Annotated in this window: 44 protein-coding genes, 1 other RNA gene and 1 pseudogene (1 of these 46 only partly in view); 24 read left to right on the top strand and 22 right to left on the bottom strand. The window is 42.1% G+C overall.

From position 1 onward, the window contains the following. On the bottom strand, positions 1 to 1,656 hold the start of the coding sequence (locus DSL64_RS14205) for a SusC/RagA family TonB-linked outer membrane protein (protein WP_115831573.1). The gene continues 1,671 nt to the left of window position 1, outside the view; 1,656 of the gene's 3,327 nt are visible here — the first part of the coding sequence; the start codon lies at positions 1,654 to 1,656; the stop codon falls past the left edge of the window. Between the two features lie 417 nt (positions 1,657 to 2,073). Here DSL64_RS14205 and DSL64_RS14200 point away from each other — a divergent pair, with 417 nt between their 5' ends. The 4 genes from DSL64_RS14200 to DSL64_RS14185 all read left to right on the top strand — a co-directional run bounded on the left by DSL64_RS14200 (position 2,074) and on the right by DSL64_RS14185 (position 10,497). After that, positions 2,074 to 3,156: a glycoside hydrolase family 76 protein gene (locus tag DSL64_RS14200; RefSeq protein ID WP_115831572.1), complete on the top strand. Its 1,083-nt coding sequence runs from the start codon at positions 2,074 to 2,076 to the stop codon at positions 3,154 to 3,156. A gap of 562 nt (positions 3,157 to 3,718) precedes the next feature. Then, positions 3,719 to 6,742 carry a SusC/RagA family TonB-linked outer membrane protein gene (locus DSL64_RS14195; protein ID WP_115831571.1) on the top strand — a complete coding sequence of 1,008 codons (3,024 nt, stop codon included), beginning with the start codon at positions 3,719 to 3,721 and terminating at the stop codon, positions 6,740 to 6,742. 46 nt (positions 6,743 to 6,788) lie between these two features. Continuing rightward, positions 6,789 to 8,471, top strand: a complete 1,683-nt coding sequence (locus tag DSL64_RS14190) for a RagB/SusD family nutrient uptake outer membrane protein (RefSeq protein ID WP_115831570.1) — start codon at positions 6,789 to 6,791, stop codon at positions 8,469 to 8,471. Between the two features lies 1 nt (position 8,472). Next, positions 8,473 to 10,497 (top strand): alpha/beta hydrolase family protein, encoded by a 2,025-nt coding sequence (locus DSL64_RS14185; protein WP_115831569.1) that lies wholly within the window; start codon positions 8,473 to 8,475, stop codon positions 10,495 to 10,497. A gap of 126 nt (positions 10,498 to 10,623) precedes the next feature. On the opposite strand, the gene DSL64_RS14180 is transcribed toward DSL64_RS14185, so the two are convergent. The 3 genes from DSL64_RS14180 to DSL64_RS14170 form a co-directional block, all read right to left on the bottom strand. Beyond that, on the bottom strand, positions 10,624 to 12,087 hold the full coding sequence (locus tag DSL64_RS14180) for an alpha-L-fucosidase (protein ID WP_115831568.1): 1,464 nt from the start codon (positions 12,085 to 12,087) through the stop codon (positions 10,624 to 10,626). 92 nt (positions 12,088 to 12,179) lie between these two features. After that, the gene (locus tag DSL64_RS14175) at positions 12,180 to 12,578 is read right to left on the bottom strand and encodes a DUF4345 domain-containing protein (RefSeq protein ID WP_115831567.1); all 399 of its coding nucleotides are present in this window, start codon (positions 12,576 to 12,578) and stop codon (positions 12,180 to 12,182) included. A 63-nt stretch (positions 12,579 to 12,641) separates the two neighbouring features. Continuing rightward, positions 12,642 to 13,211, bottom strand: a complete 570-nt coding sequence (locus tag DSL64_RS14170; protein WP_115831566.1) for a Crp/Fnr family transcriptional regulator — start codon at positions 13,209 to 13,211, stop codon at positions 12,642 to 12,644. Between the two features lie 260 nt (positions 13,212 to 13,471). Here DSL64_RS14170 and DSL64_RS14165 point away from each other — a divergent pair, with 260 nt between their 5' ends. Then, complete coding sequence (locus DSL64_RS14165; RefSeq protein ID WP_115831565.1) at positions 13,472 to 16,003, top strand: TonB-dependent receptor; 2,532 nt, start codon at positions 13,472 to 13,474, stop codon at positions 16,001 to 16,003. A 143-nt stretch (positions 16,004 to 16,146) separates the two neighbouring features. Here the strand turns inward: DSL64_RS14165 and DSL64_RS14160 are convergent, their stop codons facing one another. The 5 genes and pseudogenes from DSL64_RS14160 to DSL64_RS29645 all read right to left on the bottom strand — a co-directional run. Next, positions 16,147 to 16,764 carry a hypothetical protein gene (locus tag DSL64_RS14160; RefSeq protein WP_115831564.1) on the bottom strand — a complete coding sequence of 206 codons (618 nt, stop codon included), beginning with the start codon at positions 16,762 to 16,764 and terminating at the stop codon, positions 16,147 to 16,149. Positions 16,765 to 16,865: 101 nt separating this feature from the next. Next, positions 16,866 to 17,366: an SRPBCC family protein gene (locus tag DSL64_RS14155; RefSeq protein WP_115831563.1), complete on the bottom strand. Its 501-nt coding sequence runs from the start codon at positions 17,364 to 17,366 to the stop codon at positions 16,866 to 16,868. Positions 17,367 to 17,537: 171 nt separating this feature from the next. Next, positions 17,538 to 18,203 (bottom strand): hypothetical protein, encoded by a 666-nt coding sequence (locus tag DSL64_RS14150; RefSeq protein WP_115831562.1) that lies wholly within the window; start codon positions 18,201 to 18,203, stop codon positions 17,538 to 17,540. Beyond that, entirely contained in the window at positions 18,184 to 18,630 is a 447-nt protein-coding gene (locus DSL64_RS14145) for a nuclear transport factor 2 family protein (RefSeq protein WP_115831561.1), read from the bottom strand. Before DSL64_RS14145 ends, DSL64_RS14150 begins: the two co-directional genes overlap by 20 nt. Positions 18,631 to 18,970: 340 nt before the next feature. Further along, positions 18,971 to 19,129 (bottom strand): annotated as a pseudogene (locus tag DSL64_RS29645) (IS30 family transposase); the annotation flags it as partial. 137 nt (positions 19,130 to 19,266) lie between these two features. On the opposite strand from DSL64_RS29645, the gene DSL64_RS14140 reads away from it, so the two are divergent. Next, positions 19,267 to 19,899 (top strand): HAD family hydrolase, encoded by a 633-nt coding sequence (locus DSL64_RS14140; RefSeq protein WP_115831560.1) that lies wholly within the window; start codon positions 19,267 to 19,269, stop codon positions 19,897 to 19,899. A gap of 112 nt (positions 19,900 to 20,011) precedes the next feature. Here the strand turns inward: DSL64_RS14140 and DSL64_RS14135 are convergent, their stop codons facing one another. Continuing rightward, positions 20,012 to 20,368, bottom strand: a complete 357-nt coding sequence (locus DSL64_RS14135) for a glyoxalase superfamily protein (RefSeq protein WP_115831559.1) — start codon at positions 20,366 to 20,368, stop codon at positions 20,012 to 20,014. 389 nt (positions 20,369 to 20,757) lie between these two features. On the opposite strand from DSL64_RS14135, the gene DSL64_RS14130 reads away from it, so the two are divergent. Both DSL64_RS14130 and DSL64_RS14125 read left to right on the top strand, forming a co-directional pair. Then, the gene (locus DSL64_RS14130) at positions 20,758 to 21,354 is read left to right on the top strand and encodes a TlpA family protein disulfide reductase (protein ID WP_115831558.1); all 597 of its coding nucleotides are present in this window, start codon (positions 20,758 to 20,760) and stop codon (positions 21,352 to 21,354) included. 12 nt (positions 21,355 to 21,366) lie between these two features. After that, positions 21,367 to 23,628, top strand: coding sequence for a response regulator (locus DSL64_RS14125; RefSeq protein ID WP_115831557.1), 2,262 nt, complete (start codon positions 21,367 to 21,369; stop codon positions 23,626 to 23,628). 503 nt (positions 23,629 to 24,131) lie between these two features. Here the strand turns inward: DSL64_RS14125 and DSL64_RS14120 are convergent. The 4 genes from DSL64_RS14120 to DSL64_RS14105 all read right to left on the bottom strand — a co-directional run bounded on the left by DSL64_RS14120 (position 24,132) and on the right by DSL64_RS14105 (position 31,213). Continuing rightward, on the bottom strand, positions 24,132 to 27,194 hold the full coding sequence (locus DSL64_RS14120; protein ID WP_115831556.1) for an HD domain-containing protein: 3,063 nt from the start codon (positions 27,192 to 27,194) through the stop codon (positions 24,132 to 24,134). Positions 27,195 to 27,514: 320 nt separating this feature from the next. Next, positions 27,515 to 28,930: an alpha-L-fucosidase gene (locus DSL64_RS14115; RefSeq protein WP_115831555.1), complete on the bottom strand. Its 1,416-nt coding sequence runs from the start codon at positions 28,928 to 28,930 to the stop codon at positions 27,515 to 27,517. 264 nt (positions 28,931 to 29,194) lie between these two features. Beyond that, complete coding sequence (locus DSL64_RS14110) at positions 29,195 to 30,241, bottom strand: glycosylasparaginase (protein ID WP_115831554.1); 1,047 nt, start codon at positions 30,239 to 30,241, stop codon at positions 29,195 to 29,197. Between the two features lie 144 nt (positions 30,242 to 30,385). After that, positions 30,386 to 31,213, bottom strand: coding sequence for a sterol desaturase family protein (locus DSL64_RS14105; RefSeq protein ID WP_115831553.1), 828 nt, complete (start codon positions 31,211 to 31,213; stop codon positions 30,386 to 30,388). 295 nt (positions 31,214 to 31,508) lie between these two features. Here DSL64_RS14105 and DSL64_RS14100 point away from each other — a divergent pair, with 295 nt between their 5' ends. Genes DSL64_RS14100 through DSL64_RS14090 form a run of 3 tightly spaced genes read left to right on the top strand, consistent with a single transcriptional unit; the run spans position 31,509 to position 34,156 of the window. After that, positions 31,509 to 32,396: a hypothetical protein gene (locus tag DSL64_RS14100; RefSeq protein ID WP_115831552.1), complete on the top strand. Its 888-nt coding sequence runs from the start codon at positions 31,509 to 31,511 to the stop codon at positions 32,394 to 32,396. Between the two features lie 36 nt (positions 32,397 to 32,432). Beyond that, positions 32,433 to 33,071 (top strand): ABC transporter ATP-binding protein, encoded by a 639-nt coding sequence (locus DSL64_RS14095; protein ID WP_115831551.1) that lies wholly within the window; start codon positions 32,433 to 32,435, stop codon positions 33,069 to 33,071. After that, positions 33,068 to 34,156 carry a hypothetical protein gene (locus DSL64_RS14090; protein WP_115831550.1) on the top strand — a complete coding sequence of 363 codons (1,089 nt, stop codon included), beginning with the start codon at positions 33,068 to 33,070 and terminating at the stop codon, positions 34,154 to 34,156. The genes DSL64_RS14095 and DSL64_RS14090 overlap by 4 nt, the downstream gene beginning before the upstream one ends. Positions 34,157 to 34,165: 9 nt before the next feature. On the opposite strand, the gene DSL64_RS14085 is transcribed toward DSL64_RS14090, so the two are convergent. Beyond that, complete coding sequence (locus tag DSL64_RS14085) at positions 34,166 to 34,879, bottom strand: SDR family oxidoreductase (protein ID WP_115831549.1); 714 nt, start codon at positions 34,877 to 34,879, stop codon at positions 34,166 to 34,168. A 231-nt stretch (positions 34,880 to 35,110) separates the two neighbouring features. On the opposite strand from DSL64_RS14085, the gene fabG reads away from it, so the two are divergent. From fabG to trmD, 10 genes are all read left to right on the top strand, one after another. Then, positions 35,111 to 35,857 (top strand): 3-oxoacyl-[acyl-carrier-protein] reductase, encoded by a 747-nt coding sequence (gene fabG / locus DSL64_RS14080; RefSeq protein ID WP_115831548.1) that lies wholly within the window; start codon positions 35,111 to 35,113, stop codon positions 35,855 to 35,857. A gap of 113 nt (positions 35,858 to 35,970) precedes the next feature. Next, positions 35,971 to 38,040, top strand: a complete 2,070-nt coding sequence (locus DSL64_RS14075; RefSeq protein ID WP_115831547.1) for a VWA domain-containing protein — start codon at positions 35,971 to 35,973, stop codon at positions 38,038 to 38,040. Then, entirely contained in the window at positions 38,027 to 38,998 is a 972-nt protein-coding gene (locus tag DSL64_RS14070) for a DUF2279 domain-containing protein (protein WP_115831546.1), read from the top strand. The genes DSL64_RS14075 and DSL64_RS14070 overlap by 14 nt, the downstream gene beginning before the upstream one ends. A gap of 69 nt (positions 38,999 to 39,067) precedes the next feature. Further along, the gene (locus DSL64_RS14065) at positions 39,068 to 40,051 is read left to right on the top strand and encodes a Smr/MutS family protein (RefSeq protein ID WP_115831545.1); all 984 of its coding nucleotides are present in this window, start codon (positions 39,068 to 39,070) and stop codon (positions 40,049 to 40,051) included. A 97-nt stretch (positions 40,052 to 40,148) separates the two neighbouring features. After that, complete coding sequence (locus DSL64_RS14060) at positions 40,149 to 41,489, top strand: DUF4403 family protein (protein ID WP_115831628.1); 1,341 nt, start codon at positions 40,149 to 40,151, stop codon at positions 41,487 to 41,489. A gap of 107 nt (positions 41,490 to 41,596) precedes the next feature. After that, positions 41,597 to 42,007: RNase P RNA component class A (gene rnpB / locus DSL64_RS14055), an RNA gene on the top strand. Between the two features lie 53 nt (positions 42,008 to 42,060). Further along, the gene (locus DSL64_RS14050) at positions 42,061 to 43,581 is read left to right on the top strand and encodes an OmpA family protein (RefSeq protein ID WP_115831544.1); all 1,521 of its coding nucleotides are present in this window, start codon (positions 42,061 to 42,063) and stop codon (positions 43,579 to 43,581) included. A gap of 152 nt (positions 43,582 to 43,733) precedes the next feature. Next, on the top strand, positions 43,734 to 44,297 hold the full coding sequence (locus tag DSL64_RS14045; RefSeq protein WP_115831543.1) for a 30S ribosomal protein S16: 564 nt from the start codon (positions 43,734 to 43,736) through the stop codon (positions 44,295 to 44,297). A gap of 89 nt (positions 44,298 to 44,386) precedes the next feature. Next, positions 44,387 to 44,947, top strand: a complete 561-nt coding sequence (gene rimM / locus DSL64_RS14040; RefSeq protein WP_115831542.1) for a ribosome maturation factor RimM — start codon at positions 44,387 to 44,389, stop codon at positions 44,945 to 44,947. Continuing rightward, the gene (gene trmD / locus DSL64_RS14035; RefSeq protein WP_115831541.1) at positions 44,937 to 45,611 is read left to right on the top strand and encodes a tRNA (guanosine(37)-N1)-methyltransferase TrmD; all 675 of its coding nucleotides are present in this window, start codon (positions 44,937 to 44,939) and stop codon (positions 45,609 to 45,611) included. The genes rimM and trmD overlap by 11 nt, the downstream gene beginning before the upstream one ends. Positions 45,612 to 45,665: 54 nt before the next feature. Here the strand turns inward: trmD and DSL64_RS14030 are convergent, their stop codons facing one another. Further along, complete coding sequence (locus DSL64_RS14030) at positions 45,666 to 46,109, bottom strand: GNAT family N-acetyltransferase (RefSeq protein WP_115831540.1); 444 nt, start codon at positions 46,107 to 46,109, stop codon at positions 45,666 to 45,668. A gap of 45 nt (positions 46,110 to 46,154) precedes the next feature. Continuing rightward, complete coding sequence (locus DSL64_RS14025; protein WP_115831539.1) at positions 46,155 to 47,186, bottom strand: RluA family pseudouridine synthase; 1,032 nt, start codon at positions 47,184 to 47,186, stop codon at positions 46,155 to 46,157. A gap of 75 nt (positions 47,187 to 47,261) precedes the next feature. Here DSL64_RS14025 and DSL64_RS14020 point away from each other — a divergent pair, with 75 nt between their 5' ends. Further along, the gene (locus DSL64_RS14020; protein WP_115831538.1) at positions 47,262 to 48,170 is read left to right on the top strand and encodes a 1-aminocyclopropane-1-carboxylate deaminase/D-cysteine desulfhydrase; all 909 of its coding nucleotides are present in this window, start codon (positions 47,262 to 47,264) and stop codon (positions 48,168 to 48,170) included. A gap of 11 nt (positions 48,171 to 48,181) precedes the next feature. Here the strand turns inward: DSL64_RS14020 and DSL64_RS14015 are convergent, their stop codons facing one another. The 3 genes from DSL64_RS14015 to rfaD form a co-directional block, all read right to left on the bottom strand. Then, positions 48,182 to 50,452 carry a monovalent cation:proton antiporter family protein gene (locus DSL64_RS14015; RefSeq protein WP_115831537.1) on the bottom strand — a complete coding sequence of 757 codons (2,271 nt, stop codon included), beginning with the start codon at positions 50,450 to 50,452 and terminating at the stop codon, positions 48,182 to 48,184. A 237-nt stretch (positions 50,453 to 50,689) separates the two neighbouring features. Further along, positions 50,690 to 52,141, bottom strand: coding sequence for a Fe-S cluster assembly protein SufB (gene sufB / locus DSL64_RS14010; protein ID WP_115831536.1), 1,452 nt, complete (start codon positions 52,139 to 52,141; stop codon positions 50,690 to 50,692). A 147-nt stretch (positions 52,142 to 52,288) separates the two neighbouring features. Beyond that, positions 52,289 to 53,254 (bottom strand): ADP-glyceromanno-heptose 6-epimerase, encoded by a 966-nt coding sequence (gene rfaD / locus DSL64_RS14005; RefSeq protein WP_115831535.1) that lies wholly within the window; start codon positions 53,252 to 53,254, stop codon positions 52,289 to 52,291. Between the two features lie 177 nt (positions 53,255 to 53,431). On the opposite strand from rfaD, the gene DSL64_RS14000 reads away from it, so the two are divergent. Both DSL64_RS14000 and lpxB read left to right on the top strand, forming a co-directional pair. Next, complete coding sequence (locus tag DSL64_RS14000; protein ID WP_115831534.1) at positions 53,432 to 53,851, top strand: 6-pyruvoyl trahydropterin synthase family protein; 420 nt, start codon at positions 53,432 to 53,434, stop codon at positions 53,849 to 53,851. Positions 53,852 to 54,063: 212 nt separating this feature from the next. Continuing rightward, entirely contained in the window at positions 54,064 to 55,176 is a 1,113-nt protein-coding gene (lpxB, locus tag DSL64_RS13995; protein ID WP_115831533.1) for a lipid-A-disaccharide synthase, read from the top strand. A 57-nt stretch (positions 55,177 to 55,233) separates the two neighbouring features. On the opposite strand, the gene DSL64_RS13990 is transcribed toward lpxB, so the two are convergent. Further along, positions 55,234 to 56,298, bottom strand: a complete 1,065-nt coding sequence (locus DSL64_RS13990) for a response regulator (protein ID WP_115831532.1) — start codon at positions 56,296 to 56,298, stop codon at positions 55,234 to 55,236. Between the two features lie 48 nt (positions 56,299 to 56,346). Next, the gene (locus DSL64_RS13985) at positions 56,347 to 57,579 is read right to left on the bottom strand and encodes a PAS domain-containing sensor histidine kinase (protein ID WP_229217088.1); all 1,233 of its coding nucleotides are present in this window, start codon (positions 57,577 to 57,579) and stop codon (positions 56,347 to 56,349) included. Positions 57,580 to 57,671 lie beyond the last annotated feature (92 nt).

Here is a 57,671-nt window from a genome sequence, read left to right as displayed (position 1 = left end):
CATCAATGTGTAGCCGACTCTGTTGGCGTTGGTAAAGTCAATACCAATACTTGTTTTGGCTACCAGGTCTGTAAAGATGTCTGCTTCAGCGTATGCGTTACCAAAAGCCCTGAAATTGTTGGTCTGGTTGTTCCTGGTACGCAACAGCTGTGCAACCGGGTTTGTAGCCGGACCGAGCCCCGCTGCTCTTGTGGCAGCAAAGTTGCCCATGATGTCATAAACAGGAATAATGGACGGAATACGGTATCCATTCCCGATCGGGTTCCCGTCCTGGTTGTTGGAGGAACTTGCTGTACCGTTGTTGTTATAATAGCCTTTGTTTTCAGTGTAGCTCACTTCCAGATTTTCGCCGAAACGAACCTTCTTTTTGAAAGTAAATTCGGTGTTGGAGCGTAATGAGTACCTGTTAAAAGAGGTATGAATTAATACTCCGTCCTGCTTATAATAGTTAAGAGAAAGTGCATAACGGCCAGATTCAGAACCACCGGAAGCACCAATGTTATACTCCTGAATGGCTGCAGGGCGAAGGATTTCCTTATGCCAGTCGGTACCTTCTCTGTTGGCTTTTACGATCTGGTAAAAACCCGTTCTGTTATAGTTGTACAAAGACGGATTAGTTTGCGGAGCACCTTCAAAAAGGCCATAGCTTGATCCTGCCAGAATGTAGTCAGGTACAACAGCACTTGGACCATTGCCATACTGCTGATGAGAAGGATTGCCGTTGGTGAGTACACCTGCGTTCCTGCGTTGTGTCCAAAGGAGATCACCAAATTGCTGCGGATCCTTGATCAGCCCCAAATCTACCTGGCCGGTTTGTACACCAAAACGACTATTGAAGCTGAACTGCGGAGCACCTGCTTTTCCTTTTTTAGTAGTAATGATGATGACTCCGTTTGCTGCCCGGGAACCATAAATTGAAGCAGATGAAGCATCTTTCAATACCTGCATCGATTCAATATTATTGGGGTTGATACTGTTTAATCCCCCTTTGGTCGGAACGCCGTCTATGATATAGAGTGGATCATTGTTGTTGATCGTCCCGAATCCGCGTATACGGACTGTTGCTTCACCGCCGGGCGTACTGTTGGAGGTAACGGTTACACCTGCGACGCGCCCCTGCAGCTGTTGCGCAACGTTGGGCGCATTCACTTTCGTGAGTTCTTTGGCATCCACGGTGGATACAGCACCGGTAATGTCTCGCTTGGATTGAGATGAATATCCGGTTACAACCACTTCTGTCAGAGATTTTACGTCCGATTGTAATGTGATGTCAACCTGCGTTTTATTGGTGATATTGACCTCCTGTGTGAGGAACCCGATAGAAGAGATTACGAGCGTTGTGCTGCCATCGGGGAGAGAAAGCGTGAAAAGTCCGTCGATATCAGTGGTTGTTCCCACCGAGCTGCTCCCTTTGAGTACGACAGTTGCTCCCGGAATTGTTCCACCGGCCGCATCCAGGACTTTTCCTTTCAAAACAAAGTCCAGGGTCTCAGTTGAACTTCGGTGAGTTTGTGTTGGTAACGTACCCGACGCCCGGAATGCCTCGTCGCTATGCGCGAAGCCCTGGGCGGAAATTCCTGAAACAACGAGTGCCTGTATTACACCAGTCCTCATCGTCCTAAGGAGTTTATCCCCTCGGTAAAAGGTTTTTTTCATACTTTTGTTTGTTTTGTTGGTTTAGAAAAAATTGGCAAAATAATTCCCTTATCCCTTTTCAGGGATTTCTTAGCGGCAGCACAGAGAGGGGGATTTTTGATGAGGTGAATGATGTTGACGCATCGTTCACCTTTTTTGGTTTATCGGCAAATAGTGTGGGTTTGGGTTATAGAATCTTCACAGATGAGGTGATGTGAGTTTTTGTACAACAACCTCTATAACCAAATGTAAGTATTGTACTATTCTTTTGAAACAGTATTTTGTATTTTGTTGAAATAACAAAATTTTATTAAAATATTTTACAAAATAACAAGTCATTTTGTTCTGTATGGGGTCTTGAAAAACTTCACAGGGACAAGAGCAGGTGAGTAAACCAGGTAGTTTGGGTTCCTTTACTGTCTTATTTGACTCCATACAATGAAGACGATTCTCTTTCTTTTAAGCTGTATTCTGACGTTTGTGCTCGTACCCACCACGCAAGCACAAACCAATCGACCAGATTACAACAAGCGCATAACATTGCTTCAGGCAAATATCAATTCGGTGTTCTACAATAAGGAAGCGGACTTGTATCTGGAAACCAACGGCAAAAACGAGCGACCTTTTTCCTTCCTGTGGCCATTGTGCGCATTGATCCAGGCAGCGAATGAGGTGGAGTCGATTCAGCCCGGTCAGGATTTGATGAAACCTGTATTGCATACTATTGCTAAATACTATAATACGGATTCGCCGGCTCCCGGTTACCAGGCGTACCTGAGTAGTGCAGGCAAGGACTCGCGCTTTTATGACGATAACCAATGGATTGCCATCGCTTGCATTGACGCTTATAACAGGACGAAGGAAAAAATGTATCTGGACAAAGCAGAAGAGATATATACTTTTATGATGACGGGCTATGACGAGTTGGCCGGTGGAGGACTCTATTGGAAAGAGGACGAGAAGAATACAAAGAATACGTGTTCCAATGGTCCGGGGATTCTGATCGCGCTGCAGCTCTATAAAATCACTAAAAAGAAAGAATACCTTACTACAGGAATTAAGCTGTATGACTGGACGACAAAACATCTGCGGGCAGCCAACGGAATTTATTGGGATGCGATCAAAATTCCATCCATGAAGATCGATTCAGCACAATACACATACAATACCGGTACGATGCTGGAATCCAACGTATTATTATATGAAATTACCAAAGACAAAAAATACATTCAGGAAGCCCAAACAATAGCCAAAGCAGCGGAAAAGCGATTTTACAAAAACGGGAAGTTACCTGATCATTACTGGTTCAATGTGGTGTTGCTGAGAGGTTATGAGGCATTGTACAGAGTGGACAAAGACAAATCCAGATTCCACTTCATCGTTGAAGATTCTGAACGTATCTGGAAAGAGGAACGTGATGAAAATAATCTGCTTGGTGTAAAAAAAGACAAAGGACTTATTGACCAGGCAGCCATGATGGAAATGTACGCCCGGCTCGAACGCTTATCACAACTTCGCTGACCCATTTAAAGCTATTTCGGTTCCAGAGGCTTTTATAATTTAAATACTTTCAGGTTTAAACAGGCAGACTTATACAGGTCTGTCTGTTTTTTTGCGTGTCTTAAAAAAGAACAATTAATACGATGAAGGTTACAAATTGTACTCCTTCTAAGAATGAAGTGTTATGGTAAATATTACTTAAGTACAATTATTTCCAAGTGACCGAAAATGTATTTTTGGGTTCAAAAGGTTTATTTCTTCTAAATAATCCAATAAAAAAGCAGAACAGCACCATTTTGGCAACGTTCCCGATAACGATTGCATAAAAAAATATTGATATTTTTTTGACTTATTCCGAGTGCTCTGTCATCTTCCCTTTATCAATGAAAGATGACAAACGGTCTTCAAAATCCGGATTCTTGATTTGATCACATTTCATTCGCTTAAAACTCATTACCCAAATTTGCCTGCCTGATAATCAATGTTATTCCCTACCGGAAGGCTTGATGAACCTGAAAAAGCAGACTGTTTCGAATATGAATTAAGCATTAATAAATAGAATAAATTAAACTGTAATGACTGTATGTTAAGAACACTACAAAGTGCCTCAGCCCTCGGCTTCCTGATCCTAAGTGGCGTGCTGCTACTTAGCAGCCCACAGGTCTATGCGGGAGTCGAATTGAAAGTGACCCGTCACGTCAGTGATAAGAGTATCGCTGTATTTGAGGTGAGTGGAAAGGTAACCGGCGACAATGGTGAGGAGCTGCCGGGTGTGAGTGTGTTGCTGAAAGGAACTACCACCGGGGCAACGTCGGACGTGAACGGGGTTTTTAAACTGACCATTCCGTCTGGCAATGAAACGCTTGTGTTTTCTTACGTGGGTTATTTGTCTCAGGAAATACAGGTTGGTAACCGTTCTATTTTGGATGTGAAGCTATTGCCCGATACCAAGGCTTTGGAAGAAATCGTGGTGGTAGGTTACGGAACGATGAAAAAGAGTGACGTAACAGGTGCGATTACATCAGTGAAATCGAAAGATATTACAGCCATTCCTACTACCAATGCGCTACGCTCATTGCAGGGGAAAGTTTCCGGTATAGACATCACTCAGGCCAGCGGTCAGCCGGGGGCTAACATCAATATCGTATTGCGTGGTAACCGTTCCTTGAAAGCTGATAACGGGCCGCTTGTACTGGTAGACGGCATTCCTTATGGCTCTTTTGTAGATATCAACCCAACGGATATTGCGTCTGTAGAAGTACTGAAAGACGTAGCGTCCACTGCGATTTATGGTACACGTGGAGCGAATGGTGTTATTATCATTACAACAAAAAGAGGTGCGTCAGGAAAATCGAGTTTGTCTGTTAACTCTTTTGTTTCGGTAAATACGAAGGCACTGTATCCCCGCATGATGAACGGCGAGGAATATGCGCAGCAGAAACGCGAAGCATACAGAACTACCAACGGTAATGTATACAGAAAGGACGAAGATATTTTCCAGGTAACCGAGCTGGAATACCTGAGATCGGGGCAGTTTGAAGACTGGCAGAGCTATATCTTCCACACAGGACTAATGCAAAACTATGAAGTGAACCTGACCGGAGGTAATGAAAAAACGACATTTGCGACCTCTTTCGGTTTTCAAAAGGACAAGGGTCTGCTGAAAGACGATGTATACAGAAGATTGAATGGAAAACTAAGTGTTGACCATAAGTTCAACAACAGATTCCGTGTGGGGGTAAGTGCGATTTATTCTTTCAAAAACCAGGATAAAAGAGACAATCCTCTGAACATGGCGAATAAGATTCTTCCGATTGCGAAAGCCTTCAATGATGACGGTTCATTGATTCTTAACCCAGCACCGGGCTATAGTGCGCAGTTTACTCCGCTGGCAGATGAGCAGCCAGGTGTATTTGTGAATAACATCAGAGATAAACGCTTGTTCTCATCTGCTTATATTGATGTAAAAATTACGGACGATCTGATTGCGAAGTCAACAATTGGCTTGGACATAAGTGATTTTCGCAGAGGATACTTCAAAGACTATAATACAGTGGCTAATGCGGGCCGGAAATCTAACTCAGGTGTAGAACTAAATAATGTTCTCAACTACACCTGGGAAAATACCCTGAACTATAACAAAACTATAGGAATACACCAGATTCAGGGTTTATTAGGAACGAGTTCATTAGGTACTTCATTGGAAGAGTTCAATGCTTCGGGTGATAACCAGGGATCCAGGCTTACTTCCTTTTATGATCTGAACTCGAATACAATTTCCAAGATGATTGGAAGTCGTCTTCGTAAAACCCAGATTTCTTCGTTTTTCGGACGGGTAAACTATAAGCTGAATAACAAATATATATTTCAGGCGTCTCTTCGCGCTGATGGATCATCGGTCTTTTCCGAAGGCAATAAGTGGGGGTACTTTCCCTCTGTTTCGGGGGCATGGAGAATTATTGAAGAACCATTTTTACAAAATAGTAATGTAATCAATGATCTTAAGTTACGGGTAAGCTGGGGAAGATCAGGTAATGCCACGATTGATCCGTATATCACTATGGGAGGATTGGGTCTTTCCTCTTATGCTTTCGGTACCAGCTCAGCAGTTGGATACTACCCTAATGTACTGCCAAATCGAATTCTCACCTGGGAAACTACAGGAACATGGAACATTGGTTTGGACTTCGGACTTTTACGAAATCGTATTGCAGGTAACATCGAGCTTTATCAATCTAATACAAGAGATCTTTTATTGCCAAGTTTGCTTCCAACGCATACTGGCTACATCGACGTGTTAGAAAATGTTGGCCAAGTACAGAACAGAGGTATTGAGATTTCTTTGAACTCCCAGAATATCAACGCTAAATCATTTAATTGGTCGACAGACTATACTTTTACGCTGAACCGTGAGAAAATTGTAGCACTGAACAGTGGGGTGACCCGCAATGAAGCCAATCGCTGGTTTGTGGGAGAACCTACCAAAGTATTCTACGATTATAAGAAAATAGGCATCTGGCAGTTGGGTGAAGAAGAGGCTGCGAAGGCGTTTGGAAATAACAAGCCAGGTGATGTGAAGGTAGCAGACATGAACGGCAATGGAGTTGTAGATCCGGGCGACCGTACTACTTTCTCCCAGGTACCAAAGTTCTCAATTGGTGTTAATAACCATTTTGAGTACAAAGGATTCGACCTGAGCGTGTTTGTATTTGCCCGTGTGGGTCAGTTTATCAATTACGAATACAATGCAGGTTCTTACAAACCAAGTGCATTGGAAAACTCCTCTAATGTAGATTACTGGACTCCTGAGAATCCAACCAACTCACATCCAAGACCTAACAGCTCGTATTCTACAACCAACTACCTGTATCAGTCTACTTTGGGTTTTGTAGATGGCTCGTTCCTGAAAATACGTGATGTTTCTTTGGGGTATAATATTCCATCAGGATTGACTAAAAAACTGGGCGTTGGAAGGGTAAGAGTATACAGTACACTACAGAACTATTTCACTTTCAGTAAGATCAAAGATTACGATCCGGAGCGTGGTGGCGATTTGAGTTTCCCACTTGTGAAGCAGATGATTTTTGGTGTAAACATCGACCTTTAGTCTGGTAGTAGCTGAAAAGAAGTATAGTATTTAAAACGACATTCTAATGAAAACTAAAATAATAGCACTTTGCATGGCAGCATCACTTGTAGGTTTAACCTCTTGTGAAGATTACCTGAAGGAAACAAATAAAAGTGGTCTGACTGAAGAAACATTTTTTAAAACTGAACTGGGCATTACTGCATCTGTGAATGCTAGTTATTCTGCCACCAGGTTGTGGTATGGCAAAGAGTTTCCATCTGCTTTTGCCGAAACCGGAACAGATCTTTTCCTGAGAGGCGGCGATAATAAAGCAAACCAGATATCGGATTATACCGTCGACCTGAACGGTGCGCAAACTAATTTGAAAGACTACTGGGCACATTTGTATAAAGCGCTCAATATATGTAACACGACGTTGAAATTACTTCCGTCACCTGTTTTGAGTGAAGCACTTAATAAGCAATATGAAGGGGAAGTACGTTTTCTTCGTGCCCATTATCTATGGCTGATCACTGAAACTTGGGGTGATGTAGTACTTTCTACAGAACCTACAGTTGGTATCGTAAGGACAGCAAAACGTTCAAGTGTAGCTGATTTTTATAAGGTTATTTTTGATGATCTGAATATTGCCATTACGAATCTTGCCGCTCAGAAATCGACAACAGGTCGTATTACACAGGATGTGGCAAAGGCATTTAAAGCCCGTATGTGCCTGACTCGTGCAAGTTCTACCAATGATGCAGCATTATACGCTGAGGCTGCGAAATTGGCTAAGGAAGTGATTGGTACGAATCGTTACACGCTATTCAGTGATTTTAAATCATTGTGGGCAATGAACAATTCCGAAGGGGGAACCAACTCGGAGGTGATATATTATGTGAATTACACCAACGACGATACGATGAACGGCGATTTTGACCTTGCCGCTGGAAAAGGAAATAACAGCCACCTGCACTACATCATGGTATACGACAAACAACCCGGTATGGAGCGCTCAGTGGCTTATGGTCGTCCGTATCAGCGTTATGTGCCTACCTTGCACTTGTTGGATCTGTTCAATGAAAATGTGGATCAACGTTACCATGGTTCATTCCAAACAGTGTGGAAAGCCAATATGGCAAATCTGAAAGCAGGTACGGTAACGGGATATTCCAAAATGGCATTGGGAGATACTTCCATGTTGTTTTTGAAATCGGCTGCGACACCGGCACAAATCGCGAATGCTGCAGACAGATACAAAATTTATGACCGCAATACCATGTACAAGACTGATGGCACGCTCCAGACAAGATCACAGTTTATTCAGTTGAGTAAGTTTATGGATCCGACCCGTTTGACTGCGAACCAGGAGTGGAGTTCAAGAGATGGTTTTGTGATTCGTATCGCTGAAATGTACCTGATCGCTGCTGAGGCATTGATGACTACCAATCCAGCTGAAGCATTGAAGTATGTAAACGACCTTCGTAAAAAACGTGCGGTAGCAGGTAAAGAGGCAGACATGGAAATTGCTGCGAAAGATCTCAACATTGATTTCATTCTGGACGAGCGTGCACGGGAGTTTGCAGGTGAACTTTTCAGATGGTATGATCTGAAACGCACCAATAAGCTGATTAGCTATGTGCAGAAGTACAATAACGATGCGAAAGGTAATATCAAAGAACACCACATGTTACGTCCGATTCCACAGGTTCAGCTGGATGCTGTAAGCAACAAAGACGAGTTCAAACAAAACCCGGGTTACAACTAGGATGCTTTTTGAAAATATTCACAAATCCGGCAGGCTGCTGTCTGCCGGATTGATCCGGGGTGCGGTATGCATTCCGGTTTTTCTTTTTGGGATGACAGTTGCGACGGCGCAGGACAATGCGCTGGCGTGGAAGAACAATCTGGCGTATAATGCCTATCTGATGCGTGATGTTCATGCCCAGTATGTACATAGGAACGAGCAGTTTCAAAAGGCGCTTTCATCTGCAAAAAGTATGGAGGCATACAGAGAAAAGGTAAGGTCTTCCTATAAAAACATAGCGGGAAGTTTTCCTTCCAAATCCTCTTTGAATGCCAAGGTGATCGCCCGCAAACAATTTGAAGGTTATTCTGTTGAAAATATTGTGTTTGAAAGTAAACCGGGACGGTTGGTTGCAGCGAATCTATATCTGCCAGAGGCAACGGGTCCTGTTCCAGCGGTAATGCTGTTGGCCGGGCACGGCATGGCTGGCAAAGCCTCTGAGCAGCGGGCTGCTATCACGCTGGTACAAAATGGAATGGCTGTGCTGGCAGTGGATCCCATAGGACAGGGTGAAAGAGTACAGTTACTGGATGATGCGGGAAAGCCTGCTACCAGAGGTGCTACGACGGAACATACTTTGCTGAATGCAGGTGCGAATCTGACAGGAACAAGCGTAGCGGCAATGGAATATTGGGACAATCACCGTGCACTGGACTACCTCGAAACCAGAAAAGAGATTGATCCGACACGGCTGGGATGTATTGGCAGCTCGGGAGGAGGAACACAAACGACTTATATACTTGGACTGGACGACCGGATTAAAGTGGCAGTAGTATGCAGTTATGTGTCTAAGCGTGAGCGGGTATTGGAACTGAATGGTCCTTCAGATGGCTGTCAGCATATTCCTTACGAGGGAAGAGAGGGGCTTGAAATCGGAGACTTCCTGCTGATGTTCGCGCCGAAGCCATTACTGATTATGTCCGGATTGTATGACTTTGTTGATTACTGGGGGGCGCAGCAAACGTTCAGTGAGCTGAATGCCGCTTATGCTGTTTTAGGTCAAAAAGAAAAAGTAGGAATGTTCACTGCGGAAACGGGACATGGCATGCCCAGACCAAAAAGGGAAGCTGCCGCATCCTGGTTTCGCCAATGGTTTTTTCAGGATAAAAAATCTGTGCAGGAGATGGCAGCCAATACTGTTCCTGAGAAAGAATTGTGGACGGGTGCGACAGGTCAGTTGCTCAAAGACTTTCCTGAGAATGTATCCATTCCTGCTGAAAACAGTATAGAAAGTAAGTTGCTGGCTTCCCGGCGGGCAGCATTTTTGAAACAGAACGACAAAGTGATTCGAGAAAAGGTACAGGAATTACTCGGGCTTACAGAAAACAAAAATCCTGTTTCAGCAGAACCAACGGGAACTGTTGCTGCCAGAAATTATACACTGAATAAATACCAGTTGGTGAGCGCAGGAGAGATGCCGGTACCTGTTCTGGTTATTTATCCTGAACAAACATCAAAAAACGACAATGTTGTAATTCTTCTGAATGAAGATGGAAAGTCAGAGGTGATGAGAGACGAAAAGTCGCTGGAAGCTTTTGTAAACAGGGGAGATATAGTAGTATTGGCGGATTTAAGAGGAAAAGGTGAAACGACCGATCCGGCAGAACTGAATGATACAAAGTATTGGAACAAAGAATACAGAAACGCCATGATCAGTATGCACATTGGTAAACCCATTATGGGGCAGCGTGTGACGGATATTCACTCAGTCGTCGCTTTTGTTAAAAATGAATCCCGTATGAAGGGCCGAAATGTAGTGCTTAGGGCGAACGGCGTGTACGGGCCTGCCGCTGTACATGTTGCTTATCTCAATACGGATATTCACTCCGCCGAGATTTCGGGATCGATCAAATCCTTTGATGAGATTGTAAGCAATCCGTTGCAACGGGATGTGTATTCCAATGTGCTGTATGGCGTTTTGAAATACTACGATCTGAAAGATCTGGCAGAGAAAGCAGGTAAAGGAAGAGTAAGGTTTGTAGATTAGAGGGTTAACTAAAAATCGAAAGGCTTCCCACATAGGGAAAGCCTTTCGCTCTTATTGTATCAGAAGAAAATTGATTAAGTATTCATTCGTGTCCATCGGTGTAATCCGTGGCAAACATATCACATGTTATTCCGAATCCTTATACAAACCGAATTCGCTGATCGCCACACTCACAGGAGACTTCGTGATACGCAACCGAAATCTTTTGGCAGTAACCGGAATCTCCAGTTTCACCAGTCGTTTCGCTCCTACACTCGTGCCATGATGTACTTCTTTCCAGTCACTTCCTTCCCACACGTCCACGGCAAATCCTTCAATACGCTGACCCAGTTTGATAAACTCCTGCAAGCTGATAACATCAAAAGTAACAGCCTGTGGTAAGTCAAACACCACTTCCGGCGTTTTGAAATCATCATCTGTCGCCCAGTAGGTTTCATTTTTTCCATCCAGGATATTTTTGGCACTGTAAACGCTGTTATACCCTCTCACATTTACAGCTTTAGAACTTGCTTTGGCCAGCAGGTTCACAGCAAAAGTTTTACTGATATGGTCTCCGAAAGACTTCAGCGCAGCGACATCATCGTCATGCAATTGTCCTCTGGTATCCGGCGCAAGACCTAAATCCAAAGCCGCCCCACGACCCACACTTTTCAGGTACAGGTCGAAAAGTTTTTCCGGCGTTTTAGGTTTTTCATTCGGGTGGTAAAACCAACCTTTGCGTAGGGGAACGTCACATTCTGCCGGAATCCAGGCTTTCCCGTTACGTGTTCCGCCCGGGTTTTCATCCGCATTGGCCTGGCCAGGTACGGCCACATTTTGCCCCTTCGAAGGAACCGGTGTCAAGGTTGCCCATGAAGTTTCGTTTACAGACCCATCTTCATTTCCAGCCCAGCGCACATCCCAGCCAATATCACTGAAAATGCTTGCTCCCGGTTGCAATTTACGTGTCAGGTTTGTCCAGGTAGAATCCCACTGATAATAGGTAGTGTTATCAATGGAACGTTTTTCTCTCGCTCCTCCGTAGTAGCCGTCTCCGCCATTTGCACCATCGTGCCATGACATAAACAGGTCACCATAATTGGTATAAAGTTCTTTGAGCTGTTCACGGTAGATCTGCAGGTATTCAGCTGTTCCGTATTTGGCGTTGTTTCTGTCCCAGGGTGAGCAATATACCCCGAATTTCAAGCCATGTTTGCGCGCTGCATCAGCTACCTCTTTCACCAGATCCCCTTTTCCGTCACGGAAAGGACTTTTTGAGATGTTGTATTCAGTTGTTTTGGTAGGCCAAAGTGCGAATCCATCATGGTGTTTAGCTACTAAAACAATACCTCTCAGTCCGCCCGCTTTGGCAGCCAGTACGATTTGCTCTGCATTAAAATTGGAAGGATTGAACACTTTCGGATCAGCGTCACCGAATCCCCATTCTTTGTTTTCGAAAGTAGTTGGGGTGAAGTGCATGATTCCGTAAACCTCTGTTTCGTGCCATGCGATCTGGCGCGGAGCAGGTAATGCACCATAAGGTTTGGGAGGTTGTTGGGCAAAAGCATTTAGTCCGGTCAGCAGCAGCAGAGAAGCTAATGGTTTTATCATTTGAGTCTGGGTCAGGTCAGCTAAAATTTATCAGAAAGTAAATATCTGACAAATTTCGGAAGGTTCTGCGGTTCGGAGCGGAAATTGTCGGATTAGAAATGTGTTGCCTTTCTTCTTGATTGTAAAAGAAGAAGTGTTACCAAGGTAAGAACTGCTTCTATTGCCAGCCATGTCAACACAAAGGAGTTCGGTACCCCTTCTGTGATGATGCCATACAGGCGACCTGATACAAAACCGGCACCGTACAGGCCGGCAAGCATCAGGGCTTCCTTTTGCATCTTAAAAGCACCAAATATCAGAAAGAGCCCAAAGGTGAGATTCACGCCACCATAATAGGCTCTTGTTGAGCTTCTGGCACTGAGATTATCGAGATGAATACCAACAAAGTCCATCACGGTTTGTGGATTGGCAATCGCCTGCACAGCTACATTCAGGAAGGCTAATCCGACGATAACTAAAAATACTTTTGTGAAAATTTCAACTTTACGCATCAGGAAGTCTGTTAGAATTTTTGCAAAATTATCTTTCCTCCGAAGCGTGAATCTTGATTGATATCAAGACTTTTTCAGTCTGCTCAATGTCTCGGGAGTCATTCGTAAATAGGAAGCAATGTACTTATGCGGAATCTGTTGAAAAATCCCGGGATGCCGCCGCATCAGTCTTTCATAACGTGTTTGGGGAGAACTGGTTAGGATATCAATTTCTCTTTCCACCAGATCCAGCATAATCAGTTCTGTTCGGTGCCGCCAGTATTTCGCAAATGTCAGGTTGTTGTCCAGGAAACCATAAAAGCTTGTTTTTTCGATACCCCAGACTTTAGCTGACTTGATTGCCTGAATGTAGAATTCAGAAGGCCGGGAGGTATGAAATGACGGTAAATCCAGAATAAAAGTATTGGGATAACCAAAACCTACAATCATTTCCAGCTCGTCCACTTCATAGCAAATTCTGAAAGAGCCGCTTTCAATGAAGTAAATGTTTGTTTCTGCCTTACCTCTCGGATAAAGCAGGTCATTTCGGCTTATAGTTTTCTGAACTGTCCATAAAGCAGCAAAGTCATTCAATTCAATTGCATTCAGGTCCGGAATTTCATTTCTAAGTGCGGTTATCAGGCTGGACTCCATCGTAGTTGGTTACTCTGTTTTACAGTGTTAAAGTGTTTATAAATATCCGACAAATATTTGAAGCTCTTGCCGAAGTTTGAATCTCAACGTTTATACTTCCACCGGCTTTTCCGCGAACAAAACGGGCAGTTCGCCGACAAATACATCCAACTCGTCTATTAAAAAAATGAAATCCGATACAGTAATATTCCTTTGTATCGGGAATTGCACTTTTGAAGCAAACAAACATTTTGATACCCGACCGTAAAACTATCAGATCCATGAGAAAATCAATAAAAGCTTTGTTCAGTACTGCCGTTTTTGCAGGCCTGTTTTTATACCACACTCCTCAAACCTTTGCACAGGTGCCGGTTCAGGGGAGTGGAGCTAATGTACCTGCGACCGATGCTGCTGTCAAAGGAAACTCTAAAATAAGTGGGGTTGTAGCGGATTCAGTGGGTAATAAAGGAATTGAGTTTGCCAGTATTGCACTTTTCAGTGTAAGTGATAATAAGCCGGTGGATGGAACTACTGCAGATGAATCAGGGAAATTTTCAATGTCGAAAATTGCGCCGGGAAATTACAGACTGTTGATTTCATTTATCGGTTACAAGGACAAGGCAATTAACAATATCAAAGTGGAGAAAGGGAAGGATGTAGAGTTAGGTTCCATCACTTTGGCATCGAGTGTCCAGGATCTGGCTGAGGTGACGATCACCGGAGAGAAATCTATGATCGAAGAAAAGGTGGACAGGCTCGTATACAATGCTGAAAAAGACATTACTTCAAAAGGTGGAGACGCGGCTGATTTATTGCGTAAAGTACCTATGCTTTCGGTCGATCTGGATGGTAACGTGTCGCTGAGAGGAAGTTCTAATATCCGGGTTTTGGTGAATAACAAACCTTCTACCATCATTGCCAGCAATGTAGCCGACGCTTTGAAACAGATTCCCGCGGACATGATCAAATCCGTAGAGGTGATTACTTCTCCTTCTGCCAAATACGATGCGGAAGGTTCCGGAGGGATCATTAATATCATTACCAAGAAGAATAATTTGCAAGGGTTAACATTGAATATTGACTCGGGTGTAGGTAACCGCGGTACCAATCTGGGTTTAAATGGGAGCTATAGAAAAGGAAAAATGGGCTTCACATTGGGAGGTTTTGGTCGCGCATTCTATAACAAAGCAGAATCAACACTCAACCAGACTACGTTTTCGGGCGCTGATTCCTTCCTGACTAATCAGAGCTCAACTGCTAAAGACAGAGGTTTGTTCGGGCAATATTCGTTAGGTTGGGATTATGATTTGGGTAAAAATCAGGCTTTATCGGCAGGTGTGCGATATGGAACGCGGAATTTTATCCAGAAACAGGATCTGACAATCAATCAGTTTGAAAATGATGTTCTGAATTCGAGCTCCCTACGGAAGGTAGATCGTAAAGATCTTTCCGGTACAGTGGATGTCAATGTGGATTATATCAAAACGTACAAACCAGGGAAGGAGTGGAGTATTTCGACACTATATAGCAGAACCGGGCTTACCAATAATTTTGATACGGATTATATCGGCGAGTCGGGTAGCGTAACGGGGGGACTGAAAAATGAGAATAAGAACTTCAACTCAGAATTCACACTTCAGACGGATTATACAACACCGATCAACAAAAATCAGTCACTTGAATTCGGTGCAAAAGGAATTTTCAGAACGGTGAATAGTGACTATAAATATCTGGTAGCAGGAGCATCAGGCAGTTACCTTTTGGATCCGACCAATCCTGCAGGGTCTTTAAAATACAACCAGAATGTAGGTGCAGGATATGTTTCCTATACGTTGTCAACAGCGAAAAAATATACATTCAAAATTGGTACCCGTTACGAGTTCACAGGAATTACGGCTGATTTGGGTGAAAAAGGAGAAGTATCGATACCCAATTACGGTAATCTGGTTCCAAGCATCAACGTGTCGAAGGCATTGTCAGGAAGTACTACTTTGAAGGCGGCTTACAACAGAAGGATACAACGTCCCGGAATTCAGCAGTTGAATCCGAACGTTAACCTGGCTAATCCGCAAAGTATCAGCACTGGTAATCCGGCACTTAGCCCTGAACTGACTGATAATTTTGAACTGGGACTGAGCACCAATATCAAAAAGACTTATCTGAACGTTTCAGCTTTTGCGCGCCAGACCAACAATTCTATTACACAGGTCCGGACCGCAGTAGATACATTGCAAGGTGCTGTCGTAACAACTTTCGAAAATATAGGAAAACAACGGGCATACGGGATGAACGTTTTCGCAAACGTATATCTTACTCCGAAATGGACCTTAAACGGAAGCCTGGATCTGTTGCATTCTTATATGGAAGGACAAACTACCAATGCAGAGGGACTTTCTGAGGCGGTCAATAATTCAGGATTTAACTACGGCGGACGTCTGATGTCACAAATTCAGCTGAGACAGGGTTGGGGATTGCAGGCATTCGGTTTTTACCGTGGGAAAGAAGTACAATTACAGGGAACACGTACAGGATTTTATATGTACTCTCTGGGCTTCAAGAAGGATTTTGCCAACAAAAAGGGAAGTATCGGATTTGCAGCAGAGAACTTCATGACCAAAGGTGTGCGTTTTACGTCCGATCTTAGCTCGGCTCAGTTTAATCAGACAAGTGCTACCCAGCTGTATAACAGGAACTTTAAGATTACTTTCAACTACTCTATTGGTAAAATGAGTTTTGATGCACCGAAGAAGAAAACCAAATCTGTTAATAACACCGACGTAATGGGTGGTGGGGAAAACAACGGCTCAAAATAGCATAACGTAAAAAATTGAAGCTTTGGCCGCTATGTAGGCTATACGTAGATTTATTCCCGGTTATTCATCAATAATCGTATCGGCGGTTTGCAACTTCAGAACTGAAGAGGTAAAGCGCCGAAATCTTTATACAAACAGAATAATCACTTACTGTTATTCACCTTGTGATTGTTGATCAGTTCGACACTTTTAATACTTCCAACCGGCGCTATTTTAATGTTTTTACTTCCCTTGGACAGATAAAAATAATAAGAGCTGTTGTTGTCGAACAAATGAACTTCTTCGGATTTGTCAGAGTCAAAACTAATTCTGTGGTCATAAGTCAGTTCGTTATTCTGAATCTTCTTAACCAGATCCATTCCGTCGCTAATTCCCTGACTGAAAAAAAATGAAGAAAGTCCGGCGATGAAGAAGCCGAAAAATGTCTGTGAAATAAGGTTTTTGATTTCTTCTTTTGTCAGAGCCTGGTCAGAGGGCTTCTGTCCGACAAGCTTTTGTACCCACTTGCTGTGACTATTTTTGCTGAGTAAAAATTGAAAAAGCAGGGAGAGCGCAACAAGAATGAGTACAGCCACAAGAATAACAGGTCGGGAAGTCAAATCAGCAATCGGGCTGATCAGTACATCCATGAGTGACGAATACTTAAGAATATTAATATCCAGTTGATAGTAATGAAGACTTTCCTTGATAATTCCCAGGATGATGAGATACAGATAGCCGAGGGGTAGTAAACTCTGAAGTTTGTCTAAAGATTTTGTCAAGGTATGTGCATTAAGCTGTGACGGATCGTTTCAGGTAAAATTACATAAGTTTATCAAAAGTCTGTTTTGAAGAGCAGATGTTATTCATTTCAATAAGACTTTTAATGTACCTCGTGCTGCTTCGGCCACGGTAGCCCGTAGCCCGTTTCACATAGCAGCTTCAAACTTCGCATAAATCGTCCCCACGTATAACTACACTCAGCAAACATCGGAGTGTATTCCTGCCAGTTGTCGTGCGCAAAAGAGAGTAGCGTCAGGTTTTCGCCATTTCCTTGTTGCTGTATTTGTCCACTGATTTCAGGATGTAATTGAAGGAAAGCTTGTCTGTCTCCATGTTCGAGCCTAAATGTAATGCTGGTATCGATCCATTCTGTGGCTCCTTTTGTGCAGCGCCAGGCAACCCATTCTAAGGGAATCAGCTCGGTAATCAGCATCTCCTTATAGTATTCAGTACCAAAGTGAAATCTGGCATGACTCCCAACCTGAGGCAGCGCGTCCGTATCCGGCGTCCACCACCGCGAAAGACCTTCGCTTGTAGTGATGGCCTCATATACTTTTTCTATGGGCGCGCTGATGATCAGGGAATGACGAATATGTGGCATAGGCTGGTTTTTCTTGAGAATGAAAGAATAGGATTAATTCTGATTTTATAAGATGTTGTCGATGAATCTATTTCCACCTGGACAAAAAAGGACATGGGTTCATAACTTCAGTCTTGAAAAAATAATCCGTCTCCATTCTCTTACCTGAGATGCGGTAAGTAGCTATCTCTGTCACGCTGTCCATGTATTTTCCACCTTAGTCACAATCCATTTTTTATTCACTTTTTCTAGATAAGCAAAATAGCCTAGCCCGCACTTGGACCCGCAACTGTATTCGATTGTCATGATTGCTTTTTGCTTTTTCTCGTCAAAATAGATCTTGGAAAATGATAGCTCACCGATGAATTTTGGATACCTGGCTTCCCAATTACGGTATTCATCATTAGGCTTTAATTCAGAAAGGTATTTGAAATCGAATTTTTCATATTGATGTTTGCTAAGGTCAATTTTAAATTTTTCTGAACTTGATGGCTTAAAGTTTTTAGGAATAAATTGGATATCATCCTTGTAAATCATATGAACAGAGTCGGCGATGGCCAGAACCATGTGGAGTGTATCTTTTTGTAAAGCTTCAAATTTCTCTTTACACTCCGGATCATCATACACGATTATGGGTCCTTTTTCTGTAATTATTTCACTGGTTCTACAGTGAGATGTATATGTCTTATCCTTGTAGGATGCATTTACGATTTCATAAAAGATTTGATTAAACAGGGTCTGTTCAAATTCTAATGTAGATTCACTGGGTGTACATCCCTGTAAAAGCAAACCTGTTACAAACAGGCTGCACCATTTTATGAAGTGATTCCGTTTTACTTTAATGCTGTTGCGTGTCATTGTATTGCCAGAGTACGTTAATGATCTTCCAGGAGCCGTTCAGTTTCGTAAGATGCATGTAATCAATCCATTCGTCAGCAATTAGTTTTACAGAGGCGGTTCGTTCGGAAACATCCAGCAGCTTCACTTCTTTACGGGATTTGGACGGGAACTTGTCACCGTTTTTATTATAACTTTCAGCCAGTAGCACCATAGATTCGGTGGTAGTTTCGCGCACGTAATCTTTCCATGTGGCTTTGTCTTTCCAGAAAGTCCGTTTGACCATGCGTGGATGTAAGGCACGTTCCATTTGCGCAGGATTCGGTATATGTTGCGATTCAATGTAATCCAGCGCGGCTTGTTTTATGGCTAGCGAATCCTGTTTGGTTTGAGCGAATAACTGTCCGGTCAGAAACAAGAAGAGTAGTGTACAGAAAATAGGTTTCATCAGGAAAAGTAAATGTTAGATTTGGGTTTTCTTCAATATGTAATAAATGACGTTCGGTGATTGCAATTATTGTTTTGTATAGAACTGAAAAGTAATTTATTATCACTTTGTAATCAGGAATAGCAAAGGGAATAGGGTTGGTGCAATTTAAAAAATACAACATGCTTGAAAAATAAGTAGAGTAGGCCTATCTATGGTCTCAGTTCCAAAAATCACGTAGTGATGTAATTTTGGTAGAAAAATAAAACCATTGTTATGTCTGAATCCCGTTGGGGATGTAATCACAAGTTATTTATTGCATATAGATATGACAGGTCTTGCGGCATTTCAATACGCAGATTCAAATTGGAAGTGCAATTTTGTATTTTAAAGCGAACTGAATTGGAGATAAATAACCTAATGTCTTACGTGGTCGGCTATCGAGTTGATTTTCGATCCAATCTACATCAGATTTTTTTACAATCCTAATCGTGCAGGACTTTGGGATATACCGTTTTATCTGGTTTTTAATAGACAGGTTCTGAGTACTGAAATAACTGTCACAGGAGTTACACAATCTTCTTCTCACAAACCAGATCATTGCACTTTTTAAATAATCCTTCTATATTTCGAAAGAACAAACTGAACATTTTGATTATGCAGATAAGCGATCTGAAAATACTATTTTTTGATATTGGAGGGGTGTTGTTAACCAACGGCTGGGGGCATGAATCCCGATTACAGGCAGCAGAAAAATTTGGACTGAACTATAAAGAGATGGATCAGCTTCACAACTTCATTTTCAATGTATATGAAATCGGAAGTATCACGCTCGACCAGTATCTGGATACTGTTATATTCAATCATCCGAGAGATTTTGTCAGAGAGGACTTCAAGGAGTTTATGTATGCTCAATCCGTAGAATTGCCAGATATGCTGGCCTGGTTGAAGGAATGGAAAAAAAACTGTGGTTTTCGCATTATTTCTATCAACAACGAAGGGAAAGAATTGAATGACTACCGGGTTCAGAAGTTTAAGCTCCACAATTGTTTTGATGCATTTATTTCGTCCTGCGAAGTAAAACTGCGTAAACCGGATCCTCAGATTTTCCAGCTGGCCATGGGTATCGCCCAGGCTACGCCCAGCCAATGTGTATATTTCGACGACCGGATTATGTTCACAAATACAGCTAAAAAGCTCGGGATCAGAGCTTATCAGCACACCAGCTTTGACTCAACCAAAGAGATTCTTGAAGAACTGAAAAAGGAGAAATTTGACCGGCTGTTCTAAAGGAATGATAACAACGGAGCTGGAATAATGCTGATTATTCCGGCCTGTTTATGAGTTCATCCCACAGCCCTTTTCCCCTCGCTCTATGCTTGACCAGAACTTCTTGCCAACCTCAGGCACACTCTATTCTCTGCCCGATTCTGAGTACATGCCCATCGGGGTCTTCCACAAACATTTCTCTCATGTTCCACGCTTTGTCCTCAGGTGGTGAAAGGATTCTGGCACCTTTTTCTTTTATGGTGTTGTAATAAGCATCCACATCGTCTACGATTATTGCGATCCACGTGCCGGGATGTCCCTGTCCATGGAGGCAGAAGAATATCTCAACACCATCCTTCGCAATACCTCCAAAGTCCACAGGATCGCCCCATTCCCAGGAGTTTTCAAAACCCAGAACCTCGATGTAGTATTGTAAACTCTTTTTTATGTCTGTCGAGTACAGTATGGGATTAGATTTTTCGAATTTCATAGGGATATCATTATCGATTAAAATCTGCCTCTGGCTAGAATACTTATATCTTCAAATTTAGCCAAATAGTTTTACTGTGAGACATCATGTCGCTGTTTATCAGTATGCTTTTTCAGGTTGATAAAAGAATGGATAAGTGCTTGTTTGAGCGGCGGTTATATATGTTTTTAGATAATTATAAAAAAAATAGAAGAAATTCGATCTAAAGGCGATCATAAAACGTAGGGTATAGTAGCACGGTGACAAATGTGTCGCCTCTCACCACTATAGTTACAATCTGGAATTTTGCGTGCTACCTCTCTAATAGGCTTTGACCTTTCGGTTGGGGTTTTTCGTTATTATTCTGATTATGAAAGAAGTATGTATACCTCCATATCATAAATACAATAGTGAAAAAGAAACTGACGCTGTTATGGTTGCTTGTTTTGGCCTCAGCGGTGATGGCGCTGTTCTGGTATAATTCCTGGGTATACCTTTTGCCTACTCCTGTGCCGGAAAACTACAAACCTGTTGCTATCGGTAGTAAGCTGCTTGTCCATGGGTTACCCGAAACTACTGACAAGAAACCCAGATTTATTCACTTTTTTAATCCGGAATGTCCCTGTTCCAGGTTCAATATCAAACACTTTCAGTCACTTGTACGCGCATATGGAAACCAGGTAGATTTTGCCGTTGTAGTGATGAGTGAGAAAAAATTTACTGCGCAGCAGATCAGGGATCGCCTGAATCTTGATTTACCTGTGATTTTCGATACGAATGTAGCCAGTGCTTGTGGTGTATACTCGACGCCGCAGGCTGTACTGATCAGTTCAAAGGATAAGCTTTTCTATCGTGGCAACTACAACAAAAGCCGCTATTGCACCGATGAGAGTACCAATTACGCAAAAATTGCACTTGCAGGTCTTCTTGGAAATTCGCCGGATATCGCTTTTGATAATGCGGCATTGCAATCATACGGGTGCAGTCTGCCGTATTGCAAGAAATAATTACACTTCAGCATGACAAAAACCACAGAAAATATATCTCCTCAAAAAAAACTCATATTCTTTTCTATGGTAAAGGAAAGTTCGGACCGATCCATGAATTATTTTCTGATCGGATACTTTTTACTCGGCCTGCTTTTTGCAACCTTCTATGATACCTGGTTTATTGCCCTGGGCGTAGGGGGGATCTCGCTTATTGCCTACTATTCGACGAAATGGCTGCTCCCTTCTTCGGATCTGTATCAGTATGTGCTGAGTGCTGTGCTGGGTATTTTTATGGCGCAATTCATTTATCAGATGCACGGCTTGTTTGAAATGCACTTTTTTGCATTTATCGGTAGTGCTTTGCTGATCACTTTTCGCAAATGGCAGCTGCAGATACCCATGATGCTTGTTGTACTTGTGCATCATGCAATTTTCGGTTATTTGCAGAATTCGGGTTATGCTGAGGTGTATTTCACACGACTGGAATATTTTGATCTCATGACTTTTGTCATTCATATATTGTTGGCGGGAGTGATATTTTTTATCTGCGGGCTATGGTCTTATACGATGAAAAAATCAGCAGAGTTCCAGCTTGAACAGACTGCTAAAATGGCTGAATTGGAAAAAGAAGCAGCGCTTTCGGAAGAAAGGAAGCGTAATGAGATGATCCAGAAAGAGGCAAATGTTCGCCTTATAGCTGCAAATACTGAACTTGAAAAGGCACGAAGTGAAGCAGAAAAAGCCAATCAGGCCAAGAGCGTATTCCTGGCTACAATGAGTCATGAAATTCGTACGCCTATGAATGGGGTGATTGGTATGGCTGCCCTTTTGCAGGAAACAGAGTTATCCGATGAGCAGCGTGTATTTACTGAAACAATTGTGAATTGCGGAGATACGCTGATCAACGTGATTAATGATATCCTCGACTTCTCCAAGATCGAATCGGGTAATATGGAGCTTGAAAACGAGGACTTTAATCTGAGACAATGTATTGAAGATATTCTGGATATTTTCGGAGCAAAGGCCACGGCAGCAGGATTGGATCTGATCTATCATATCGAAGAAAATGTACCACTTCAGATTGTGGGAGATTCACTAAGGCTGCGCCAGGTATTGATCAACCTTGTAGGCAATGCCATGAAGTTTACGGAAAAGGGCGAAGTGTACCTTTTTGTTACCAAAGAGAATACTGTTGATGACGAAGAATTGAGACTGAACTTTGCTGTACGAGATACTGGTATTGGTATTCCGGAAAGCAAGCGGGAAAAGCTTTTTAAAGCATTTTCGCAGGTAGATTCAACCACAACAAGGAAATATGGCGGTACAGGTCTTGGTTTGGCTATTTCAGCTCGCCTGGTGGGACTTATGGACGGAGAGATTTCTGTCGCAAGCCAACCTGGTGAAGGTTCTACTTTTTCTTTCAGTATTGCGACGCGAAGAGGCAATAAAATTCTGACCTCTTATATCCATTACAGTATGGAAGGCCAGGAAGGGAAGCAAATTCTGGTTGTGGATGATAATGCGACGAACCTTGCCATACTAAAAAGACAGTTCGAAATCTGGAAACTTAAACCTGTTTTGGCTAAGTCTGGGCAAGAGGCGCTTGATTTGCTGGCTACGAATCCGCAAGTTGATCTGGTGATAACCGATATGCAGATGCCGGAAATGGATGGGGTTATGCTGGCGGAAGAGATTCACACACGACTTCCGCATTTGCCGGTAATTCTGCTCAGTTCCATTGGACAGGAGCTGAAGGAAGCCCACCGTAAATTATTTGTTTCTGCGCTGACCAAGCCCACCCGCCAGCATGAGCTGAGCAAGCATATATTGAATGCACTGCAGACCCACGCAGCTACGGTGATCAAACAGACTGTAGCCGGTAAAATGACTGCTAAATTTGGAGAAAGCCATCCTTTTGTGTTGTTGGTAGCGGAAGATAATCCTGTTAATCAGCTGGTTGTGAAGAGCATGCTTGCGCGATTGGGTTATCAGCCGGATCTGGTAGGCGATGGGCAGCAGGCCGTAGATGCCGCCAGCGAAAAGGAATATGACCTGATTTTGATGGATATGCAGATGCCTGTAATGGACGGACTGGAAGCAACGACTGTGATACGCAAAAAAACAGGGAAACAACCCGTCATTATTGCTCTCACTGCCAACGCTATGGACGGAACCGAGCAGGAGTGTCTGGATGCAGGTATGAATGATTATATCGCTAAGCCCATACGTGTTGAAGAATTGACGGGGAAGTTGGAGAAGTGGTGGAAGCCTCAGGTTATCCAAAGTTTGTGAGTATCCCTGGCCTGTGTCTTTGCAGGACTTTTGGAGATGGGATGTGAAATGTCTGTGAGGACACAGACCTTGGTTGAGGTTATCCGAAGTTTGTGAGTATCCTTGGCCTGTGTCTTCACAGGACTTTTGGGAATGAGATGTGAAATGTCTGTGGAGACACAGCCCTTGATTGAGGTTATCCGAAGTTTGTAAGTATCCTTGGCCTGTGTCTTCACAGGATTTTCGGGAATGAGGTGTGAAATGTCTGTGGAGATACAGACCCTGGTTGAGGTTATCCGAAGCTTGTAAGTATCCTTGGCCTGTGTCTTCACAGGATTTTTGGGGATGAGATATGAGAGGTCTGTGAGGACACAGACCTTGGTTGAGGAGACACAGCCCTTGGTTGAGAGATGGGATGTGAAATGTCTGTGGAGATACAGATCTTGGTTGAGAAATTTTTGAAAACGCTTACTAGTATCCAGTGCTCGGCGTTAATTGAATAACACTGAGCACTGGTGAAATTTTTAGTATAGCTCTCTTCTATACCATATTGTTGTATCGTATTTGATGAAATTAGTTTTAAGTATAACTGTTATTAATTCTTCTTTGTCAATTCTATTCCAAACAATGTTTTCTATATCTCTGTTGTTTCTTCTTTGAAATCTGGATTGAATGAATTCTTCTATTTTTCCCTTGTTTAGTTCTTTATAGTAGAAGAAGCTGTTTATGATGCTTACTGTTTGAGATAAAGCGAATCTATCTTCTTGACTTTTATCTGATAATTCATTGATAAGCTTTACCAAATATGTGTTTAATTCTGAGTTTCTCAAAATAAATAGTGCGTTGGAAGAGTTTATTGCAATTTGACTAATAGATTTGTCAATTTCGATATCTCTAAGCTGTACTAGGCAGCGATTGTAATTATTACGACCTCCGTTATATTCTTCCTCTAAGGGAATAATTTCTTCCCATATTTTTTCTTTTATTAGAGACCATCTTAAATCAAGTCTTCTTTGTTCAGGAATAAGCTTTATTGTATCTACTTGAAAATTTTCAGTTATAATATTGTCAATAATTTTGTCTGATTGTTGATTACACAATAAATAGTCAATATGTTCTGTATTTGAGTCTTCATTTTCAAAAATAGTATTCAATAAGGATAATGCTGATGTATTGGATGATTTTACTTCTTTGATTAAAGAATCTGCGGAAGAATAGGATGCACAATCAATTGACCAAAAGTGATTCAATTCCTTTAATTCATTGACACTTATAACTTCTCGGTTGGTGTTTTTTTCAATCAATACAAATTTTACCTTTGATAATGCTCTCTCAAAAGTATTGAAATCTTCAATCTTTACATCTCTGTTATTTGAGTATCTTATGTTTCTAATAAAAGAATTAAGCATCCAGTTAGCTTCATTAGCTGCCCAAGTAATAGAAAATCCTATATTTCTTAGATTTTGAAGTTCTCCTGAAATATGTTCAAGATATAATTGATATATTGAAAAGAGAAGGGATTCTCGCTCGGGTGTTAGTTCTATATTAGACCTTGCAACATTCGTCTTAGGGGCATTTTTTCCTGATGTATTTACTAGAGCATATAGATTTCTTCCTCTGAAACCAGGAGTATTGAAGTCAACACGTATTCCTTCTATACAGGTTCCTATTGGATGCAAATTATGTCTTTCAGTATTTGTATATTCCAAAAAGTCCCACTCTTTCCAGTGTTCAATATATCTTAATGCAAATGCTAGTGTAACTCCATCTTTTTCTATTTCCTTTACTCTTATGTGCTTTTCATCTACATTGAAACCATTTTCTTTTAGATGTGATTTTAGTATATCTCCAGGGCTTTCGTAGCCAATAGATATGATTTTATCGCTAACTTCTAATGATAATTTGCATTTTGGTATGAGTATCCACTTTTTTATTTCTTCTTCTATATTCGAAAGATCTACATCTGCTCTTACATGTAATTTAATTTCAGTTCCATGTTTCTTAAGTTCATCGGGTATTTTGTCTGGTGATAGGTACTTTAATAGGTATTTGCCATGTATTTTTTTTATCTTTAAGAGAATAGCTTTGTCTGAATCGCATGATTTGGTTAAGATATCTATATCATCAGCTATTAAAAAGCAAGTCAATAGCCCTATTCCAAATCTACTTATAGCAGAGAAATTTGGGTACTTTTTTTTAAATGATTCATCTTGGTATCTTGAAGAGCCAACCTTAAGTAAGTGATTCTGAATAATGTCTAATGTCATTCCCGTTCCATTATCGAGAAAGGACAATTCTCTTGTGTTTTCCTGCCACTTTATTTTTATTTCTGGTAAATATTCATATTCACGCTTATTTAAATCTAGTTCATGTCTCTTAAGCTTAGATGCATCAATCCCATTTTGAATTAACTCTCTTAATACTACTGTTGAATCATTATAAAGAGTATGTCCAACTAGAAGGTCAAGAATCTTAGTTTGATCCAGCACAAATTCAAATTGCCTTTTTTCAAAGTCTTTAGTTTCTATATTTGAGTCGTCTATATTTCTCCAAGGATAATCGTATTGATTTCCGAAAGACTTGTTGGCTGCTTCGTTATACTTATAGTTGTCCTTTAATTGTTTGTTAGCGTAGTTAATATATGACACTAAGCCAAAAAATCCCTTTTCTTCTTGGAATAGAGCAATTATTTCTAGTGTATCTTTTGGTATTGAATTGTCTAAGATACCTTCACTATTTTTCTTTACTTGTGGCCTTATCGCTTTTATAGCTTTTTGTTTTGCCCACTCCTCTTGACTTATTGGATCCGTCGGATTTATTAGATTGTATTCTATCGAAGGAGTTCGATCTGAAGTTATGTGTAATAAATCCGCAGTTCTAAGAATAAGAGCAGAATAGTGTAAATTTACTACTTCATCACTTGTAGGCCCATACTGCTGATTAGGTTTGTATTTATCAAAATCATCTAGGTCTGATAGGTGGTGACTTTCGCAAATAAGCGCTAAATCTCTTCTAAACATATAGTCTATATTAGAAATCAATTTTTTTATTTCTGATACAACTTGTGTATTATTCTGGAAGTTAGGATCAAATTCATCAAGTATCCAATATTTGATTCTTTCAGCATGGGTTTTTCTAACAAACTCTTGATAAATGAATCTATCTTGACGTTCAGGTCCATCAAGAGATATGATCTTATCTTTATAATCTAAGCCATAGTTCCCATCAATTATAGATTGTTTGAATGAGGTAAATGAAGATTTCTTTCTCTCTTTAAATTCTTCCTTGGTAACAAGCATACCCAGATCATGAAAATAGATAGAAAGAGTTATCATTAGCCAATTTGCTGATGTTAGTTTTTCCTGAGTTTCTAAGGGAATTATCCATTCAAGAGAATCCAGCATAAAGTCAATATGACTTATATCATGTTTGGTATACTCATCGAAGATTCCATTCTTCCCAATTTGTCCGAGTATTAGAGATATCTGTTTCTTTACGTGTAGTAGCTTTAATCCACTAAATGAGCTTAAATTTTCTGCTTTTTCGGCCAATCTTTCAGCTTTACTTGTTAATAGTACTTCATTCATAATTATGTTATGTGGTAGGTGTTACTAAAATTTTTAAGGGTTTTCATCAATTTATTTTGTAAGTATCTGTTCAGTACGATTCGGCCGAACCTATCCCATAAAGATACCATTCCTAAACTCTACTCATACCACTATACGAAACTTTTAGTAGACGACCATTTAAGCTCTTCAAAACGTGTGGGTTTTACATATCAATCTCAATGAATCAATAATGACGATGTGGTAGTAGATGTTCGAATCAGGTTAGAATTTTATTTTGCTATTGCTGAGCAGTTTTTTTGAGAGCTTTCACGCCACTACATTTGTCAATCTCCGTAACCCTACTCAATCACCAACAAATAAGCAGCCTGCACGCCCACTTCCTCACTGGTTTTTACAGGAATTAAAATACTTCCATCTTTTTGTTTTAAGGCCTTTTTGCTTTCTGCCAGCGTTATTTTAGCGTTTTTAGGAATGGTCAATCCTTCTGGTTTCAGGCTTGTTGGAAGCTTTTCTCCGGCTTCAGCAAGGTAGAATGCGTAAGTTGTATTGCCTTTTTTGGTATAAGCCCATTTGCCCTGGCGGTAAGGAGCAAGAGGTTTGGTTTCATAAATACCTACGCTGTTTGTCTTCATCCATTTACCAATTTCCTCCAATCGGGTATAGGCTTCCTGATGCCATTCGCCGTCAGGACCGGGTGCTACGTTCAGTAAGAGGTTGCCGCCTTTGGCTACGATATCCACTAATGTGTGAATCAGCTTTTCTGTCGATTTGAAATTCTCTTTCGGGATATATGACCATGAATCTCCCATGGTAATGCACGATTCCCATGGAATAGACATGTAGTGATCCGGGATTTGCTGCTCGGGCGTTACGTAGTTTTCAAATTCTCCGGTTACAGTACGGTCAACTACCAGTAAGCCAGGCTGGTGAGAACGAGCCATTTTTGCAATTTTGGCCATATCAATATCCTGCTCGTAAGGAATAGATTTCTGCCAGCTGATCTTCGGGTCAATGGTATTGAAGGGACGAACCCAGCCACCATCCAGCCAGAGAATGTCTACCGAACCGTAATCTGTCATGAGCTCCTCGATCTGGTTGTAGGTAAAGGTTTTAAACTTCTCCCAGATCTCCGGTTTTTTCTTTGGATCGTAAGTCGAGTTACGGTCTTTTGGCGGGAAGTAGGGCCACCAGTAAGAATCTACATTCCAGTCTGGTTTGGAGAAATACGTTCCGGTCATAAAACCTTCTTTACGGAATGCGGAGAGAATTTCTTTGGTAATGTTGCTCTTCGGGTTGGATCCGAAAGGTGTATTGGTGATTTTGTAATCGGTATGTTTGGAGTCAAACATCGCGAAACCATCGTGGTGTTTGGTTGTAAACACAAGGTATTTCATTCCTGCATTTTTGGCAGCTGTGGCCCATTTTTCAGGATTGAATTTTACCGGATTGAATTCTTTGGCGATACCCTCATACGCTTTTTTGTATTCATACCAGTTATGGGAGTGAGGGCCTTTGCGCTCGCACCAGCCTTCATCTTCCGGGCAGAGCGACCACGATTCCACAATACCCCATTGACTATATGTTCCCCAGTGCATCATCAGCCCGAATTTTACATCCTGCCATTTGGCCAGTTTTTGCTGTACGAGCGGATCTGTTGGAACTACATACTTGGAATGATCCTGCTCGGAATGTTGCTGAGCAGTGGCCGTCAGACTGGAGAGAAGAGTGAAAAGTAAAAGAGAATAGATTTTCATTTTGTTAGCTTTGAACTGTAAGCAGTTAGCTTTGGTAATTGGTTAATTATAGAGGTTAATTCTTCGACAGCTTAGGAGACCATGTCACGTTGAGCCTGCCCAAACGTTTGTAAAGAATTGTTTTTCAATGGAATATTTTACCACAGAGTTTACAGAGTGAAGGCGCGGAGTTACACAGAGTTTTACTGATGAATCTCCGCGAAACTCTGTGTTTAACTTTTCCGTATAGAACGTGCTAAAAACTGATCGCTTACGGCTAACAGCTTATGAGAAATAGCTCTTAGCATCATACACTTTTCCTTTTCCGCCTTTTTCAGTTACGGTGTAGTTAAAGCCTTTTTGTACTGAATACGCACCCACTTCGCCTTGTTTGTTAATAGCAATAAAACCTACCTGAAACTCTTTGGCACGCTTGGGATCACGTTTCACAATGCGTTCAATTGCTTTTTTGCAGGCTTCGGCTGGTGAGGCACCATTGCGCATAAACTCCACAACGAGGTGCGTCCCACATACACGGATCACCTCTTCACCCTGTCCGGATGAGGTAGCAGCGCCTACTTCATTATCGACATATAATCCGGCACCGATAATAGGAGAGTCACCTACACGTCCGCGGAGCTTAAAGCCCATGCCGCTGGTTGTACACATGCCCGATAAATTGCCACTTGCATCCAGAGCAATTGTCCCCATAGTGTCATGGTTAAATGAACCATCATCAAAACGGTTGGGAGCGAAAGGCCCGTTTCCCTTTTCTTGCGGATGCGATTGCTGGTGTTCTATATTGATGACAGGTTTGTATTCCGCCTTGATCAGCCATTCTTTGTAAGCCTTGGCTGCATCGGGAGATAATTCACCGGATTCCAGCGGGAAGCCGTTGGCCAATGCAAATTGCTGCGCACCTGCACCTGCCAGAAAAACGTGTGGAGTCGTTTCCATCAGTTTACGGGCAACTGATATCGGGTGTTTAATTTTTTCAAGAAATGCTACTGAACCGCAATTGAACTTGTCGTCCATAATACTGGCATCCAGTGTCACAAATCCATCGCGATCGGGATTGCCTCCTAAGCCAATACAACAACTTATATCTTTTTCTACGGCAATGGCTGCCTGTTCCACGGCATCAAGGGCACGACCGCCTTTTTCAAGAACTGGCCAAGCGGCTCCATTGGAAATCTGGCCACTATCCCAGGTTGATACTACAATCGGTTTTTTTTGAGCAGGTTTGCCAAGGAGTTTTCCCACTTGCAGCAAGGGTAATGCCAAAGCTGAAAGTCGGAGAAACGAGCGGCGCCCGGAAGAGTTATTAGACATCAGGTCAATTGTTTAGTACTTAATATGTTCCGGTAGCAATATCTTCTCTCCGAAACAGAAGGACAATTTATTAAAAATATTTAAAAAGTAACCGAGGTTTCAATTTTCTATTAAAAAATTCTGCTGTAATGTTGACAAGTGGCGTCATTTGCCAACTGGCGGACGGTATGTTCCGAATGGAATTTTGAGAAGATTCTTAATGGCAGTATTTTCCTCTGGGTTAGGATGCGTGTCAAGTCCGTAAACGATGTCTTTTTGAGGAAGCACCCTGTATGTGCCCAATATCCGATCCCATATCGAAAAGATATTCCCGTAGTTCGAGTCTGTGTACGGTTGTACATAATGATGGTGAATATGATGCATATTGGGCGTTACGATAATCAGACTGAGGATACTGTTGAGTTGCCGTGGCAGGACGATATTCGCATGATTGAATTGAGAGAGTACCACTGATAGGGACTGATACAGAAATACCAGCCACATGGGAGCACCCGCAATGAGAATGGCCATCAACGTGAATATAAAACGACAGAGGCTTTCACCGGGATGGTGTCTGTTGGCGGTTGTAGTGTCTACTTGCTGGTCGGCATGATGGATAATATGAAATTGCCAAAGCCATTTGGTTTTATGCTGCGTCCAGTGAGCGAGCCAGGCACCCACCAGGTCCAATAGTAACAAACCAATAAGTGCATAGAGCCAGGTTGGCAAAGCCGGGAGCCATTGCAGTATGCCAAAGCTATTTTGACTGCAGAAATCACTACAACGTACCAGCAGAAATGCCAGAGGGACATTCACTAAAATAGTAGTGAAGGTGAAAAAAATATTTACTCCGGCATGTTTCCATTTATTGTACCCAAAACGAAAGAGCGGCCATGCGCCTTCTATCAACCAGAAAAATAGAATCCCGCCAACAAGGATGGCACTTCTATGCGAAGAAGGAATTTGCCCGAAATAGTTGATGATGAAGTCCATGACAGATGTAGGTCTGGTCTTTTTTTTGTACAATAATAATAAAATTTTAAATTAAAATGATTTGCCTGAAGAGCTATCTACGACAGACTACAGCAGATGTTACCCGGAGCTCGTTTACATAACCGTTTGATAAGAAGATGAGCTATATAGATAGAAAGATGCAGATGTAATGACTTTTATACCTTTGACAGGTACGAAGTGTACAGGTAAATTCCATATTTTTGGCGGAGGTCACCATGAATATTTGCCAGAGGAGTGGTTATTGCTCTTCTGATATACACTGTAACTAGATTATATGACAAGGAAAAAAGCGAGCGTAGATGTTGCCATCAATGCATATGGGAAACCCTATCAGACTGCAATCACGCTTTTCACACTATTGAAGCATTCGGGAGAATGGATCGACAAGATTTACTTTATTGAAGAAAAAAAACAACCTGAACCGCCTAATTATCAGTTTATTCTGGATGAGCTCGGTGATAAGGTAGTTTATTACAGGCCCAATTTTTGGTTTTGGGTAAACAAAGTCTACGGCTTTTTTCAATATTTCAGGCAGTATCGGTATTCAGTTCGGTATCAGTATGCCTGGGAAAAGACAGATAAAGATTACCTCTTGGTTCTTCACAATGACGTCTACTTTACAGGAGATCTGGTAGGTCAGTATCTGGATCAGATCAACGGGCATACTGCAATCGGGAAAATAGGACAATGCTGGAATTGTCCGGCTCATACCGCAAAATTGTGTGACGGTGATACATACACCAAATACAAGCCGGATTATGAAGAATTGATGAAGCTTTCTGCTGAGTTTCCCGGCTCCAGAAGTCATCTGTACGAGTCTGTGATGGAGAAAGACAAGCCATGGCCGTTACCGGAGTGCAGAGTAAATGAATATGTGGCGATGATTAATATTGCCAAAGCACGCCCTGCAACCGTTCCCGTTGGAAAAGCGGCTCCATTTGGAACACTCAATAAGCTTGATATTGGCGTGGAATGGTTCTCCCAACTCAACAATGTAGGGCATACTTTTGCCAATTTTAACTACGATCCTTTTGCAATTCACAGCTGGATCAGCCTGAAAAATGCAGGTCATGATGCGATGTTTAATCAGGATCTTTATCAGTATGAAGAGTCAGTAGCACGCAAGGTATTGGAGGATGAATTTGGTATTGTTGCCCCATAGTTTACCCAAAAGGTTAGATCTGAACAGAAGATTTTTATGGTGCTTGAAATCAGTCAGTTAAGTCAATATTATGGCTCACATCAGGTCCTGGATATTCCTTCGTGGGAAATTGAATATGGCATTTATTGGATTCAGGGAGAGAACGGAGCCGGAAAATCGACGTTGTTCAGAACGCTTTCGGGAATGCTGCCGTATTCAGGAAAAGTAATGCTGAATGGAAATTATGATCTGAAAAAGCAGTCGGTGGAGTACCTGTTACGGTTGAACATTGGCGAAGCAGAACCTGTCTATCCATCTTTTCTTACGCCTCATGATTTGCTTTCGTTTGTTGCAGAGGCTAAAAATAGCCCTGCCGGACAAGTGGGTATACTTACAGAGGCACTAGGCATCCATTATCTCAAACAACCTTTCGGGAGTTGTTCCAGCGGCATGGTAAAAAAAGTGTCGCTGGCATTGGCATTTTTGGGGAATCCGTCAGTAATCATTCTGGATGAGCCGCTGATCACCATCGACAAAGACGCGCGAGCCGCTTTGTTTGAAGTTGTGAAAACATACTACGCCAATGGAGTGACTTTCCTGTTATCGTCCCACCAGACTTTCGAACAGGAAGGATTGTCTATATCGGGAGCGTATGCACTTCGGAATAAAACACTCAGTGCGATTTCTGTCATATGAAAACCTTGCTGAAAAGTACCGTATCTGAATTTTTCCGCCAGCGTTCGGGGATGTTTTTCGTGATCATTGCTGTTTTATTCGGTTTTCTCAGTGGACGTGAGCACTATACATTTGCTGTTTTCTTCCTGACAGACCGTTTCGGTATGCTATATCTTTCCGTGATCTGGTTGATTTATACATTGTTCTGCGGGCATTTTTTATTAAATCTATGGCGACAGCCAGAATATCATTTCGTCTATAATGCCCGTTTGTGGGGCACAGCCCGACGTTTATTAAGGTTTTCATGGATTGGAGTGGGTTTTCTTCAGCCCTTGCTTTTTTATGGAATCTATATGTTTTGCATTGGCTATCAGGATAACTTGTTAGGACATTATTGGCCGGTTCCTGTTTATTTCACAATACTTTGTTTGTTGCTTTCAGGTGTGGCATCATGGCGTGTGCATCATCCCGATCTGATTGCAGATAATCAAAAGAATACAAAATTTGCAAAGTTCCCGAGGCCTGCGAACTGGCTCTGGTGGTCGGTGGAGTGGCTTTTCCGTGAAAAGGGTGTAACGCTTCTGTTATGTAAAGCAGGTGCTGCAGTCGTTTTTATGTGTACACTTCTTTACTACGGAACGGATGATTATGATCTCCGACTTCCGGCAATAGGCTTGTCACTTGGCTATTTACTGAACATCGGATTGTCTTTTGAAATATTTCAATGGGATAATGTGATCTGGATGTGGGGGCGCTCGTTACCGCTTGCTGTATCAAAGCGTTTTTTTAGAATTGTGGCTATACACGCACTGATCATCCTGCCTGAAACGCTCATTTGTTTTCGTTACGAGATAATTTCATTTATTGAAATCGTACAATTGTATACGCTCGGACTGTCGCTGTTACTTCTATTTCATACCCGTTTGTACAAAAAAAGCGGGCTGATGGAAGACTCCATGCAGCCCGTTCTGATTGGTTTTGTTATCCTTACCTTACTGATCATGTATAAGATACCTGTGGTTGCCATCGCATTCTCAGCGATTTTTTTGGCAGGATATCAGTTTTACAGATTTTATTCAGGACAGAAAACAATCAACTACTCCTGAATTTTAAACCTATTTCGCAGGTGTAGTAGGGCGTACCTCAATTTTACTTGGAAGTGTACGCGCCGGCATTTTAATCAGATCAGAAACAATCTGTCCGATATCTTCCGGTTGTATTTTCCATGCGTCTTTTTCAGAAGGCTGGTGATTACTGAATTCAGTTGCCACAGAACCAGGCATAATTGTAGTCACCTTAATACCGTGATTTCTTACGTCCATCATCATGGCCTGGGAAAAACCCACGAGTCCGAATTTACTGGCATTGTACGCAGTTCCATTGGCGAAAAAGTTGGTTCCTGCCAGACTCGCAATGTTGATAAAGTAGCCTTCAGTTGCTTTTAAAGCTTCCAAAGATGCTTTTGCCGAGAAGAAAACGCCAGTCAGGTTAATGTCAATCGTTTCATTCCACTGCTCTGTAGTAAGTTCACCGATCGGAGCAAAATGACCTACGCCGGCATTCGCGATTACATAATTGAGCTGTCCCCATTTTTCAATAACGGCTGCAACGGCGGCTTCCTGGGATTCGAGATTACGTACATCCGATTCAATACCGATTGCAAATCCTTCTTTGATTTTGTTGAGTGATGCAGCCGCTTCATCGGCACTTTTTTGTGATCGGCTTGTAACCGCAACTCTGATTCCATCCTGAATGAGCGCAGCCGCCACACCATATCCAATTCCTTTTGAGCCTCCCGTAATAAGGGCTGTTTTGATTGATTCTGCCATTTGTATACTATTTTCAGCCCTGACGGGTTATGTTGAATGATGTGGAAGAAACAATAACCTTGCCGTGATGGTTTAGACGTATTCGTAAAATTTGATAAAATTGAAGGCTTTGCTGCTTTTTTTGCCTGTCTGTTTTCTATAACCTATTTTTGCGATTCGAAACAAATCCTGATGTGAGCATTGCGGTTGACGGAATGCTTTATTGAAATTAAATATCACAAAATCCACCTAATGAAATTAGTAGAAAATAAAGTCGCCCTGGTAACGGGAGCATCACGTGGTATCGGTCGCGCTATAGCGTTACGATTGGCACAGGAAGGCGCAAACGTAGCTTTTACATATTTGTCGAGTGTAGAAAAAGGAGAGGCGCTTGCCAGTGAATTGGAACAATATGGTATCAAGGCAAAAGGCTATCGTTCTGATGCATCCGATTTCCAGGCTGCCGATCAGCTTGTAACTGATGTTGTTGCCGACTTTGGTAAACTTGATATTCTGATCAATAATGCAGGTGTAACGCGCGATGGTTTGCTGATGCGTATGAGTGAAGAAAACTGGGATACAGTGATCAACATTAACCTGAAATCTGTATTTAACCTGACAAAGGCCGCTACTAAAATTATGATGCGTGCCAAAACTGGTTCTATCATCAATATTACTTCTGTAGTGGGTATCAGAGGAAATGCAGGACAGGCAAACTACGCTGCTTCAAAAGCGGGTATTATTGGTTTCACGAAATCGGTAGCACTGGAGTTGGGGTCACGTAATATACGTTCCAATGCTGTAGCTCCGGGTTTTATTGAAACGGAAATGACCGACGCGATTGACGGAAAAGCAACAGAAGATTGGAAACAGTCGATTCCTATGAAACGTGGAGGGCAGCCTGAAGAAGTGGCAGATGCCTGCGTTTTCCTTGCCTCCGACCTTTCAAGATACATTACAGGCCAGGTGCTTCAGGTGGATGGCGGTATGCTTACCTAGTATATTCCGGATACAAAACGGCAACCAATGTGCATAGATCAGTAAAAAGTAAACCTTTTTACTGTATCTTGCTATGCTGACCATCACCATCTGGCACAACGACCGTTCCCAATATGCGTTCTGAACTCCTTTTTCAAACTCCCTACTGGTTTATCGTATTTTGTCTGATGGCAGGCGTGGCTTATGCCTGGTTGCTCTACCAGCCGGTAGCTTCCTGGAGTCGCAATCTTAATTATGCGCTCGCTTCTTTGCGGGGTATTGCCGTTTCCTGTATCTGTTTTTTGCTACTGAGTCCGCTTGTGCGCAAGACGGAAAATACGATTGATAAGGCCAAGGTTGTCTTTGCAATAGACAATTCTGAGTCGGTGAAAAAATATGGAGATTCACTTCTTACTGCAATCCGGTCGGCAGCTGCAGAATTGGCCGGGTCCGGATTTGAAGTTAGTTTTCAAACATTTGATGCTTCATTAAGTAATGCCGATTCTGTTCGGTTTGATAAGAATAAAACAGACCTTTCCGGATTACTTCAGACTGTTAAAAGTAATTTCGAGGGAAGGAATCTGACTGATGTACTTTTACTGTCTGACGGTATAGCCAATCAGGGAGTGTCCCCGGCTTTCGGTCAATACCCATTTCGTGTGAATACACTGGCGGTCGGCGATACCGTTCCCGATCTTGACTTGCGGGTAAAAGATGTAATCGCCAACAGAGTGGCATATCTGGAAAATGACTTCCCGATCAGGGCAGAGCTTGTAGCAAACGGACTGGCAGGCAAGACAACCACCATTGCGCTCAAACACAACGGGAAGGTGATCGAAACACAACGAGTTACGATTGACCGTGAGTCGTTTTATAAAGCCTACGATTTCAAAACAAGTTCTGCACAGAAAGGTGTGCAGCATTACACCATTGAACTGGGAAATGTTGCAGGAGAAGCCAGTACCCGCAATAATAAAAGGGATATTTATATTGATATTATTGACGGACGGCAGAATATATTGTTGCTCGCTCTGGCACCACATCCGGATATCAAGGCACTACGCAGCCTCATTACTGCCAATGATAATTACGAGCTGGATGTTCAGATTCTGACCATCAATCCCAATATGCCGGCAACAACCAAGCCGTATGATCTTGTCATTCTGCACCAGATCCCTAATGTGCTGAGCTTAGGTAATGCGCAGGTCAGAAAATATATTGATTCCAAAACGCCTGTGTGGTATATTCTTGGTAATCAGTCGGCAGTTCCCTTACTCAATACTGCAACCCGTTCTTTAAATATCAATTCAGGAAACGGACAGTCTGATAAAGTTACAGCCAGATTTAATCCGGCTTTTCAAATGCTTAATCTGGATGCCGAAAGTTTGAAGCTGTTGGAAAGGTTGCCTCCTTTATCTGTTCCTTTTGGAGAATACAATGTTGCTTCGGGCACTGAATCTATCCTGTTTCAAAAAGTAGGAAGTCTGAATACCAATAAACCGTTGCTTGTACTGAATACAGCCGGTGAACAAAAAACGGCGATTCTGGCAGGAGAAGGTATATGGCAGTGGCGACAGGAAGAATATGCGCTGACGAGTAAGCAGGATGTTGTCGATAATCTTTTTCAAAAACTGATACAGATTCTTTCTGTGCGTGAGGATAAGAGGAAATTCAGGGTTTATCCCGTTCGTCAGGAATTCGAGGCAGGAGAAAGTGTAATGTTTCAAACAGAAATATATAATGATATTTACGAGCAGATCTATGGTCAGGAAGTAAAGCTGGTATTGACGAATGAAAAAGGTGTTGCCCGGGATTACAGTTATATCCATACTGCCGACAATCCAAGATTCAGTATTAGTGGTTTGGGTGAGGGTGTGTATCGGTACCAGGCTTCCGCTACATTGAAAGGAGTACAGGAAAAAGTGACGGGTCAGCTGGTGGTGAGGAACGTGGATATTGAGATGAATAACACCACTGCTGATTTTGGTTTACTAAGAGAATTGGCGTCTAATAGTGGAGGCGAATTTGTTGCTCCGGCAAATCTTACGTCCTTTGTAGAACGACTCAAAAAGGAAAAACCGGCTGATCGGCTTGACAGCACAGAAGAAATGGTGGAATTAATTCACTTAAAATGGCTGTTCTTCTTTTTGATTATTTTATTGGGAATTGAGTGGGGATTACGAAAGTATCATGGTGGATATTAAAAATGAGAAGTGTGTTATTGGTGGTTACAAACAAAAATCTAAAAAGAGAAATTACCGGAAAGTAAGCTGTGTTCTGTACTTTCTGATTCTTGCGATTTCTTTCTCAACGCGCGCGCAGACAGACAGTCTTCATGTGGATTCAGTGGAGGTGAAGCGCCCTAATTACGCCATGCTTCGCGGTATCTTTGCAGGCCAGTCGGCACTGTATCTCGGAAGTATCTACGGTCTTTCAAAATCCTGGTATAAAAATCCGCTTACAAAATTTACAATCCAGGACGATTCCCATGAATGGCTCCAAATGGACAAAATGGGGCATGTTTACACATCCTATCAAATCGCACGTCACACTGCTGCTCTGTATAAACAAACAGGTATTTCAAAAAAACAAATGCTAATTTATGGTGCCATATCAGGCGTAATTTTTCAGACACCTATTGAAATATTGGATGGGTTTTCTCCTGATTATGGATTTTCGCCGGGCGATATGTTGGCTAACCTGACTGGCTCTATGCTCTTTTTGGGACAGGTGGCTGTTTGGGATGAAATCAGAATACAACCTAAGTTTTCATTTCATTTTACGCATCTTGCTGCTGTGAGACCAGAACTCCTTGGCTCGAAAAATACCGAACGCTGGCTTAAAGATTACAATGGACAGACCTACTGGTTATCAAGTAGTCCGCGCAGTTTTTTCAAAGATAGCGGATGGCCTGCGTGGCTATGTTTCTCAGTAGGTTACGGGATCAACGATATGGTGTCGGCAGAGCGCTACAAGAGTGTGGAAATGGGATATACACCTTACCGTGAATATTATTTGTCGATAGATATTGATCTTACAAAAATTAAGACAAAAAGTAAATTGCTGAAAACTATTGGCTTTATGGCCAATTCTATAAAAATTCCGGCGCCCGCATTACAATTCAGTAAAAAAGGCGTGAATTTTAAACCTTTCTATTTTTAGATTAAGGATTTAAGAAGACGGGTTAATACTAAACATGCCTACATGCCAAATGATAAAAGCTAAATAATTATGAATATAGGAGATAAAGTAAGATTGGTTCATGGTAAGGAAGAGGGTGTTATCTATGCTTTTTTACCTGGCAATGTTGTGGAGGTTGAAATTGAGGACGGTTTTCGTATTCCGGTACTAAGAAATGAAATTGTTACCATTTCACCTGTAGAGGCCCAGCGACTGGTGAAGCCGATTGAGGAGCAACATATTCAAAAACAGAGTGAGAAGATCATTCCCCGCAATTTGCCCTTTGCCGAAAAGGGGATTTATCTCGCTTTCGCGGCAGTAAACGACAGATCGGTAACCGTTCATTTGATTAATAATACGGATTGGATACTTCCTTTTACGGCCACTTCACTTGATCAACAGGTATATGCAAGCCTTGCCGCCGGTACCTTGCAGCCAAGAACTGCACAGAAACTCTCTGAGCTACTGATGAAGGATTTTGAAGAGTGGCCTACTTTTGAATTCAGAGTTTTATATTTCCGAGAAGGTAAACATACATTGCCGTTGCCATTGCACAGGAAGTTGAAATGTCGCGCGCAATCGTTTTATAAAAGTAAAGGAAAAGCGCCTGTACTGGGACGTGAAGCATTTGTATATCAGCTCGATGAAGAGAATCTGAAGAAAGAGGATGTTATCCCTAACGCTAATCTATCAGAGGCGCTGAAGAATAGTATGATGGGCGGCACTGATTCGGAAAAACCGGAGTTACCAAAACCTGAAAACGTGATTGACTTACATATAGAAAAGCTAAGACCGGATTTTGGCAAATTGGGGAAAGACAACATACTAAAAGTTCAGCTGGAAACGTTCGAAAGCTGCCTGGAGCGTGCCATTGCCAATGGAATGGATGATATTACTTTCATTCACGGAGCGGGTAACGGCGTTTTGCGAACAGAACTGCATCGCAGACTGAGCAAAAACCAGCACGTTCAGTTTTATAAAGATGCTCAAAAGGAAAAATTCGGATACGGTGCAACCCTCGTTAAAATTAAGTAGATTCATCAGCAAACCTTTAAAGGTGATGGTGTTGACAATCATTGTGTTAACGCAATGGGAATGTAAAACAACAACAAAAACCACCCCCAAGGCGCCTATGGAAGAATACCAATATTCTGATAAGGAATTACAGAACGAAAAGCATTTATCGGTACTGAATGTGCCGATAGAAATCCCGGTGGCTGAAATAGAAAATCAGTTAAATCAAAAATTAAAAGGTTTGATTTATGAGGACAATAGTTATGAGGACGATGGAAACGATAACCTTAAAGCGAAGGTCTGGAAAATCAATCCGATCAAAATGGTCGCTCTGGAATCATCTTTCCTTTTTGAAGTTCCTTTAAAGATTTGGGTAAGTGCAGGTTATAAGATCAGCCCGCTTGGAATGACCATGTCCGGCTATAAGGATACCGAGTTCTCCATTAAAATCAGACTTATTTCTAAAATCGCTTTTACGCCCGACTGGAAGGTGAAGTCGGAAACTTATGTGGACAGCTATGACTGGATTACAGAACCAAGTGTGAAGGTGGCTGGTATTAACATTCCGATCAAAAGTATGGTCAGCCGGATGCTGAACAAAAATTTTGAAAAGATTACGGACGCGATTGATGAGCAGGTGGCGGAAAACATCGAACTGAAAAGTAATGTGGAAGTTGCGTGGAATCTGGCACATCAGCCGGTAATGCTTGCGAAGGAATTTGATACCTGGCTGGTAATCAAGCCGACAGGGATAGTAATGACACCGCTGCTGGCCAAAAATGGTGTGTTGAAATCTGTAATAGGTATCAATGGTTATACTCAGACAATCACCTCTGCGGTGAAGCCATCCGTTCCGGTTTCACCCAAATTGCCCGACCTCAAAATAGTTGAGAATGTATCTGATAATTTTCGCGTAAGTCTGATCAGCCTTGTTTCTTATGAAGAGGCAGGAAGGCAGGCCACAAACCGTTTCAAGGGTGAGAAATTTTCATTTTTAGGCGGAAAGTATAGTGTTCAGGTTACTTCTGTAGAAATGTATGGTCAGAACGAAAAGCTTGTCATCAAAGCAGGGTTGTCGGGTAGTATGAATGGATTTATCTTTTTGAAAGGAGTTCCTCATTATGATCCCACAACGCAGCAGCTGTCGTTGAAAGGGCTTGACTATGACCTTGATACGCGTAATAGTATTTTGAAAACAGCCAATTGGCTTTTGCAAGGACAGTTCGCCAGAATGATGGAGAAGAAGATGGTGTTCCCGGTCGGAGAACAGATCGGTGATGCAAAAAAGACGATTCAGACTGCACTTGCTAATTACAAAGTTGTGGATGGGGTTGTTGTTAAGGGGACGCTTACCGATATAATTCCGGATAAAGTGTATCTGACACCCAAGCATATTTACTCAGTTGTTTTTGCGCAGGGGAAGGTTAATTTAAGGGTGGAAGGACTAAGGAGCTTTTAGGTTACATTTTTTGTTAAAAGTTAGCTTCTTGTCATATTTTTTTACGTTTTCTCCTTCATTACGTGCCACGGTAAGGAAAGTATTTCTTAGCTTTGTGGTCAAGCGAAGGAGTAAGCTGTTCTACCGCCGCGGTCTTGTACCGGGGAGGAAAGTCCGGGCAGCGAAGAGTGCCGTACTTCCTAACGGGAAGGCAGCAGGCCAGAAATGACCGGTTGACAGCAAGTGCCACAGAAACTTAAACCGCCTGGCATGTTTTTTATGTGACGGGTAAGGGTGAAAAGGTGGAGTAAGAGACCACCGCCTGACGGGCGACCGGCAGGGCACGGTAAACCTTACGGGCTGAAAGATCAAATAGGTGTTGATACGTGAGGCTACTCGTCTCCGCTTTCTCTGGAAAGCATCAGCACGGGTAGATCGTTAGAGGTTTCGGGTGACCGGAATCCTGGATAAATGGTAGAAGCTCTGATTAGCGAAAGTTAATAGGAGAACAGAACCCGGCTTACAGGCTTATTCTTATCGTTTGTATAACAAAAATTAAGTGAATATTTGAATCACATAACTGGTGTTTCCCATGAAGAAAAAGAATCTTTACGTTGCTTTAGTTAGTTTATTTCTTTCGAGTTTCGACGCCTCCGCTCAAAACCGTACCTATGATGGGCCAAACAAAATGAATACCTGGTCAATTACGGGTTATGGTGGTATTACCAAGTTCTTCGGTGATATCAAGACGTATGACTTCAGACTGGGCGAGAACGAAAAGCTAACAGGTGGCTGGGGTTTATCGATCAACAAACAGTTATCTCCGATCTTTGGTATCCAGCTAACCGGTTATAATGGTCAGTTGCAGGGATCTAAACCCAGACATTACAGCAGCATTACGGGCGACACTTACAGTGTTCACTTCAATAGCCCATCATTTGTTCAGGCAACCATCGACGGAACCGTGAACCTGAACCGTCTTTTGTTGGGATACAAAAAAATGAGAAGATGGAAAGTAGATGCTCACCTTGGGGCGGGTATCATGTACTACCACACTGATCTTACTGCTATCAACACAAACCCTAACAGCCCGTTCTTCAATACGGAGTGGAAAGTGTCTACCAATACAGACGGTAGCTCTAAAACTGCCGGAACATGGGATCGTAACGGTTCAACCTACACACGTGAATGGGTATACCCAACAGGTCTTGCTGTTCACTATGAATTGAGCCCACGTTTCGATCTTGGATTTGATCTTACATACAACTTTGTAAATACTGAAAAACTGGATGCAACAGTAGGTGACCTGAGTGACTATCGTACACAACAGGGAATCTGGACGTTCCAGAAAGGTGATTCTAAAAAGGATGGATGGGGAATTGCTTCAATCGCACTTACCTACAAACTTGGAAAGAACGCTGTAAGAGCTAAAGATGGTAAATACGATGCTTCAAGCGGACGTTACCACCTGCGTTGGACAAACCCACAATCTTTGATTCCTGTTCCTTACAATCCAACAATGGAAGATGCGGATTCAATTGCAAAAGCAAACATGCCGAAGCCTGTTGATCCACGTTTGTACACAGATACAGATGGTGATGGTGTAGCTGATTTGTTTGACAAAGAACCGAATACTCCACTGGGAAGTGTTGTTTCAGGAGGTGGTGTTGCGATGGATCTGGATAAAATCATCCGTGATGCAATCAAAAATAACCTGCCGAAAGATGAGTGCGAAGCGCTATTCAGCAACATCGAATTTGATACTGATAAAGCAATTATCCGTAACGCTTCAAAAGAGACATTGAGCAAAGTAGTTGAGTTGCTGAACATGCGTACAAACTGCCGTATCGTATTGGTAGGTCATACGGATGCCCGTGCTTCTGACAGCTATAACGTTGCACTTTCACGTCGTCGTGTAGATGCAGCCAAGAGATTCCTGATCCGTGCAGGTATTACAGAGCCAAGCCGTATTCTTGTAGAGTACTATGGTGAGTACCGCCCGGTAGCAGAAAATACAACTGTTGAAGGTTTGCAGTCTAACCGTCGTGTTGAGATCAAAATTCTTCCACAAAACACAATTCGTTCTTCTTACCCTGCTGGTTTCAGGAAATAAGGATTACGTTTAAGATAAATCAGAAGGGAAGTCAGGAAACTGATTTCCCTTTTTTTATGAAATTCATTGAGAATTAGACACTAATCCTAAACAATTATTCATACCTTTGCAGCCTTAATTAAGGGACGAGTTCCCGCAAAACAAATTCAATAATGGCAGTAAAAATTAGATTAGCGCGTCGTGGACGCAAAAAGAAAGCGATTTATGATATCGTAGTCGCAGATGCCAGAGCACCACGTGATGGTCGCTTCATCGAAAAACTGGGAAGTTACAACCCGGGAACAAACCCTGCTTCAATCGTTTTGGAAACAGGTAAAGCAGTTGACTGGTTGCTTAAAGGTGCTCAGCCAACAGACACAGCTCGTTCGATCATGCAACATGAAGGAGTTATGTTGAAAAAACACCTTCAGGTTGGTGTTATCAAAGGCGCTATCACTCAGGAAGTAGCTGATGCTCGCTTCGAAGAGTGGAAAGAATCAAAAACAGGACGTAAAGCTAATGCTGCTGATACGCTTTCTAAGCAAAAAGAATCGGACAAAAATGCTAAGCTTGATGCTGAGCGTAAAGTGAACGAGGCTCGTGCAGAAGCTATTGCTAAGAAAAATGCACCTGTAGTTGTAGAAGAAGAAGTTTCAGAAGAAGTTTCAGAAGAAGTAACTGAAGAGGTTGCTGACGAGGCTGCTGCACCTGCTGACGAAGCAGAAACAGCGGAATAATAAAGCTTTTTTCTAATGAATATGAGTCTGTCGGTTTTCCGCGCAGACTCATATTCATTTATAGTGTTTGATCATTTAAATAAAATAAAGTGACACAGGATAAATGTTTTTTGCTGGGTTACATTGTCAGAACGCACGGAACAAGCGGCAATGTGGTTTTTTTTCTGGATGTGGACGATCCTGGAGATTACGACGAACTTGATTCTGTATATGTAGAGCAGCGTGGAGAGCTGGTGCCTTATTTCATCGCCAACTTTAATCTGCAGAAACAGGGTAATGCAATTGTGACTTTCGAAGACGTAGATACGATAGAGAAGGCGCAGGCGCTGGTGGGAAGTTCGCTTTTCCTATCTCTGGATGAACTGGAAGAACTGGATAATGAAAGTTTCTACTATCACGAAATCAAAGGGTATACCGTGATTGACGAGCAGCTGGGAGAATTGGGTATCGTGAGAGAGGTATATGCGCTGAACGGTCAGGATCTGATTGCTATGGAGTATAAAGGTGTGGAAGTATTGATACCTACAGCTGAAGATATTGTATTGAAAGCTGATAAGGAAAATAGCAAACTAATTGTGAATTTGCCGGAGGGATTACTGGATGTATATCTGGATGCGGATGGTGCAAATACTCCCGACGATGCGGATTGATATAATAAGCTGCGTTCCGGGATTGCTCGAAAGTTTTTTTGCACATTCAATCCTGAAACGTGCGCAGCAGGGCGGGTACGTTGAAGTTGTTTTGCATGATATCCGGGACTATTCGGTAAACAAGCATCGTACCATCGACGATTACGCTTTTGGTGGAGGTGCAGGTATGGTGTTGCAAATCGAGCCGATTGCACGATGTATACGTGCTTTGCAAGCAGAAAGAACATATGACGAGGTTATTTATCTCACGCCTGATGGTGAACAGATGCAACAAAAAATGGTCAATTCGCTTTCTCTGAAAGGCAATCTCATCATGCTTTGCGGACATTACAAGGGCGTGGACCAACGCGTGCGTGATCTGTTTATCACGAAAGAGATAAGCATTGGAGATTATGTGCTTTCTGGGGGGGAATTAGCGGCAGCAGTGTTATCTGATGCCATCATCAGATTGTTGCCGGGAGTTCTGAATGATGAAACTTCAGCCTTAACTGATTCTTTTCAGGACAATTTACTGGCTCCGCCTGTATACTCACGTCCGGCAGATTTTGAAGGACATACAGTTCCGGACATTTTAATGTCGGGACACGAAGCGAAGATTGAGGAATGGAGATACAGGCAGGCTGTTCAAAGAACCAGGGAGCGGCGTCCGGATTTACTGGACTAAGAAAATATATCCCGTCAATACAAAAGAAGTTTCTGGTATTGACGGGATTTTAATTTAAAAATCGAGATTGCAATTAATCCATTCGTTATCGAAGCTGGTTCCGTATTTGCGGTAGAAACCTACGGCAGAAGTATTCCAATCTAATACCTGCCACATCATTCCGGTACATCCTGTACCTTTTGCTGCCGCTACAGTGGCGTCGAAAAGAATCTTACCGATTCCATTGCCGCGCATCTCTTCGGTAACGATTATATCTTCCATATATAAGCGCTTCCCTTTCCAGGTGGAATATCTGAAATAGTACAATGACAAACCGATAATTTTGGAATCAGATTCGGCTACAAAGAAATCAAACAGCTTTTCATTGTAATCGCGGGTCAGCTTGTCTACATTATTTGATACCTGATCCAGAGCTCTTTCATAAATGGCAAGTTCTTTAATCAGATCAAAAATAGCTGGGATGTCGTCAATAGTTCCCTGGCGGGTGGTAACATTCATATGCTGTATACTTGGATTAGGAAAGGTTACAAGATACAATTTTAGCTATTGATTTTGAACATATTTGTCCCATTTTTCCATGAGTGACTGAAAATTGGGTGGTAAATCAGTATCGAATTGCATCCATTGTTTTGTAGTAGGATGTACAAATCCCAATGATTTGGCATGAAGAGCCTGGCCTGGCAATAAACTGAAACAATTCTCTACCATCACTTTATAACTGCCAGTGGTGCCGCCTCTCAGGATTTTCTGACCACCATAAACAGTATCATTAAAAATCGGATGCGCGATGTGTTGCATATGTGCCCGGATCTGATGCGTACGCCCCGTTTCCAGATTACATTTAATCAGGGACACATAACGCATCGGTTTAATGATCTCGTAATGGGTAACAGCATGTTTTCCCTGAGAGCCATCCTCATATACATCCATCACCCTGCGATCCCTGGCACTTCTTCCTATATGACCTGTGATCGTTCCTTTTCTTTCCTTTGGTTCGCCCCAAATTAATGCATTGTAAGTCCGTTCAATGGTGTGGTCTGAAAACTGTTTGGCGATGAAAGTCATCGCAAATTCGGTTTTGGCAATAACCAGTAAGCCCGAAGTGTCCTTATCAATACGGTGTACGAGTCCCGGGCGTCCTTCTCCGTTGCGGCCCGTAGGCAGATTTTGAAAATGGTATACAAGTGCATTGATAAGTGTGCCGGTCCAGTTACCAAAAGCCGGGTGTACGACCATACCAGTAGGCTTGTTTACAATCAGCAACACATCATCTTCATAGATAATATCCAGTGGAATATTTTCCGGAATGATTTCGGTATCTCTCGGAGGTTCGGGCAGGGAAAGTGTGACTACATCCAACGGCTTCACTTTATAGCTTGCCTTGGTTACCTGTCCGTTTACTTTCACCGCTTCCGCATCAATTCCATTTTGTATTTTTGTACGGGAAGCATTTGCAACATGCAGACTAAGGTATTTATCAAGTCTCATAGGACTTTGTCCCTTATCGGCAACTATGCGGTAATGTTCAAACAGATCGTCTTCTTCAGAAGTTATTTCGAGGTCGTTTTCTGACATGCTATGGATAAGAGGCAAATGACTAAAATGAACGCTGTGCTTTTCAACATTCAAATGACAAAATTACCAAATTAAGTGGATAAACTGGTTCCTTCTTTGCCAACACCTTTACAGTTGTTAACCGACGACATCATCAGTAAGGCCGGAATTCAGCTTTATATAAAGAGAGATGATCTCATTCATCCAGAAGTTTCAGGAAATAAATGGCGTAAGCTGAAATATAATCTGGATGATGCATTGAGGCAGGGCAAGGATACATTGCTCACATTCGGAGGGGCTTATTCCAACCATCTTTATGCCACTGCAGCGGCTGGAAAAGCGTTAAACTTACACACAATTGGTATAGTAAGAGGTGAGGTTGCAAATGAAAAATTAAGCCCGACTTTGGTATTCTGTCAGAGTCAGGGTATGAAATTGGTTTTTATTTCGCGTGAAGAATATAAAAGGCGTCACGACCCGATATACATTCATGAGCTACTTCATAGCTTCGGTAATCCTTATTTCATCCCCGAGGGTGGAAGTAGCGCTTTGGCACTACGTGGAGTGGGAGAGATGGTGGAGGAGGTACATGCTCAATCCGGCATACGGCCGGATTACTTTGCAACGGCAGTTGGAACGGGCGGTACGGCAGCAGGAATTCTGAGTGTGGGAAGTAATGTAATTGCTTTTTCTGCGCTTAAAGGTGGTGATTTTTTGGAGAGAGATATTCAAATGTTGCTTGAAAATCGACAGGAGACGGGCAAACTGAATTTACAAACGGACTACCACTTTGGCGGATATGGTAAATGGAAACCTGAGTTACTCACTTTTATAAGGGGCTTTCATAATCGTCATGCAATACAACTGGAGCAGGTTTATACCGCGAAAATGATGTTTGGTTTGTTCGATCTGATGCAGAAAGGTTTCTTCAAGCCTGGGCAGATTGTAGTTGCTGTACATACCGGCGGGCTTCAGGGATTATTGCCTGAGCTCCGCCAGATGTAAGCTGTACGTTATTATGCTTCGTTGAGCTTCTGAATTTTCTTTCTTTCTCCCACAATCCATACGATATCACCCCATTCAAAGGTAGTGTTGGAGTTCGGATTCAGTATCCGGCTTTTATTTCTTTGTATACCAATAATAAGTCCGTTGGTCCGTTCACGAATCCCGGAGTCACGTATGGTAAGACCTTTCAGCTTGTTGTGCTCGTCTACCACAAATTTTTGGACGATAATGTCTTCTACATCCTGTTCCTTTGTATGAACCTCTTCGCTTGTGTCAAATACCGGCTTGAAAGCCTGCATCTGTTCGTCGGTAGCAATGATACCGATATTATCAAATGGAAGAAGTCTGTTGTCTCTTCCAGGTGCATAAATCAACTTATCACCTCTTTTGATGTAGGCAATATTCACTCCGAATTTTTCACGCCATCCCAGCTCTTCCAACGTTTTTCCAACATACCTGGCCAGTGGATTAATTTCCAGATCTATCATGTGAGCATCCCATGGCGACAGATCTGATTGAGGGCTGAAATGCCTTCTCAGTAAATTTTCTGATGAGGCATTTTTTTGTTCGGCGGCCAACTCCCGTGCATTGAGATTGCTGAGAAATCTTCCCTCAATACGCTGATAGAATTTCTGGATGCGCTTGGAGAACATAAACAAAACAAAGAGCGTAGCAGGCACAGCCATGAGAATGGCGATAGTCGTGGAGAACAGCCTATCTATCCAGAAACCGATAATGAGCAAGCCTATGATGTTGCGGATAATTTCCAGCACAAGCAACGGTCCACGACTGTATTTTTTATCAAGCCATAGCTCTTTATAACCCATATTGTTTGGCCGTTTCGTCATTAAGGCTAGCAAGAATGGCGCAGAAACTCCAAAAGAAATCACGAGTGCAATGATGCTCCGGGTAATATCATTTTCAATGGTTTCATCAAGGAAGGGCAACAGGAATTTCAGCGACAGAAGAATAAATGCCAACAGCACAATTCCATTGGTGACGGCAATATTGACGTAAGCTTTGAAAACTTTCTGCCAGTCACCTTCAGCCTGGATATTTTGGGTGCTGGAGGAATAATTGTTCAGCGCTCTGATCCACTTAGGAGGAAGCTTACCGGATATGAAATTGTAAAATGGTTCTGAAAACTTAATCAGATACGGTGTAGTAAAGGTGGTTATAGCAGAGGCTCCGACGGCAACAGGGAAAATAAAGTCGCTGGTTACACCCAGTGACAAACCTAATGCTGCCACGATAAAAGCAAATTCGCCGATCTGAGCCATACTCATCCCAACCTGCACGGCCTGTTTGAGAGGTTGTCCGGATATGAGCGCGCCAATCGTAGTACTGCCTAACTTACCAATTAACGTCCATGAGGTAACCAAAATAACAGGCCAGCGGTATTCTATGATCATTTCAGGATCTATCAACATACCAACCGATACGAAGAAAATTGCACCGAAGAGGTTTTTAACTGGTGTAAGCAGATGTTCTACTTTTTCGGCGGTTGTGGTTTCAGCTAAAATGGAGCCCATGATAAAAGCGCCAAGTTCTGCCGAAAATCCTACCTGGGTAGCCAACACCACCATTCCAAGACAAAGACCAATAGCCAGAACCAGCAAAGTTTCTTCATCTAATAATGGTTTTACCAGTCTCAATAAAGATGGAAGAAGGAATATACCGGCAATAAACCAGAGTACCAGGAAGAATAAAAGTTTAGCGACAGTGAACAACATCTCGCTGCCTTCAAATTGTTGCGTGATGGCGACCGTTGAAAGTAAAACCATCAATAGGATTACCACAATATCTTCTACAACAAGCACTCCGAAAACAATCCTGGCAAATAACTTGGTTTTAACGCCCAGTTCATCGAAGGCTTTTATGATGATGGTTGTAGAAGAACTGGCCAGCATCCCGCCCAAGAACATGCTATCCATGGTGGACCAGCCCATGAGTTTACCCAGGAAATAACCGGTAATGGTGATAAAGAGGATTTCTACAAAGGCAGTGACGGAAGCAGCGCCTCCTACGCGCATCAGCTTCTTAAAGCTGAATTCGAGACCAAGGCTAAACAGCAGGAAGATAACCCCGATGTCAGCCAGGATTTTTACGTTGGTCGTATCAACAACAGTGGGAGTGAGAGAAAGGTGAGGTCCCACGAGTAAGCCGGCAATGATATATCCCAGCACCAGTGGCTGCTTTATTCTTCTGAAAAGCAAAGTTGTGATTGCTGCTACAATCAGTATCAGTGCTAAGTCTTCTATTAGTTTAGGTAGATGGCCCATTTAGTTTGTACTCAGGTAAATGATTTCCACAGGGTACTGCTTATAAAATGCAAAGCTGTATCCTCAGATTGGTGGTATTAACAAATCGTATGTGACCAAAAATACAAAAAATAGACGAAAATTTCTACTGTAGACTGTGGTGCTTTTGTTAAAATTGGGTATAAATAAAATACAAAAAACCTTTGAATATTCAAAGGTTTTTTGTATTAATAACTTAAAAAAATTATACTTTATAGCTTAGCCTACGCTGCCTTCAAGACTGATTTCCAGTAGTTTTTGAGCTTCCACAGCAAATTCCATAGGAAGTTGGTTAAGTACTTCCTTAGCGTAACCGTTTACGATCAGCGCTACTGCTTGTTCAGTTGGAATACCGCGCTGGTTGCAATAGAAAAGTATATCTTCTCCGATTTTTGAAGTCGTAGCCTCGTGCTCGACCATGGCCGAAGGGTTGTTCACTTCAATATAAGGGAAGGTATGCGCGCCGCATCTGTCACCCAAAAGCAGGGAATCGCATTGTGAAAAGTTTCTCGCTTTTTCAGCTCTTTTGAAAACCTGAACCAATCCACGGTAAGAGTTATGGCTTTTACCTGCAGATATACCTTTTGATACAATACGGCTTTTGGTATTCTTACCGATGTGGATCATCTTCGTTCCGGTATCGGCTTGTTGCATATTGTTGGTGACGGCTACCGAATAGAATTCTCCGATAGAATTGTCGCCTTTCAATATTACAGATGGGTATTTCCATGTTACAGCAGATCCTGTTTCTACCTGAGTCCAGGAGATTTTGGAGCCAGCTCCGTCGCAAATACCTCTTTTGGTTACAAAGTTGTAGATACCACCTTTTCCTTCCTTGTCGCCAGGATACCAGTTCTGCACCGTCGAATACTTGATATTGGCATTTTCATGCGCAAATATTTCAACTACGGCAGCATGAAGCTGGTTTTCATCACGCATTGGTGCAGTACATCCTTCAAGGTAACTCACATGACTATCAGCATCACCAATAATCAGTGTACGCTCGAATTGCCCTGTACCTGCTGCGTTAATACGGAAGTAAGTAGAAAGCTCCATCGGACAACGAACGCCCTTTGGAATATATACGAAAGATCCGTCAGAGAAAACTGCAGAGTTTAATGCTGCATAGTAATTGTCTTTCGGAGGTACAACAGACCCCAGGTATTTTTTAACAAGGTCCGGATGTTCCCTGATGGCTTCACTGATTGAGCAAAAAATAATTCCTTTCTCCATCAATGTGCTCTTGAAAGTCGTAAAAACAGACTCAGAGTCCATCACAGCATCCACAGCAACAGGTACACCTGACAGCCTTTTTTGCTCGTTCAAAGATATTCCCAATCTCTCGAAAGTATCGCGAAGTTCAGGATCAATATCATCCAGACTATCCACCTGCTTTTTCTTTTTCGGTGCTGAATAGTATTTGATCGCTTGAAAATCAATTTTAGGATACGTGACATTAGGCCATTTTGGCTCTGTCATTTTTTCCCACATACGAAAAGCTTTCAACCTCCACTCCAGCATCCACTCAGGCTCATTCTTTTTGGCAGATATAAACCGCACGATGCTTTCATCAAGTCCCGGAGGGGCTTCATCAGCTTCAATATCAGTTACAAAGCCATATTTGTATTCTGAACTGGTGATTTCTTCCAACAATTCATCTTCTTTGCTCATAGTAGTATTATTATCACGCTATATCCTCAACCTATGTAACACACAGAATCGGGATTGAGTTTATTGAGAGGGCCAAAAATACATAAAAAAGCCCACAAATTTATGACGGAAATCATAAGTTTGTGGGTATTAGGTAGCTTAGGATTGTTATAAATAAGCTCCTGACGAAAGATAATTCTTCACATAATCTGCAACACCTTCTTCCAGAGTGTGAAAAGGTTTGTTGTAGCCGATCGAACGAAGCTTGTTCATATTGGCTTCGGTGAAGTACTGATATTTATCACGAATGTCTATCGGTGTATCAATAAAGGAGATATCAGGCGTTTTGTCCATTGCCTTGAAAGTATTCTCTACCAGGTCCTTGAAAGTACGTGCCTGTCCGCTGCCGAGATTGTAAATACCCGAATTCTTTCTGTGATGCATCAGGAAAATACATACATCGATCAGGTCTTTCACATAAATGAAATCGCGCATCTGTTCGCCATCACGGTAGTCAGGATTGTGAGATCTGAAAAGTTTCATTTTATCCGTTGCCTTAATCTGGTTGTAGGCATGCATGATTACAGATGCCATACGCGCTTTGTGGTATTCGTTGGGTCCGTATACGTTAAAGAATTTCAGACCTGCCCAGAACAAAGGCTTCTTTTCCTGAGCCAAAGCCCAGATATCAAATTCATTTTTGGAATCACCGTAAGGGTTCAGCGGCTTTAGCTGCGAAATGGTTGCTTCGTTATCGTCGTAACCCAATTCTCCCAAACCATAAGTAGCCGCAGACGATGCATAAACAAGTGGGATCTGGTATTCTACACATCTGTTCCAGATTTCTTTCGAATAGTTAACATTTAGTTCGTCAAAAATCTGTTTGTCAAACTCAGTTGTATTTGTTCTCGCACCGATGTGGAAAATGAATTCAACATCGCGGTAATTCTGATCTATCCAGGAGAACAGTTCGCTGCGCTCTACTTTTTCTTTAATGGTTTTTCCTTCCAGATTCGCGGCTTTTTCGATTTTCGAGAAGTCGTCAACGGCAATGATGCTTTTAAAGCCTTCCGTATTCAGTTGGCTGATCAGTCCGCTGCCAATGAATCCGGCTGCACCTGTTACGATTATCATAGTCAATTTGTTGTTAGAATCGGTAAAAGAATGCCAGATAAGAGAGATGATTTTTATGCATCTACTCTAAGTTTCTGGCGTAAATAGGATTTTTTTTAGTTATCCGACTGTTTATCTGCAAAACTACGGATACAAGCTGTAATTTTGTAGCCTATTATTAAGAGAGAAGAAAGTTTTATGATTTACGTAACAAGAAAAGAGCATTTCAATGCTGCCCACAGGCTTTTTAATCCTGCGTGGTCTGAGGAAAAAAACCAGGAAGTTTTTGGGCCATGTGCTAACAACAACTGGCATGGACATAATTTTGAGTTGATTGTTACAGTAAAGGGAACACCTGATGCAGATACAGGTTTCGTAATCGACCTGAAAGTACTGGGTGATATTATCAAGCAAAAAGTGGTAGATAAGGTTGACCATAAAAACCTGAATATGGATGTGGATTTTATGGCAGGAAAAATGGCTTCCTGCGAAATATTTGTGATGGAGATATGGAAGATACTTGCTCCTGCAATCGCAGAGGCAGCTCCACTTGCCAAATTGCATTATATCAAACTGATCGAAACTCCGAAAAACTTTGTGGAATACTACGGGGAATGATTGAGCTATTAGCTTTTAGCTGATAGCTATTAGCTAAAGTGGCATGAATAAACATTAAGGCTAACAGCTAAAAGCCAGTAGCTAGCGGCAACCAAAATCAAAGCTAATAGCTATCAAAAATCAAAGCGTAGCCAAAGCTAACAATAAACGAAGCGTAGCAAAAGCTAATAGCTACAAGCTATCAGCTAAAAGCTCATCGCTAACCGCTATATATGAAATACTACCTCATTGCCGGTGAACGTTCCGGGGATCTTCACGGAGCGAATCTGCTCAAAGGAATCAAAGAAAATGATCCGGATGCAGTTTTTCGCGGCTGGGGCGGTGACCTCATGCAGGAGGAGGGAATGGATTTGGTGACGCATTACAAGGATACCGCATTTATGGGTTTTCTTGAATTAGCAATGAATCTGCATAAGATTTCAGGGTTTCTGAAAAAGTGTAAGAAAGATATCCTGTCATATCAGCCTGATGTAATTATTCTTATCGATTATCCTGGTTTCAATCTGCGTATTGCTTCATTTGCAAAGACGAAAGGATTGAAAGTGTTCTACTATATTTCCCCGAAAGTGTGGGCGTGGAACCAGAAGAGAGCGTTGAAAATCAAGAAGAATGTAGATAGAATGTTTGTCATATTTCCATTTGAAATAGATTTCTATCGCAAGTTTGACTACGAGGTGGATTATGTAGGGAATCCTTTGATGGATGCGATTGCTGCTTTCAAACCTGATCCGGATTTCAGAATTAAAAATGGTTTGGCTACTGATAAACCCGTCATAGCCCTGCTACCGGGAAGCCGTAAACAGGAAATCATCGGAATGCTGAATATAATGCTTGCCGTACAGCCGCATTTTCCTGATTACCAGTTTGTAATTGCCGGTGTAAAGAATCTTCCCGCTTCCTTATATGAGCAATACCTGGCAGGTGAAAAGGCTAAAATTGTCTACGAAGCAACCTATGATCTCCTCACAACAGCAGATGCTGCACTGGTTACCTCTGGCACAGCTACATTGGAAACTGCCTTGTTGAATATACCCGAAGTGGTTTGTTATAAAACCAGTTCGTTGTCTTATGCGATTGCAAAAAGGTTGATTCGTGTTCGGTTTATTTCATTGGTGAACCTGATTATGGATAAAGAGGTTGTGCGTGAATTGATTCAGGATGAACTGAATAAAAACCTGATTCGAGAAGAACTCAAAGCCATTTTGCCGGGCGGTGCCAAAAGAGAGATTCAATTAAGATATTATGCTGAATTGCAGGACAAGGTAGGGAAGGAAGGAGCTTCCGAGCGGGCGGGACGCTTAATGGTTTCTTATTTGACAAAATAAAAACCGGAAAAATATCTTCCCGGTTTTTAAATCAATCCACATCATAGTAAATCGTACCTAGTTGCGCATGCGTACCAGTTTTTCGTATTCCAATACGGTAATCAGGCTGCCCTTCATATCTACCAGTTTCTCATCTTTGAAATCAGACAAAGTCCGGATCACAGTTTCTGTAGCTGTACCCACCATAGAGGCAATATCTTCTCTGGTAATGGACATAGAAAATGGTTTGGTACGATCTTCCTGGTAACGCTGCACGAGCATTACCAGCGCCTGAGCTACCCGCTTACGAACGGAGTTGTAGGCCAGCTGCAATAAGCGTTCTTCTCTGTCTTTGATCTCATTAGACAGCATTTTGATGAACTTGGATGCCACTTCCCTGTTTCCTTGTAACAGATTAAAAAAGTCATCTTTCGGTATCATAGCCACTTCGGATTTTTCCAAAGCAATGGCTGTTTCCTGATAGGGTTCGCCTTGTAGCAAATCCAGGTAGCCAAAAAAATCTCCTTCTTTATAAAGATCAGTGATGTATTCCTTGCCGTTGTCATTGGCTTTATACGCTTTTATTTTCCCTTTCTGAAGAAAAAAGACGTTAGAAGGATAGCTGCCTTCGGTATAAACGGTCTCTTTTTTGCGTAGCGCTTTTATTTTTTTGTCTTCTGCCAGTTTGGCAATCAGATCAAAAGACTTCGCTTCCAGTATAAACTGATCCAATCCCTCGGCCGATCTGTCGAAATGGCGTTTCAGTCGCTCACTTTTCTTCAGTCGTATTTCAACAGCATTGAGAAGCTCGACATCATCATAGGGCTTGGTCAGGTAATCATCGGCACCCATTGTCATGCCTTTACGGTAATCATCCTTTTCAGCTTTGGCAGTTAGGAATACGAATGGAATGTTCGATGTTTTTTCATCCTTCCCGAGCAAATGCAGTACGCCGTATCCATCGAGTTCGGGCATCATAATATCACAAATGATCAGATCAGGATTTGTCTGATTTGCCATGGCAACACCTTCCTTGCCATTTTGTGCTGTCACTACTTCATAGTTGGCCAGCTCCAGAATCTCTGCCGTGTTTTCACGCATTTCCGGATTGTCTTCGATCAATAGTATTTTCCTGGTTTCCAAGGTGATGTCGTTAAACTTCTTTAGTATTATTAATTCTCAAAGAGAAAATCAGTCGTTTTTAATGTGTTCAGGATGGTGATTGGGTAATTCAATATGGAATGTACTTCCTACACCTACCTCGCTGTCGAACGATACTTTGCCCCCCATCAGGTCAATGTAATTCTGAACAATATTCAGTCCTAAACCGGTGCCTTGTGCATTTCCCGCATTATGTGCTCTGAAAAAGCGTTCGAATATATGAGCCTGATCAGCAAGCGGTATACCAATACCTTCATCGCGGATTACAATTGTGACAATATTTTCCCCGGCACTGATTTGAAAATGTATAGACTTGCCCGCGTCTGAATATTTAATGGCATTGGAGATCAGATTGAAAAGTACGTTGCGTAAAAGCTGTTTGTCCAGCCATACCTCCGGAATGCCCTGATAGCTGAACCGGATCTGCTGCCCTTCCTTGCAAAGACCTTTGATTTCTTCAATAAGACCAACGCTGAACTCCTCCAGTTTCATCGATACAGGAATGCTCTGCACCCGACCTTCTTCCAGTTTTCCGATGGATAAAAAATCATTGAGAATTTCCGTGAGATTGGTTACCGCGGATTTGATACGCAACACATGTTTCTGCCTTTTTTCTTCATCTTCCGTTTTGGCATAGCGGCCTATCAGTGACGCCGACGACAATATAGTAGCCAAAGGTGTCCTGAATTCGTGAGACGCAATGGTGACAAACTGACTTTTCATATTGTTCAGTTCGCGTTCCTTTTTCAAAGCACGTATTACCTCTTCCTGCGATTCTTCCACTTTGCGTACAGCTGTAGCCAGTTCTTTTGTACGCTGATTTACACGCTCTTCCAACTCAGCATTCAGTTTTTGAATTTCAAGATTAGCTTCAATAATGCGATTCTCCTGTTTTTTCCGTTCCGTGATATCAATAACAAAGCTGACCACAAACTCACCGTCACTTGTTTTGAAAGGACTCAGACTTACCTCCACCGGAAACTCTGAACCGTCGTGCCGTCTGGCATACAGATCCATGGCCTGACCCATACCTCGTGCTTTCGGAGCCTCCAGATATCCGTTCCGGTAATCAACGTGGTTTCTGGCAAATCTTTGGGGAATCAGAGTCTCAATTTTTTTACCAACCAGCTCCATATCGCTGTATCCGAACAAGTCCCTTGCCTTGGGATTGAGCATGACTATTTCACCCGATTTATTGACTACAACAATTCCTTCAGTCGCATGTTTAAATAGGGCGTCAAGCATCTCTATATGGCGTGTCATCACCTTTGTATGAATTAATATATCATGATCAAACATACAAGGTACAGGAGATAGTTGAAGGTAACAAGGTTTACGAACGTTTTGAAAACCGG

Origin of the sequence: Dyadobacter luteus (assembly GCF_003383615.1) — a bacterium.
GTDB classification, from domain to species: Bacteria; Bacteroidota; Bacteroidia; order Cytophagales; family Spirosomataceae; genus Dyadobacter; species Dyadobacter luteus.
The sequence above is the reverse complement of the archived record's forward strand: the minus strand, read 5'-3'. Positions and strand labels throughout refer to the sequence as shown.

What these genes read in the sequence shown, in the direction of transcription:
- DSL64_RS14050 (WP_115831544.1), top strand. Translation starts at nt 42,061, where the DNA reads ATGAAGAAAAAGAATCTTTACGTTGCTTTAGTTAGTTTATTTCTTTCG.
- DSL64_RS14070 (WP_115831546.1), top strand. Translation starts at nt 38,027, where the DNA reads ATGGTGGATATTAAAAATGAGAAGTGTGTTATTGGTGGTTACAAACAA.
- DSL64_RS14170 (WP_115831566.1), bottom strand. Translation starts at nt 13,211, where the DNA reads ATGGAGTCCAGCCTGATAACCGCACTTAGAAATGAAATTCCGGACCTG.
- DSL64_RS14045 (WP_115831543.1), top strand. Translation starts at nt 43,734, where the DNA reads ATGGCAGTAAAAATTAGATTAGCGCGTCGTGGACGCAAAAAGAAAGCG.
- sufB (WP_115831536.1), bottom strand. Translation starts at nt 52,141, where the DNA reads ATGAGCAAAGAAGATGAATTGTTGGAAGAAATCACCAGTTCAGAATAC.
- DSL64_RS14190 (WP_115831570.1), top strand. Translation starts at nt 6,789, where the DNA reads ATGAAAACTAAAATAATAGCACTTTGCATGGCAGCATCACTTGTAGGT.
- DSL64_RS14000 (WP_115831534.1), top strand. Translation starts at nt 53,432, where the DNA reads ATGATTTACGTAACAAGAAAAGAGCATTTCAATGCTGCCCACAGGCTT.
- DSL64_RS14200 (WP_115831572.1), top strand. Translation starts at nt 2,074, where the DNA reads ATGAAGACGATTCTCTTTCTTTTAAGCTGTATTCTGACGTTTGTGCTC.
- DSL64_RS14185 (WP_115831569.1), top strand. Translation starts at nt 8,473, where the DNA reads ATGCTTTTTGAAAATATTCACAAATCCGGCAGGCTGCTGTCTGCCGGA.
- DSL64_RS14145 (WP_115831561.1), bottom strand. Translation starts at nt 18,630, where the DNA reads ATGAAACCTATTTTCTGTACACTACTCTTCTTGTTTCTGACCGGACAG.
- fabG (WP_115831548.1), top strand. Translation starts at nt 35,111, where the DNA reads ATGAAATTAGTAGAAAATAAAGTCGCCCTGGTAACGGGAGCATCACGT.
- DSL64_RS14095 (WP_115831551.1), top strand. Translation starts at nt 32,433, where the DNA reads ATGGTGCTTGAAATCAGTCAGTTAAGTCAATATTATGGCTCACATCAG.
- DSL64_RS14105 (WP_115831553.1), bottom strand. Translation starts at nt 31,213, where the DNA reads ATGGACTTCATCATCAACTATTTCGGGCAAATTCCTTCTTCGCATAGA.
- DSL64_RS14115 (WP_115831555.1), bottom strand. Translation starts at nt 28,930, where the DNA reads ATGAAAATCTATTCTCTTTTACTTTTCACTCTTCTCTCCAGTCTGACG.
- DSL64_RS14120 (WP_115831556.1), bottom strand. Translation starts at nt 27,194, where the DNA reads ATGAATGAAGTACTATTAACAAGTAAAGCTGAAAGATTGGCCGAAAAA.
- DSL64_RS14075 (WP_115831547.1), top strand. Translation starts at nt 35,971, where the DNA reads ATGCGTTCTGAACTCCTTTTTCAAACTCCCTACTGGTTTATCGTATTT.
- lpxB (WP_115831533.1), top strand. Translation starts at nt 54,064, where the DNA reads ATGAAATACTACCTCATTGCCGGTGAACGTTCCGGGGATCTTCACGGA.
- DSL64_RS14155 (WP_115831563.1), bottom strand. Translation starts at nt 17,366, where the DNA reads ATGCCACATATTCGTCATTCCCTGATCATCAGCGCGCCCATAGAAAAA.
- DSL64_RS14195 (WP_115831571.1), top strand. Translation starts at nt 3,719, where the DNA reads ATGTTAAGAACACTACAAAGTGCCTCAGCCCTCGGCTTCCTGATCCTA.
- DSL64_RS14090 (WP_115831550.1), top strand. Translation starts at nt 33,068, where the DNA reads ATGAAAACCTTGCTGAAAAGTACCGTATCTGAATTTTTCCGCCAGCGT.
- DSL64_RS14060 (WP_115831628.1), top strand. Translation starts at nt 40,149, where the DNA reads ATGGAAGAATACCAATATTCTGATAAGGAATTACAGAACGAAAAGCAT.
- DSL64_RS14165 (WP_115831565.1), top strand. Translation starts at nt 13,472, where the DNA reads ATGAGAAAATCAATAAAAGCTTTGTTCAGTACTGCCGTTTTTGCAGGC.
- DSL64_RS14135 (WP_115831559.1), bottom strand. Translation starts at nt 20,368, where the DNA reads ATGAAATTCGAAAAATCTAATCCCATACTGTACTCGACAGACATAAAA.
- rfaD (WP_115831535.1), bottom strand. Translation starts at nt 53,254, where the DNA reads ATGATAATCGTAACAGGTGCAGCCGGATTCATTGGCAGCGGACTGATC.
- DSL64_RS14110 (WP_115831554.1), bottom strand. Translation starts at nt 30,241, where the DNA reads ATGTCTAATAACTCTTCCGGGCGCCGCTCGTTTCTCCGACTTTCAGCT.
- DSL64_RS14150 (WP_115831562.1), bottom strand. Translation starts at nt 18,203, where the DNA reads ATGACACGCAACAGCATTAAAGTAAAACGGAATCACTTCATAAAATGG.
- DSL64_RS14125 (WP_115831557.1), top strand. Translation starts at nt 21,367, where the DNA reads ATGACAAAAACCACAGAAAATATATCTCCTCAAAAAAAACTCATATTC.
- DSL64_RS14175 (WP_115831567.1), bottom strand. Translation starts at nt 12,578, where the DNA reads ATGCGTAAAGTTGAAATTTTCACAAAAGTATTTTTAGTTATCGTCGGA.
- DSL64_RS14100 (WP_115831552.1), top strand. Translation starts at nt 31,509, where the DNA reads ATGACAAGGAAAAAAGCGAGCGTAGATGTTGCCATCAATGCATATGGG.
- DSL64_RS14025 (WP_115831539.1), bottom strand. Translation starts at nt 47,186, where the DNA reads ATGTCAGAAAACGACCTCGAAATAACTTCTGAAGAAGACGATCTGTTT.
- DSL64_RS14030 (WP_115831540.1), bottom strand. Translation starts at nt 46,109, where the DNA reads ATGAATGTTACCACCCGCCAGGGAACTATTGACGACATCCCAGCTATT.
- DSL64_RS13985 (WP_229217088.1), bottom strand. Translation starts at nt 57,579, where the DNA reads ATGACACGCCATATAGAGATGCTTGACGCCCTATTTAAACATGCGACT.
- DSL64_RS14065 (WP_115831545.1), top strand. Translation starts at nt 39,068, where the DNA reads ATGAATATAGGAGATAAAGTAAGATTGGTTCATGGTAAGGAAGAGGGT.
- DSL64_RS14180 (WP_115831568.1), bottom strand. Translation starts at nt 12,087, where the DNA reads ATGATAAAACCATTAGCTTCTCTGCTGCTGCTGACCGGACTAAATGCT.
- trmD (WP_115831541.1), top strand. Translation starts at nt 44,937, where the DNA reads ATGCGGATTGATATAATAAGCTGCGTTCCGGGATTGCTCGAAAGTTTT.
- DSL64_RS14015 (WP_115831537.1), bottom strand. Translation starts at nt 50,452, where the DNA reads ATGGGCCATCTACCTAAACTAATAGAAGACTTAGCACTGATACTGATT.
- DSL64_RS14140 (WP_115831560.1), top strand. Translation starts at nt 19,267, where the DNA reads ATGCAGATAAGCGATCTGAAAATACTATTTTTTGATATTGGAGGGGTG.
- DSL64_RS14085 (WP_115831549.1), bottom strand. Translation starts at nt 34,879, where the DNA reads ATGGCAGAATCAATCAAAACAGCCCTTATTACGGGAGGCTCAAAAGGA.